The sequence below is a fragment of the uncultured Piscinibacter sp. genome (assembly GCF_937952055.1).
GTDB lineage: Bacteria > Pseudomonadota > Gammaproteobacteria > Burkholderiales > Burkholderiaceae_C > Piscinibacter.
In genome coordinates this window covers 1-50,221 of the sequence record NZ_CALFYO010000016.1, presented here as the reverse complement: position 1 = coordinate 50,221, position 50,221 = coordinate 1, and the positions used below count along the sequence as shown (strand labels likewise).

Sequence of the window (50,221 nt, the reverse complement as noted above, 5' to 3'; positions counted from 1 at the left end):
TGCGGCACATGGAGCAGTGGCAGTACAGGAGATCGATGACGGTGCCGTCGATCTCGAATGCCACGCCCTGGCAAAGACAACTTCCGCGAAGCACATGGCCTCCTTGTGCTGCCCGACGTTGGAACTGACGCGCGAGCGCCGGGATGTCGTTCGGGCCGCGAGGCGGATGATAAGAAGCACTGCGTCGCCGGCCAAGTGCCACGCCGGTGCGAGTCCGCTCGAGGGAAGGGTGGGATGGCGCTCGCCGGTGTACGACACGCGCAGCCGGGGCCCTCGTGCCTGCGAGAGGCAACGGGCTGGAACGCCTGTCGGCCCGTCTTCGGCGCGCGATCACTGCGCAGCCTGTTCGGCCGTCAGAATCACCGTGTAGGACGTACCGTCCGGCCGCAGGAGCCGGACGGAGATTCGTTCGCCGACGCGCTTGCCCTGGGCAAGTGGCGCGAGGTCCTTCGCCGTGGCGCCAGGGATGCGCTTGCCGTCGAGTTCGAGGACTTCGTCGCCGGCGGCGACGCCGGCCCTGTGCGCCGCAAGGCCGGGCCGGACCGCGGTGACCTTGGAGGCTCGAACGGTGGGATGGAACCAGCCCTCACCGCTGATGGCGACCGTCACGCCAAAGATGCCCCGAGCGGGATCGGCCGTCACGGCAACGGGGTACATCAGAAGCGCCAGCAGCACGAGCAGATCACCTCGCCCGAGGGATCGCAGGGCGCCGCTCACGGACAGCGCGCGCGGGGCGTGGCGAGCGTCCCGCCCGACGCTTGAAGGGTTGGAGAGCGCAGGGGCGAGCGCCCTGCGGGTCCGAGTCGACGCGGGCGAGTGAATGGGCCTCGATGTCGCTGCAAGACGCCTGCGAGCTACTTGGCCGCCTTGGCTGGAAGGGTGCCGACGAACTGTCTGCAGCGCTGAAGCCAGAAGTCGAGTTGCTCGTCGCTCTCGATGGCCGGCGGCTCGACGTACACATAGCCCGGCATGGGTCTGCCGGTGAAGTCCATTTCGCGCACATGGGGGCGGCTCAGTGAGTCTTCGTGGTATTCCCAGCCAACGCGTGCCATGAGCTTGTGGCCGGAGACGCCCACGAACATGTGCCCGCGGTGGAGGAAGGCGATTCCGCCGAACATCTTCTTCTCGGAGAGCGCGGCGTCGCCTTCCATGGCAAGGCGGATGCGATGGGCGAGAGCTTCGTCATACGGCATCGTCTTCACCTCCGTGGCCTGACGTTGGAGCCGCGGCATCGGCTCCGCTCGAGCGAAGGGCTGGGCCCCGCTGCTTGCTGCCTAGAGCCTGCCGCTGGCTCGCATGCCCTCGAGCCGCAGGGCGATGACTTGCTCGACCTCGCTGAGCTTGGCCACCAAGGATTGGCGTTCCTGCTCGGACACCGCGTTCGAAAGGCGCTCGCGGAGCCTGGCCCGCCGGTGGAACAGTTCGATTTCGGGTGGCGGCACCCCCGCGTTCTTGAGGATCTTGAAGGGAAGGCGGAACTCGGCAGGAGTCGCCGCCCAGCCCTCGGACTCGGGCATGGGCTTGCCAAAGCTGGGGGCGCTCTGAAGCTCGCCCGACCGGAAAGCCTGCGCCAGGTGCTCGGCGATGGCTTCGTCCTGCGAACGAATGGCCGCGTCTCGTCGCTTGCGCGCGTCCGCGTCGGGCGAGGGGTCAGGAGGCGATCCTGGCGGTGACATCGATCTCGACCAGCGCACCAAGTGGCAGCCGGGACACCTCGACGCAGACCCGCGCCGGGAACGCCGAGGGGAAGTACTTGCGGTAGACCGCATTCACCGCGGCGAAGTCGTCCATGTCCGTCAGGTAGACCGCGGACCGGACAACCTGCGCCAAGCTGGACCCACCGGCCTCCAGAATGGCCTGGATGTTCTGCAATGTGCGGTCGGCCTGTGCTGCTGCGTCATCGCCGACGAGCTTGCCGGTCGACGGGTCCAGTGCCACCTGCCCCGATGTCCAGATCCAGCCGTCCAGTACCACGGCCTGCGAGTAGGGGCCGACCGGCGTGGGCGCGCTGCGGGTTTCGATGATTCTCTTGGCCACGATCTTGCCTTCTCTGCGATGCGGTTCGCGGACGACGTTCGCCGGCGACTCGCCCCCCCACGCTGGAGCCGAGGGGCCGGTGCCGTGAAGGCGCCCGGCCCGCGTCGCGGATGATGACAGCGGGCGCCGCTCGGGCCAAGTCCCTTGCCGGTGCGCGTCGGCCCGAGCGCAGGGCCAGGGCGCACCCTCATGACGGCAGCTTGGCGACCACGCACTGAATGCCCGTGATGCCCGCGCCTTGCTGGACCGTCTGGCAGGCCAGCGCCTGGCGCGAGGAAGGCTCGTGAAACCAGACCGTGCTGGTGCTTCCGCTGGAAGACACACCGATCGGCACGTAGCTCGGCGTGGCTTGAACCTGTGACCGCGCGGTCGGCGCGAGGACTGCAGCCGTTGCCGCGGCGGCCAGCACACCCGCCGCGACGAGACCTGAATTGCGAGCGTTCATGGTTTGCTCCCCATGGGGTGGGTTGGAGAGGACGTGACAACCGGGCGAGGCTCCGCGTCAGTCTGATGGCGGGCACCTCTTATGGAAGCTTACTCCCGGGAGCCGGCAGGTCGCGAATCACCGCCGATGCGCGGCTCGCCGACCGATGCGCTGCCGTCGTCGATGGCTGCTGGGGGCTGCCGCGCCCTGCCGCTCACCGTCGGCACGAACGCAGGATGGACCGCAGCGCGATGGGGCTGCCCTGGACCCGCGCGGTCGCCTCCACCGTGCAGCGTTCAATGGAGCCTGCCGTGCAGGGTTTCGAGTTCTTCGATGACGCCGTCTACGAGTGCAAGGAACTCTGCCCGAGTGGCATGAGGGTGTTCGGTGATGAGTCTGGAGGCATGCTCGGCGAGCAGGTCTTGCCGGGCCATGCGCGCCCACCGGCGTACTTCCCAGTACGTGACGAGAGCCAGCCGACCGAGATCATCGGAGCGGCGGGCGTAATGCAGGCTCCCGAGTATGTCCTCGAGGTGCAGGCGGAGACGCTGCTGAGCGAGCGTTTTCATGTTGCAGTGCAGCATGGGCGCCCTTGCTTTCGCCTGGCTGACAGTTTTGCAGCCCACGGTGACCACCTCGACCCCTAGCGGCCAGGCAACCGGACCTCTACGGTCCTGCCACCGTACCCAAACCGCTTGTCGCGCGCCTGGACCACGACAACCGTCACGTCGGCCGGGATCTTCACGCCGTACAGATCGCGGGTGAAGGGCTGCTCACTGGCGTGGTCGTGGAAGAGCACTCGCTCGCCGAAGACGGAACCCTCCCTGCTCATGATGCGGAATGCGTCCGCGTAGCGCTGCGGCGAGTCATAGGGTGAGGAAACCGTGGTGTCGAAGTCGAACGTGTTGGTTCCGGCGGCGCGGACCTCGACCGCGACGACGTCCGGGTACTTCTGTTCCGTCGAGCCTGCCGCCAGCACTGGCAACGGAGAACCAGAAAGCAGTGCACCGAGGACGCCGATGACGTGGCGCCGGGAAGAGAAGGATGGCGAGTGCATTCGACCGTTCTCCCGTGCAAGGTGCTGCCCCCGGCGCGCGCCGACATTCGAGCCGAGGAGCCGACGCAGGAAGGGGCTCCCTGGGTCCGCAGGTGCTAGAAGCGCCTCAGCAGGAGAGAGGCGCCCACTGCAATGAGGATCAGTGGCCACCAGCGTGCAAAGATCGGTCCGAGGTTGGGCAGCAATCCGAGGTTGGACAAGAGGAAGAGCACGCCAAGAACGATCAGGACGAGCGGCGCAAGGATTGACTTCCTGAACATGCGGACCTCGAAGCTTGGGATGTGCGGCCTGACGCGTGAACCGATGGGCTGCCAACGCCAGGGCGATGGGCCGCGAGGCCGATGATAGGCGGCAGGGACTAGCCGGTGGAGGACCGCCCCGAACGAAAGCTCAGGCGGCGTCGCGTGCAGGCGAAAGCGAAACTGGGGCCGTGGCCGCTGCCGAGGGTGGCGCCCACTCTTGCCAGTCCGGGCCGAACAGCTCGGCGGGATGCTGGGTGCGCTCCGAGCCATTGCCGCAGGCCATGGAAGTGGCGGCGCAGTACCTCTCGCAACCCCAACACGTGCGTTCGGGGTGCGCAGGATGGGTGGGAAAGCGCTTGACCATAGCAGCCATTCGGGCCAGGGGCACCGACAGAAGTCGGTACCGCACGAACAAAGCATTCAGTATGCCTCGGCATTGGGCAAGTACTGTTGACGCGCGACAAGCTTCGAATGCCGGCAGCACCGAGGCCCCGGGCATTGGCAGGGCTCCCCGTCGAGAGGGGGTTCGCCGCTCAGAGGCGAATTTCGGAGCTTCCGCCCTCGAGACCTTCGGTCGCCGAGGTTCGATCCGGTGATCGCCGCTCGCACCGCTGACGCTGGTGCCGTTCTGGCGCAGGAGTTGAATCGACGCACCGCTCGCCAGCAGCGTGACGTGCAGTCCTGCATGCGCGCACGTCGCGGCAACCGCCAGTCCCACTGAGCCGCTGCCCAGGACGGACCAGCGAAGCGTGACCATGACGATCCGTCACGATGGGCCAGTGCACCTGCGGAGCGATGGCTCAGCCGACACCGTGAAGGGCCTCCGCCACCCGAGCCTGAAGCAAGGGAACGAATCCGAACTCGAACCACCGGTTGTGGGCGAACCATCGGTTGTTGGTCGGGCTGGGATGCGGCAGGGGCACCAGCGTGGGCCAGTGTGTGCGCCAGTCTTGAACGGCCTTCGTGAGGCTGGCACGTTCCCCGGGAAGGTGGTAGGCAAGGGCGTACTGGCCGATCACCAGCGACAGCTCCAAGGTCCCGAGACTTTGCAGCAAGGGTGCCCGCCAGCGTGGAGCACATTCAGCCCGAGGTGGAAGGTCAGCCGACTTGCCCTTGCCCGGGTAGCAGAGCCCCATGGGGAGAATGGCGAAGCGTCTCGGATCGTAGAACTCTTCGCGCGTGACACCCAGCCAGCGGCGCAGCCTGTCGCCACTCGCGTCGTTGAAGGGGATGCCTGTTTCATGCACCTTTCGTCCAGGCGCCTGTGCTGCGATGAGGATCCTGGCGGACGGATGAAGCTGGAGGACCGGCCGTGGGCCGTGGGGCAGGTGCCCGGCGCACAGCGTGCAGGCACGAACCTCCGACAGAAGGGACGCAACGGACGACACGACAGGAAAGGTGATGGCTGAGGTACGAGCCAAGCGGGCAGCCCGGCTTACCAACCGATGCCGTGATCCTCGCCGTGGTTCCCCGACGCGCCCCAGAAGGTGCGGTGCTTCGGGTCGATCAGGATCGCGTTGACCGGCCCCATCGTGCGGGCGCGGTAGGTCGGCTTGTAGCCCATGCGGCCGAGCTCGCTGCGCACGTAGGGCGGTGTCACGTCGTTGAGCCAGATCGTGCCCGGCTTGGACGCGTGCTGCTCGAAGGACTCGCGCATCTGCTCGCTGAGGAATGCGGGTGCCTCGGCCGCCTCCTGCGGCGTCATGCCGAACTCGACGATGTTCAGGAAGTACTGCAACAGGTGCTGGTCCTGCGCGTCGCCGCCTTGTATGGCAAACGCCAGCCACGGCACACCGTCCTTCGTCGCCAGCGTCGGCGTCAGCGTCACGCGCGGCCGCTTGCCCGGCGCGACCACGTTGAACGGATTCTCGGCGGCGTCGAGCACGAAGCTCTGCATGCGCTGCGACAGCCCGATGCCGGTCGGCCCGGCGACCACGGCCGGAATCCAGGCGCCACTCGGCGTGATCGACACCAGCCAGCCGTCCTTGTCGGCCGCCACCACCGACGTGGTGCCGGCGAAGAACGACCCTTCCATCGGGTCGAGCGAGCTCCTCGGCGTGCCACCGGCCGGCACGGATCGCTTCGCGCGCGGCTCGTGCCAGCGCTTCAGCAGGTCCAGGTACGGGTTGCGGCCGCCCTGGAAAGGATAGGGGTCGCCCGGCGACACCGCAGGGTCGTTGCGCTCGGCGTTGACGAGCTTGGCACGCGACTTCGCGTAGTCCTTGGACAGCAATCCGGCCACCGGCTCCTCGGGTGGCACCGTGGTGTCGCCGTAGTAGAAGTCGCGGTCCGCGTAGGCCAGGTTCATCGCCTGGTAGACGGTGTGCACGTAGCGCGTGCTGTTGAAGCCCATCGACTTGAGGTCGAAGTTCTCCAGGATGTTCAGCGCCTGCAGCATGACGGGCCCCTGCGTCCAGGCGGTGAGCTTGTAGACGTCGATGCCCTTGTAGGTGGTCTTCACCGGCTCCTCGATGCGCACCTGCCAGTTCGCCAGGTCCTCGCGCGTGAACAGCCCGCCCTGCGCGCGCGCGCTGGCGACCAGCTGCTCGGCAATGTCGCCCTTGTAGAAGCGGTCGTAGGCGGCGCGGATCGCGGCCTTGCGGTCAGCCCCGCCAGCCAGCGCCTGGCGTTCGGCGTCGACCAGCTTGCGCAGGGTCGCGGCCAGGTCGGGCTGGCGAAACAGCTGGCCCGGCTCGGGCGCCTTGCCGCCTGGGTTCGGGAAGAACAGGCGCTTCGAGTCGGGCCATTGCTCGATCTCCTGTCGCTCCGCCTCGATGTCGCGCGCCGTCTCGCCTTCCATGGGGTAACCGTCGGCCATCTCGATCGCGGGCTGGAGCACCTGCGCCAGCGACAGCCGGCCGTACTCGGCCAGCATCACCAGCAGGCCGCCCGGCGTGCCCGGCGTCACCGCCGCAAGCGGGCCGTACGGTGGCGGGTGGTCGAAACCCTTGGCGCGGAAGAACTCCGGCGTCGCGCCGGTCGGCGCCACGCCGAGGGCATTGATGCCGACCACCTTCTTCGCGCGCGGGTCCCAGATCAGCGCCTGTGTCTCGCCGCCCCAGTGCAGCACGTCCCACATCGTCGCGGTGGCGGCGAGCATCGCGCAGGCCGCGTCGACCGCATTGCCGCCCTGGATGAAGATGCGCGCGCCGGCCGCGGCGCCGAGCGGCTTGCCGGTGACCGCCATCCAATCCTTGCCATGCAGCGGCGCCTTGTGCGTGCGCTGTGCAAGCGCGGGTGCGACGGCGAGGGCGAAGAGCAGGGGGAGCAGGGTCTTGCGCATGACGGGTCTCCTCGAGTGTCGCCGGTCTGGCGCCTGAGCCGCGAGGCGGATGATGACAGTGAGCGCCGCGCGGGCCAAGTGCGATGCCGGAGCGGCTGCTCTCGCGCGAAGCTTGGGGCCACCCTGTTGGCGAATGGCCCCCGAGACCGGAAGCACTGCTTCTGACGGACTGGCCCGGTCCTGCACCGGTCCGGCGGCTGGCTGTGAAACGCGAGGTGAGCAGGGGCCGGGCCATCGACGCGTGAGGCGCGGCCGTCCCGCGGCATGTGCCGATGCACGACGCCGCCACTCGGTCATTCGGGCGAGTCTGTTCCCTGGGCAGCATGGCAGCCTCGTCGCACCCAAGTGCGAGCTTTCGCATCTCGCGGTGACGCGCGCCAGGCGTCATGCAGGCGCGGATCGCGTGCGAACCGTCAGGCGGCACGCCTCGGCACGTCGCGCTTGTCTGGCTACTCGGGGATCTCGGGTTCGACCAGCTTTGCCAACTGGGCGAGGGACTCCTGCCAGCCGAGGTAGCACATCTCCAACGGAATGACTTCCGGCAGACCCTCCTGCACGATGCTCAGTTCGGTGCCGCAGGACACCTGCTTCAGCGAGATCGTGGCGATCATCTCGCCAGGCAGGTTGGGATCATCGAACCGATCCGAATAGCGGATCTTCTCGAACGGCACCAATTCCAGGTACTCCCCGCCAAAGGAGTGGCCGTTGCCGGTGCCGAAGTTCCGGAAGGACATCCGGAACGTTCCCCCGACGCGTGCCTCCATGTGGTGGACCGTGCAGGTGAACCCAAGCGGCGGAAGCCACTTGGCCATCGCGTCCGCTTCGAGGAAGGCTCGATAGACGCGTTCGGGTTTGGCACGCAAGACACGATGAAGTCGGACGGTTCCGGTGACCATGTTGATGCCTTTCGTGACGAGGTGGATGCACCTTACGACGAAGTGGCGAAGGCGCGATCGACATCCTGCGACTCTGGGGGACACCCGCGCAGCCTGCGGTGACTGTGTTCCTCGGCAGCGACTTGCCTGGACCGAGATTGGGGAGTTCCTCGAGGGGCATGTCCGTCCCGGATCACCTAGCTGGACCGGGGGCCAAATCGGGCCTGTGATCGTTCCCGAGCCTTCGCCGACTCTGCTTCACGATTGCGTGGGTGGGCGGACGTGACGAGGCACGTGATCAGGGTCCTGGCCGACGCGGCGATCTCCTCGACTGCACGATCGAACGCCGCCTGGTTCGCCTGCGAAGGGACATTGAAGCCGCTGAGCTTTCGAACGAACTGGAGCGAGGCATCCCGGATCTCCAGTTCAGTCGCAGGCGGCTCAAAGTTGAACAAGGTCTTGATGTTCCTGCACATGTGCAGCTCTCCGAGGGTTGCGACGCCCTGCCCCAAGAACCCGATGATCTTGGTGCCCACGACGAACCTTGCGCGGTGGATGGCGCCCGCTGGAAAGAACTGAGGACTTCCCGTAGCGTGGGCTCGGGTCGATCTGCCCGCCGTGCGCCCGTCCGTCCCTTCGAAGGCCGTGTCCCAGGGGGCCATCTGGCTCGCGCGGGGAGGTCCACGTCCTTCAGGATCTGAACAGTCCCCTTGGCCGCGCTCGGACCGCAGGAGGCTGGTGCGAGCGGCCGTGGCGCGGATCGGGCTGTCTGGGTCCGGCGGTTCGCTCTGCACTCCCTTCGAGGGGGCACGCGGGGCGATGATGGGCGGTTGAACTCGCGGCACTCGTGACGGCCACTGGTGGGATTGGTGCCGATGCCCGACGCTCGCATCAAGTTGGACCGAGGCATCACCGGATGCGAAGTTCTTCTTCCAGTCGCTGGATGTCGGCATCGACCTCGGCCAACTCGGCGGTGACCGAAGTCGTGTCTTGGCGTGTCTGGATGAAGTGGTCGAGCTTGAACTGAAGGTCGCTCCGCTGAGACTTGCGAGCCGCAAGCTCGCTCTCCCTGATCAGGCGCTTCGATGCAGGGTCGCTGGCCGGACCGTTCATGTCCTTCTCCTGGGTAGTCGGCTAGTCGTCGATGAACTGCCAGGTGTCTGCTCCGTCGAGGCGACGAACCCTCACGGAGTTGATGAGCTTTGGATCGAAGTTCCCCAGGTTCACGCCGTGCTTGGCGCCCGGCTTGGGCTCGAGCGGCTCCCAGTGCGTGACGCAGCCACAGTGCTTGCAGTGAATCGTGCGCAGTGTCCTATCGCCCCAGATGTATTCGGCAGTGGCTTCGGGATGGCCTTCGATCTTCACGGTTCCGAACTCGAAGTAGACCCATGGACCGCCGATGCGGCGGCACAGCGAGCAATTGCAGGCTGTCGCGACCGTGGGAGTCGCCGGCAGAATCATTCGCACCGCACCGCAGTGGCATGAGCCTTCATGCATCTGGCCATCTCCTGAAGCCCCGGGCGATTCCGCCCGTGGGAGTATCGGTGCCGCCTGTCGCTCGGGCTTCGCAGGCGGATCCGGCATGGCGCCAGGCCCGCACGGCGGATGATAGGAATCACCGCTTCGTGCGCCAAGGGCCATACGAGGCACTTGAGCCGCCAGAGAGGACTGGCAGGGTGGGAGCGGCCTGCAAGCCACGCACGGCCGGCCCGCTTGCCTTCCCAGCCCTGGCGACAAACAGTCGGTGAACGAACTGTTCCGGGACCTGCGCCGAAGCGCAGCCCCCGCGTTCGCCATCCGGCAGTGACGTCTTTGGGCATCGCGAGACGGACGATCAGCGCGTTCAAGAGGCCTGGCGTCGGTGCCCCTCAGTGCGCACGATACGCCGAGTGGCAGGCCGTGCACTGCCGCGTGACCTCGGACAGTGCAGCGACTGCCCGCAGGGCATTACCGTCCGCGCTCGAGTCCTGCGCCACCAGCGCGAACTGGCTGGCCGCCTTGTGCATCTGCGTGCCGATATCCTGCATCTGCTTCGGCATGAACGGAGCCATGTGGGATGCACCGTGGGAATCCAGCGACGACAGGCCGAGCCGGACTTCGGCGATGTCTGCGGCCTGCTGGAAGTCTCCCTTGCCGATGGACTGCTGGATCTCGGTGATGGCCAGCAAGTGATCGCGCATGTTGCCGAGCATGTGACGCACCATCGGAGCCGGCATCCTCACCAGTTGCCTCGAGTCGCCGTCGGCGGCGGCGCCGGGCGAAGTGGCCGCCAATGCCACGGCGAAGACGGCCAGGGCGCGATTCATTGGAGGGTTCCGTGGAGCGATCGAGGAACTGGAGGGACCCGAACGTGTGAGCCGAGGCAGGCGTGTCGGGAAGGCGCTTGGCCTGCTGACCGGATGATGAACCAGACCAGCCGGCAGGCCAAGTGCCATGGCGGTGCCCATCCACTCGAGCGAAGCGCGAGGGCGCCTTCCGGACTGCGCTAGGAAGCCAGCATGGCCCAGCGCTCATGGTCCCGCCAGCGCCCACCGATCTTGAGGTAGCGCGCAGAGTAGCCCTCCTGCCTGAACCCGCAGCACGCGGCCAGAGCGATGGAAGCGGCGTTGCCGGGCTGGATATTGGCCTCGAGCCTGTGCAGCTTGAGCTCCTTGAAGGCGTGGCGGACGACGGCTCGAAGACCTCGGCGCATGTGGCCCTGGCGCTCGTGCCCCGCAAAGGCGTAGTAGCCCAAGTACCCGCTTTGGAAGGAGCCGCGAACGATGTTGGAGAGATTGATGACGCCGACGAGCGCTCGATCGGTGGATCGGCAGACAAGGAAGGCGTGGTTCGAAGGCGGCGCCATGCGCTCCAGGTATGCGCGGTACTTGGCGGGCGTATCGGGCGCCGCCACCCAGGGCCGATGCAGCGAGCGGCTGCGCCGGGCCGAGGCGAGGAACTCCGGCATGTCGGCCAGGGTGGGGCGGCGTATGAGCACGCTCACATCGATGAAGCCCTGATGTTCAGACTGTCCGGGCGAGCGCCGGCGTGGCGCCAAGCCTGCGAGACAGATGCTAATCCTGAGCGCCTCCCGGGCCAAGTGCCGTGCCCGTGCGAGTCTGCTCGAGCGAAGGGTCAGAGCCTCACTGCTCGTCGCCAGGGTCCGGCGGGCTGCCCTTGTCGAAGACCACCCGCCACACCCCCGGGGATTCCTGGCGCCACACCGAGTTGAAGCGGCCGATCACCTTGCCGGCCGGGTCGCGGACCAGCCCGGTGCTCAGTGCCAGCGTTCCCGACTGGAGAACTTCGACCCGGTCCGGCGACCAGGAGAACGGTGCAGCCCCGGCCTCGAAGAAGCGAGACCAGCCCGCCACCACCTCGGACTTGCCGCGAAGTGCAGCCGCGCCGGAGAAGAAGACGGCCTCGTCGGCGATGTGGGCCGAGAAATCCGTCAGGCTTCGATCGGCCATGGACTTGGCGAACGCTCGCTCGGCGGCGAAGACCTGCTCCTGCAGGGACTCTGGTGCTGACATGGCCACTGGGATCGAAGTCGCTGCGAACGCCGCAGCCAGGGCATGGCGGATCGAGACGGCAGACAGATGGAAGCAGCCGTGAGGCGCAGCGTGGTTCATCGTGGGGCCCGACTCGGAGCCGAGGCGACCGCCGTGGACGGGTGCCCCAGGCGAAGGGTCAGCTGGCGCTGACGAGCTGCAGGTTCTGCGCGGCGCGGTCTTCGTCTCTGTCGGGCTTGGTTGCGATCGCCTCCAATGCCTTCACATACGCGTGGGGGAGACCGTGCTCGAGCGCGCCAGCGACGACGAGTGCCTTGTACCAGGTGTACGGGAGGGCAAGTCGGTCCGTGTTCGTGGCCTGGTAGGTCCATGCCTCGAGTTCGCCAGCGGTGGTGAGGACCTTCACCATCTTCTCCTTGTAGCCCATGCCGATGCCTTCCGCGACATCCAGCGACGGCTTCTCGGCCCCGTCGATCTCGTAGACCACTCCGTGGACGACACAGTCCGGCGAGGCAACCTGCACCGCGTCGCACTTGCCCGATCCGTCGCGGCTGATCTTGTGCCAGCGCAGTTCGTGGCATGGCAGAACCGCTGTGGCGACGACGCGTGCCGAGGGCGTCCGAGCCCGCAAGCGGCGCGACAGCATGTTCGAGCCGTATGCGAAGTACAGAAAGGTCGACGAGTTGCTCATGGTGGTGCGTGCGGGCTGACGTTGGGGTCGAGCGGGCGAGCGCCGAGCTGGCGCTTGGTCCGCGGGGCGGATGCTAAGCTCGGCGGGCTTGCCAGCCAAGCGCCCCGCCAGAGCGAGTGGGCGCCGGCGAAGGGCTAGACCGCCGGCGGATTCTGAGCAAAGGCCGCCATCCCCTGCGGCTGCATCACCCACGCCTGGGCGGATTCGCACCAGATGCTGACCGATGGTTCGACCCACGAGGTGTCATCGAGCGTGCCTGCCTTCAGCCAGTCGAGCGTGGGGGTGGCAACCACGTCGGAGAAGATGGGTGATCCGCATTGGGCGCAGAAGTGCCGGTACACCGGCATGCCACTGGATCCGGTGTCCTCGTACACGGCAGGCTTCTCGCTTGTGAATTGCAGCGCTCCCTTGGGGATCGCGACGTTGACCGAGTAGGCCGAGCCCGACTGCTTCTGGCAATGGTGGCAATTGCACAGCGCGGCCATGACGGGCTCTGCCGCCGAGGTGTACTTGACTGCTCCACACAGACAGCCGCCAGAGATCTTGGGCATGGGCGCTCCTCGCGAGTTGAAGCATCCATTGGAGCGGATGCGGTTGCCGGACGCAACGGGGGTTCCGGAGGCGGCGGCCGAACCTTGGAGTCGAGCCAGGGGCGACGGGCAGGCGCCTGCGTCGGGGATGCAAGGCTGGGATTGAAGGCGACTTCCCAGAGGTGACCGTCCGGATCCTGGAAGTTGCCGGCTTGGCCTCCGTAGAAGGTGTCTCGTGCAGGCTTGGCGATCCTGGCGCCAGCTTGAGCCCGGGTTGCAGGTTGACGAAGGCAACTGCACCATCCGCGAACTCGGTGCAGACAGTCCCTCCGCTTGTGCTGAGGCCCAGGCCGTTCCGGCAGAAGGCAGGCGAACGCTCAAGATCGACTGGCGCGCCGCCTTGGCTCCCCGCTACGTGGCGTTCGCCTCGAACGCGGGGTCGACGGCGACCTGAAGGCCGGTGGCCAGGTGATTCGTCTTCGCGGCCAGGGCGACGATCGCCAGCAGCTCTGCGTGCTGCGCATCGCTCATTCCCTTGGCGCGAGCCGCTGCGGTGTGGGAGTGGACACAGTAGCCGCAGGAGTTGGCAATGGAAACGGCGATGTAGATCAGTTCCTTGGTGAGCGGATCAAGGTGGGTCGGTGTTGCCATCAGGCCTTTGACCTCGGCCCATGTGTTCTCCAGCAACGCCGGGTCGAACGCGAGCGCGCGCCACAGGTTGTTGACAAGATCGGTCTTGCGCGTCGCACGAATGTCATCAAAGACGGCCTTGACGCGCGGACTGCTCTCTGGATTCTTGATCTGCTTGACGGTTGCCATGGTGATCTCTCGGGAGATTGGGCGAACGGACCCGGCCGGCGCGCCCGAACGCCGTGCGGCCTGACGATTGAAGGGGGCGGGCGAGCGCCGGTGGGGTGTCCGGCACGCGAGGCGAATGATGGCAGGGGGCGCCTCGCGGGCCAAGTGCGCTGCCGGCACCAACCAGTCGGCTCCCGCGATCGGTCACGCCGCACTCGCGCTCGCGGCACTATGCGTCGACTGAATTGACCTCTTCCGTCGCGAAGCCGGCCGGCAGCACCACCTCCAGCATTTCAATGTCTTCGCTGTGCCCGACTTCTCTGTGGCGAATCTCGGGAGGTTGATGCACGCACGAGCCGGCCTCCAGTCGAACTCGCCCCTGGCCTTCGTATTCGAACTCGATCCAGCCCTTGAGCACGTAGACCAGCTGGAACGCGGTCTTGTGGATATGGGGCTGACTCGAGAATTCCTTGCCAGCCGCAGCACGGATGACATGGGCGTCGACTCGGCCGGTGGTAGCTTCCTTGATACCCAGATCCCGGTACTCGTAGAACGAGCGAAGGCCCCGTTCGAACTTGGCGCCGGCAGCATGGGAGACGACAAAGCCTTGGGTGGTCATGGAATTTCGCTCCTGAGGGACTGTGGGCAGCGTTCTACCCCAATGCCGCAGCGTGCTGCGCAACAGGGGCGAGTGCCGCGGAGATGCCCAGCCTAGCCTGGCCTGCGGCTCAGCAGGTACCACGCGACAAGCGCGAGTGTCGGGTCGAGCACTGCAAATGTCAGCATGACGTGCGGGAAGACACCCGCCGCAGCGGTGGGGACCAGCACCGCAGGAACCAGCACCAGCCGATCAACGACAGTGGCTGCGACGAACTGGCGTCCTCCGGTTCTGCCCCCGAAGAAGTAGAACCAGCCGACGACGGCCACCACCATGCCGAGGACGCGTACCAGCGACTCTTCCCGACCGATGAAGGCTGGATCGCGAAAGACGGTCTGGACGACTCCGGGCCACGCAAGGAAGACGAGGCCGGCGGCAGCGTAGAGGACGCCGCAGAAGGCCGTGAATCGGGACGGAGCGGGGAGATTCTCCGGGGCCTGAGCCAAATCGCTGATCAGGGACATGAGATGGCTCCGTGATGGCCTGGGCGTGATCGCCGAAGGGAGGGTCGGGGTTCGGTGCGGCCTCCCGTCGGAGCCAAGGGGCGAGCGCCGGTACGGCGCCCGGCCCGGTGACCGGATGATGAACCACCCCGGCTGGCCGGCCAAGTGCCACGCCGGTGCGGGGCCGCCCCGTCAAGACGCTCAGGACGCGCCCAGCGGCGCGGTGCCAGCCGCGAGCGACTGAGCAGACTTATGCCCCAAGCTGCTTTGCCGTGTGATCGAGGCAGTGCTCAACGTCCGCTGTGTCGATCACCTCACCAGGCTTGGCCGTGAGTTCGACCGATACGACGCCATGCCGTGCCTGGACATCCATGGCCTGCAACTTGTCGTACTGCGGCGTTGGGCACGAGCAAGTACCCGAGGCGCACTTGCTGAACGCCTCCAGCAGCGCGGCTTGTTTGTCTGTGTCGACCACTGCGGTGATGCGCAGACCGGATTCTGTTTTCTCGACAGTGTGCTCCACGACGTGGCTCCTCGGTGCCCTGGGCTCTCGGGTCAGTGTGCCTGCATGGGTGGCAGGGCGGCTGTGATCCTGCTCAAGCGTTCCAGCGGAGGGCTCGGGCGGCTGGCCGGTGGCGGTCCACCCGAGCGAAGGGAAGGCCGCTGTCCTGTGCATGGACAGGCGCCGGAGTCGGGCAGAGCCATGGGCCTTGGTGCAGGCCGCCGAGGGTTCAGAAGCTCGTGCGACCGCGCCATTTCCGGTCGCACCTACTGTGAGATGTCCTTGCGCATCTGCTCATACTCTTCGCGTGTGATTTCGCCTCGTACGTACCTCTCCTGCAGGATGTCGAGCGGAGTCCTGCGCGGCGCATCTTGTTCCCCACTGCTGCGCGTCGCGGACCAGCGGATCAAAGCGACAACCCCAACGATGATGGCGCCCCAGAAGAGCAGCATGAAGATCCAACCGAAGCCCATCCATCCATACCCGTCAGTCCATCCCATCATTGGCATCTCCCAGGGCCGCACCAGGCCAGCCAGGAAGACAGCGTACTCCTTGCGTCGGGTCGGGTCGACCTGAGGTTGCAGCGGAGCGGCCGACGCCGGGAAGGCGCTCGGTCGCTGGCCGGACGATGGTGCACACCGGCTGGCGGGCCATGGTCCACGCCGGTGCGAGCCCGTTCGCGAGAAGGGCTGCGCAGCAGCCTTGTGGCCCGGCGCCTACCCGCAACATCCCCGCTGCAACTGCACGGGTGGGCACTTCACCGTGCCGAACGAACAGAACACACAGCAGTTGCCAGGAGTCGGTCGCAAGAGCCTGTGGCAGTTGGTGCACTCGTAGAAGTACTGGCAGGCATCCGTGGGCATCGACTCCGACTTCTCGAATCCGCAATAGGGACAACGAAGCAGGGAGGCGAGGACGAGCTGACTTGTCGACTTCTCTGAAGCGTTCACGCTGATTGCCTCTGTTTCGGAATCGCGGACACCACGACATACCGTGGAGCGCGCGTGATCCGTGGACAGCATGCCACATGACTGCCGCAGCGGTACAGGCCGACGCGCGGTGCGCTTGCACTGAGATGCCCAGCACCTGAGCTGAGCCGCGAGCGCCGTGACGGTGGAGGGTCCTCGCGAACGAGTGCATGGGCCGCCCGATGGCAGGCCTCGAGGCGGCTTGACCCGGCAGGGGCTACGCGCCAGAGCCCGATCCGGCGGGGCATCGCAGGCCAGGGTCACGGACGGGCTAGGATGGTCGAACTGTTGCGACAGCGGAGGACGAGGATGGGAAGTCGAGACGCACACCACAGTCGGCGGGACACACTTCGCTCAATGCTTGTGTTGCCCGTGCGCCTCGCACTGGCCGGAGCCCTCGGCGCTTGTGCCGGGATGCAGCAGGAGAGCAAGCAGCGCCACGTGGCGTCCGTGCTGAAATTCCTCTACCCGGGAAGCGACACCCCTGAACCGCCCAGCCAGAAGTTGGCGGAGATCCACGTTCCCTTCCGCATCGGCGTGGCCTTCGTGCCTGACGAACTCGGCTCGGCCTCCCGCTTGTCGGAGCCCGAACGGCAGGCTTTGGCCAGTCGAGTTCGAGACGCCTTTGCCGACTACCCGTTCGTACGACACATCGAGGCCGTCGGCTCGCTCTATCTGGAACCTGGAGGTGGCTTTGGCAACCTGGATCGTGTCGGGGCGATGCTCAACCTTGACATGATCGCGTTGATTTCCTACGACCTCGTTCAACATGCCGATTCGAGTGGCTGGTCGTTTCTGTATTGGACCGGTGTCGGTGCCTACCTCATCGAGGGCGATCGTTTTGATGTGTTGACGGCCGTTGACTGTGCCGTCATCGACATCCGCAGTCGCCGCCTGCTGATGCACGCAGGTGGAACTGCACGCGATCGTGGCTCGGCGACCTTGGTGGGCTTTTCGGAGAAGTCTCGCGAGGCACGCAGCAGGAGTCTCGTGGCGGCAATTGATCAGATGATTCCGGCACTCAAGGCAGAGGTGGCTCGCTTTCGCGAGTCAGCGCCGAGAGATCCGACCATCAAGCTGATCCTGCCCCCCGGATATGACCCCCGCGCCCGGAAGTCGGGCGGCTGATGGGCTCCGGGCCCCGAGCGTCTCGAGTCGCCGGACCTGCTGAGCCGGCAAGGCGCCGCCCAACCACCGTTCAGTCGCGAGAGTTGAAGCGTGGCCTCGGGAGTTCTCCACTGCTCGTTCTTACCGCGGCCTTGTCCAACCACGGTGGCGGACCACTCGAGCGAGAGGTTGGGCGATGGGGCAGGCCTCGCGTCCCGCGAGTGGCGACGTCAGCGCCTGGCGGTCGGGCTGACGATCCGATCCAGCAGCTCGGCATCGTCCGGTAGCAGGCCAACCTCTGCAAGTCGCGGCGTGAGCGTTACCCAGTTGCGATTGATCGCAAATGCACGGCGAAACAGCGGCAGCGATTCCTCGATGCGCCCCATGTTCACCAGCGCCACCGCGTGCCAATAGACCATCTCGGCATTGCCAGGAGAGAGCCGCGAGGCCGCCTCATAGGCAGCAAGCGCACCTTCATTGTCCTTTTTTTCCATTGCTTGATCGCCGGCATTCATGAAGTTGTACGCGCGCTGCAATTTCGCCAGGCGCCGCAGTTCCTTGAGCGGTTCGGTGCCGTCGTCGACCCGAAGGTCGAAGACGCGGTCGGTGGGGCTCCCGGTCGCCTTTGACGCGACGACGATCAGAGCCGCCGACTGCTTTCCCCGGATGTCACCACCGGCTGCCTGTGCTGCGTCGAGGGCAGCAAGCAGGCGCTCGGCCAGGTCGCCTCTGCCGCCCTCGAAGGCCCGCGCCATTGCGGGCCAGACCTTCTCGTTCAGCATCAGGTTGGCCTGCGCTGAATAGTTCGGGCCGGTGACATGGCCGGCTGCCGGAATGTTCTTAAGGCCCGTGTGAGCGGCAACGCGGCCTTGTGCATCGATCACGGCGACCTGCCGCACGTCCCGCCCACCGTCGGCGGCGAGCAACTCCGAGAGCGCTTCGGGCGCACTCTTGCCGGACCGCATAAGTTCCAAGCCCTGCCGGCCATACCTGAGATCAACGAAGGACTGGGTTGCCACCGCGCCAATGCCTGGCTCGGCCGAAGGCACCACAGGTCCGACCGCAAACCAATGTGAATGCACTGCGACCCCGAGTTCACCGGCTGCCGGGTCGCGGGCAACGATCGAATAGGTGTGGACTGGACGCGATGGCAGCGGTGGTTGCGCAAACACCGTCACTACGAACGTCGACAGCAGCATCGACACTACCGAACGTGCGACAACGCATTTCATGTCTTCCTCCTCCGATGGCAAGCAGAGCTCACTGCCAAGGTCGGCAGAAAGTACTCACCGCGGCCGGACGAATGAGCCGAGGGGCGCCGGCAAGGTGCCTGGCCCGCGCGGCGCATGCTAAACATGGGAGACCCGCGGTCCAAGGACCAAGTCGGTGTGCGTCCGCCTGAGCGAAGGTTCAGGCCGCAGCTTCCTCCACAAGCAAGTGGTCACCGTTGCGAGGCGCGTGCACCGCCTCTTGATGCCACTGCCCGCGCTGCTTGCAGCGGACCTTGGAGAACAGCATCGGCAGAAGATTCTGGAAGAGAGGGAACGGCTCGGCGGAGCTCATGACTTGGAAGTGCAGATGCGGCTGAAGCGATGAGCCGGAATTGCCGACCTCTGCAAGTGGCTCGCCCGCTGCGACCGACTGTCCGGCCTTGACCAATACGGAGCCGCAGCGCAAGTGGGCATAGAGTGGGTAGATGCCACCGCAGTCCAGGATGACGTAGTTTCCGCCGAGGTTGGAGAACGGCGGCGCGACCTTGGGTCCGAAGAAGAGCAGGCTGCCCAGGTCACGAAGCATCGACAGCGCGTGGCGATCAGTTGCGCCATCTGCGGCCACGACCACGGTTCCCGAAAGCGCCGCGTAGACGGGCAGGCCCCAGGCGAAAGTGTCCTCCACGGTGATACGCGATAGAGCGTGGCGGGCCAGGGACACGCCTTTGTACGGACTCTTGTGCTCGTCCACGGCAAGGAGGTCGAAGGCAAGCTTCGGGTGTCCGGGCGGGTTGAAGATGGCCCACTGGCCGCGGACCGGAGGGTGGACGACGACTGGAGCAACCATGGGTGTCTCCTGCGGCTTCACGTTTGAGCTGAGGGGCCGGAGCCGGAATGACCCTTGGCCCGCGGGCGGATGATAGGAACCAGCGTCTCGCGAGCCAAGTGCCATTCAGGTGCGAGTCGGCTCCAGCGAAAGATGGGGCCGCACCTCCTCGGCGGAGTGACGAGTGGTGTTATCGATTGCGCCGCTGCCGTTCGCTGGGGCCCCCGTTCCTGTCGCCGCCCACCTTCACGCCGGGACAGTTTGCGAGGAAGTACTCCGCTTCGGCACAGGACCTCATCTGAGGGCAGTACTGACGTCCATCGCACCCGAAGCCGCTAGAGACTGCGGGGGTCGCAGGAGTCACCTTGGCGGGCGCTGCAGCAGCAGCCGCTGCGCGTCGCTTCCTTTCCGCAGCGTTGAGTTCCTCGAGTGTCGGACGTCTGCGAACCAGGTCAGATGGGCAGGGCCCCCCGCTGGCAGGTGACGGTGCCGTTCACGATGCACCTGTTCGTCGGTGCGGCGCCGACACTTGGGACGGTGAGGGCAAGAGCGGCAACTGCGCTGAGCAGCGATGGGATTCCGAGCATGGCTGGTCGACAGAGACGGACAGAAGGGGCCGTGCAAGAGCGCAAGTAGTCGCTTTCGCAGCCCGACGTTGGAACTGAGGGGCCGGTGGAGGTCACCGCCCCGGCGAAAGCTCAGGCCTCAACCCTGTGCATGAGGAACTTGACGATGCCGTTGGGGTAGCCGGCAATTTGAGCCAAGACGGAGTACCCGTGCCTGCGATAGAAATCCGGCGCCTGGTAGCTCAGCGTTGTGAGATAGAACGTGCTGCAGCCTCGAGTTCTCGCGTGTGCCTCGAACTCCTGCAGCAACCGAGAGCCAACCCCGTGGGAGCGGAGTTCCGGAGCAACCCAAAGCTGCAGCAGTTCGCAGCATTGGCCCCAGGTTCTTCCTACCGCGCCACCGACGACTGTGCCGGCCTCGTCTGTGGCGAACGTCGCCAACTGGCGTACCTCCGTGAGTGGCGCCACGGCGTGGTTGTGTTGCTCGAGCCCAGTGTCGACCGCGAGCAACTTCTCTTCTGGCGGCGCGTCCGAAGTGCTGAAGGCAAGCGGTGGAGGGGGCATCCGAGGCCTAACTCTTGAGCTGCGCGGCCGTGACCGGCGTCGTGCTTGGCCCGCGAGGCGCAGCATAAGCCTTGCGCGCTTCGAGGGCCAGGTGCCGCGCTGGTGGAGTTCTGCTCGAGCGAAGGGCTAGGCCGCACCGCCGCTCAGCAAGGAGGCCAGTTTCAGCGTGGTGCCCCAGTTGCGAGTAGTGATGCCCCGACCGGCCCACCCCAGGATGGCAGAACCAGCCTGGCTCTCGAGAAGCCCGCCGGCGCAGTGCAGATACGCGGCATGTTCCGTGATGGCCAGGCGCTCGCCTGGATGCAGCAGCGACCGAAGGGCGCCGAGTTCCTGGATTCTGGCGGGATCCATCGCAAAGGCGACGAGAAAGCGTGAGTTCTCGGACGCAGGAGGTGCAATCGGGTTGTTGCCTGCGATTGCGGCGAACTCGGCTGCTGACTTGACGATGACGGGGGTGACGACACCGAAGCGAGCCTTGACCGCGGCGGCAATGTCGGCGGCGAGTCTGGCCGGACTGCGACTGGCAGACGCGAACACGGCATTGCCGCTGTTCAGAAGCGTTTGCACGGACGTGTGGCCGAGTTCCTCCAATGAGGCACGGAAATCGGCCATGGGCACCTTGTTGCCCTTGCCGACGTTGACACCACGGAGGAGAACGACGAAGCGGGACAACGGTGTGGCCATCGCTTCGAGCGATGCGGGCGGCCACGGTATAGCGCCAGGCCCGCGGGGCGCAGGATTCCCGGGGGCGCTACCTCTTGGTGTATGTGCCATCGAACACGGTGCGTCGCTGACCCTTGCTGTCGGTGGATTCCCAGAGTTGGCGAACGCTGCCGTCGGCGTTCGGCGTCCACGTGATCCGGTGTTTGGCGACCTTGCCGGCTTCGACGGTTTGTCCTTCGAGCACCATGCTTGCGCCGCGCAACCCTCCCTCGAGCAGGAGCAAGGTCCCGGCGTTGTCGACCCAGGTCTGGTGCCAGACCTTCCGGCCGGAGTCGTAGGTGTTCAGGCTCTCGCCCCTGTAGCCTCCGCTGCTGGCGTAGCGTTCGTGCAGCACGCAGCCACCGTACTCGCCGGAGATCTTGTTGACGCCTGCGAGCTTGCCTTCGGGCGTGTGCACGTTCCACTCGCCAAGCCAGAAATCGAACTGGCGGTATTCGGTCGCGCCACAAGCGGTGCCTGCGGCAGCAGCAGTGAGTGCTGGAAACGCGATCGAGAGAGCGACCAGGGCACGAGAGAGCACCATCTGTCCTCTGGTTGGCGGTCCAACGCTTGAGCTGAACGGGCCAGTGCCGGTATGGTGCTTGGCCCGCGAGGCGAATGATAGACAGAGAAAGCCTCGTGGGCCAAGCGCCCCGCCGGTGGAGGTTCCGCTCCAGCGAAAGGCCTGGCGTCGCTGAAAGGTGCGAGCCGGGCAAGCCTAGCGACCGCGCTGGACCAGTGCCTTGAAGGTGAGGTACAGACCGATTGCGAGGAGAGACACCTGCAATGCAAGCAGGACTGCTGGGCCGGGTGTGCCGCGCAGCGCAGCGTCGGGTGCGAACATGCGATACAAGCCACCGAGAACTGCGAACCAACCCATGAGCGTGACAACGACGGGCCACGCAAGCAACCAACGATTGTGAGCTCGTACGATCGACAAGCCGGCCACGAACCAAAGGGCTCCCGCGAGGTAGACCTGAGTGACCGGTACCGTCGACCAGATGGCCGGGTTCGCGATCTCGGAGGCAGTCAGGGCGACGAGCGTGGGACCCAGGAGACTGGCTACTTGCTTCGACTCGGCCACGGTGACCTCCTGGGCTTCGTTGCGACGGCTGACGCCTGAGCTGACGCGCGAGCGCCAGTGTGGCGCGTGTCCCGCTGGACGGATGATGAACCACACCTGCCGGTGGGCCAAGCGCCCTGCCGGTACGAGTTGGCTCCAGCGAAAGGTCAGGGCGCGCTCTCGCCGTTGACTCGCTCGTACTGGGACCAGAACTCGTCCGGCGGGAACTCGGCGAACTGCGGCAATTCGTCAGTGACTCCGTACCACGGCGCCCTGGAGGCTGTGTGAATGTGAACGATGGGTCTGACCCCGGGGTCATCGTCGAGCGCCCCGGCGGGAATGGTCACATGGGCCCCCTCGTCTTCGAGTACGGGCATGTTGGAGCCACACACGCGGCAGAAGGCACGAAAGTTCTCTGGCGAGGATTGGCAGCTCTGGATCGGTGACTCGCCGGCAAGCCAGCGAAAGAGAGTTCCATCCGCGTGGAGGAAGCTGCCAAAGGCTGAGCCATGCGCTTTGCGGCACATCGAGCAGTGGCTGTGATTGATGAACTGGGCGGGACCACCGCGAGCAAAGCGAACTTGCCCGCATAGACATGAACCGTGAACCATGCCGTGACCTCCATGGGGGCTTGCGCGCCCTAACGGCTCAGCCGAGCGGGCCGACGCCGGGAAGGCGGTGGATTTCTAGGACGTGCCGCCATCGCCCTTGGTGTTCCAGAATCTCTCCATGGAGATGTACGTGAAAGACGCGGTCCAGCCGATGAGCAGCAGCCCGTTGAGGGCCTCGACACCAGCGAGGAGCCGAATGGGGCCTGTAGGGGTGACGTCACCGAAGCCGAGGGATGTGTAAGTCTCGGCTGAGAAATAGAGGCAAGCCGAGAGCAAGGAACCGGATGCGCCAGCAAGGTTGCCGGCGCCGTGATAGCCCACGAGAAGGTAGACGGCCAAGCCGTAGAAGAGGATCTCCAAGGCGTGGGCAAGGAATGCCACGGCAATCACGACGAGAAGCTTGAATCGATCGGGCAGGGCAAGGCCAGGCAGGCGTGCATTGAGGCCGCGGAGGACCTCGTAATGCAGAAACCCCGTGGCCACCACCAAGAAGGCCGCGGCGATGACAACGATTGGCATGGGCGAAGTGTCTCAGGAGTGGGGTCAGCGCCTGGGCTGAACCGAGATCGCCGGCATGGCGATTGGCCTGCGAAGCGGACGATGACAGTGAGCGCCTCGGGGGCCAAGTGCCACGCCGGTGCGCGTCGGCTCGAGCGACGGGTCAGGCCTCATTCCGTTGCGGCGTGACGTGCATTTTCAAGTGAGCACCTTGCGGAGCCGAACGCCGGCGTTCGGGCCGCGATGTTCAAGCGCATCGACGTAGTCGGCGAAACCTCTTGCCCTCCAAAAGCGTTCAGAAGTGGGCGGGATGCATTCGACACTGACGGTTCTTGCCCCGTGGCTGGAAATGACAGAGAACATCGCCTTCGCAAGCGCCACGCCGTAACCGAGGCCTCTGTGCTGCGGATGCACCTCGAAGATGAGAATGTCAGACTCGTCCTTGATGACCCGGTACACGCCGAACGCGACAACTGCCGTGCCTTCCAGGAGGCAGCAAGCTCGGCCGTCCCTGAAGCACTCGGCGATGACATCGCGATTGCAGTAGAAGCCCGTGCCGAACTCGTCACTCTCTGCCTTGAGCCAACGCAGGACTTGTGCAAGGTGCAGCAGCGTGGGCGACGTCGTGACCGAATGCATTGAAGGCTCTCATGAGGCCTGAGGTTCGAGCTGAGGGCCGGAAATGGAATGGTGCTTGGCCCGCGAGGACGATGATAGGAAGCACCGGCGAACGTGCCAAGTGCGAGGCCGGTGGAGATCTCCGCCCGAGCGAAGCGCCAGGCGGCATCTCGACCCTGACAGGGGTGTGGCGAGAACGCACTGGAGGATTCGACTCACTCCTTGGCGTGCCAGAGCAGCGCAACAGCGCCAGCCACAACTACCGCCTCCATGAACCCCGCGTGGACACCGGCCGGAATGTGCTTCAGCAGTGCGCGTGCAATGAAGGCCCCTGGGGCTGTGAACAGACCGACCAGCAGGCCGACCAACCCAAGCTCGAGATCGAGTGCGGCCAGGTTGCCGAACAACGCGACCTTGGTGAGGCCCATGATGACGGAGACCACGGCGTCCGTGGCGACGAGGGCGCTGCCTGCAACGCCGACGGACATGAGTATGGAGATCAGGATGACCCCCGTGCCGGTCATGCCACCGTTGATGAACCCGAAGAAAGCGCCAGCGCCGAACTCTGCGGCGGGCAAGCACGTGAACTGCGCTCGGCGAAGAAGCCGCCGAAGAGGAACGCTGACCAGCAGGAAGGTGCCGAGGAGGACAGCAATCCACTTGGAACTCAGCAGGGTGTAGCTGTAGGCGCCGGCGGCACACGCCGGCAGACCGAGTGCGAGCATCCTCCACACGTGGGCCCATTGGACTTCTTGCCAGAAGGCGATGACGCGACTCCCGTTGTTCAGGAGCATGGCGACGGCCATGACTGGGATGACGTTGGTGACCCCGACCAAGGGAACCAAGAAGACGGGAAGGACCAGGCCGGTTCCAAAGCCGGACAGGCCGCCAAGCGTTGACGCGGCAAGTGCCATGAAGCAAGCCAGGGCAAGTTGCCACGAGCTGTCGCCGAGAGTCAACGCAGCCTCCAGGTGCCACCAAAGGCTTGAGCCGAGGCACCAGCGCCGGGATGGCGCTTGGCCCGCTGCCCGGATGATGGCTCAACCCGGCTGGCAGGCCAAGTGCCATCCCGGCGAGCGTGCTCGCTTGAGCGAAGGGTTAGGTCTCACCGAGATGACCGCGCTCGATGGCTGCATCCTGATTCTCGAAGATGGCCATGGCCGTGAGCAGGCGCATGAAGCCGAGCTTGCGATAGAAGCCCTCTTTGCCGGGTACGGCGTACAGGATGATCTTCTTGTGCCCGCGTGACGCCTCGACCAGACGCGACACCATCTCGCGGCCCAGGCCCGATCCCTGATGTGACGGCATGACAGCCACGTCGCAGATGTAGGAGCAATCTGCGCCATCCGACAGCGCTCTACCTGCCGCAACGAGCTGTCCGTGCTCGTACGCAAAGAACTTGAATCTGCTGTTGGTGAAGACGGTACGCAGGTGCTCTGCGCTCTTGTTTCCCAGGGGAGCCAAGCGGTAGAGTGATTCCAGCTCGCTCCAATCGACCTGATCTTGGCCGTGGATCCAGATGATGGACATGAGCAGCGCGGACTGTGAGGTCGAACGTTTGAGTTGAGGGGCGAGCGCCATGCCGGCGTGAGTCGGCGCCGGCGAAGTGTCAGGGCGTATTGCCTGTGCGGGAAGCCAAGTGTGCTGGGACCAAACCGGCGAGAGATTCGCCCCGCATGCGCATGGCGACCCGGCAGTGGCTGACCCCAGGGGTTGCTTGCGACTGCAGGACGACAAACTGGCCGCCGGCGTGCCGCATGACTTCTCTGTCGAACTCCATCATCCGGTAGCAGGCATTCAGGTTGCCGCTGCCTCGCAGCGGACAGTGGGTGTGGATCTGGGCGATAACGGTCTGCTCCGAAGTGCTCTCGATGGGAACATGCTTCTTCGAGGGAAAGGATCGCTGCCAAAGCGGTCCGAGCTCGGAGGTGCTCCGCGCGGGGCCGATGCGCTTTGCTCGAACCGTGATGCGCGCCAAGGCACGAGTGACGACATTCGACAGCGGTTCAAGCATTGGCCATCGGGCCAGGAACGCGAGTGCCCCGAGTGTCAATTGCACGGACCAACGGATGAGGGAGTTCTTCATGCGCTCTGACGTTTGGGCCGGTGTGGCGCTTGGCCCGCGAGGCGCATGATAAGAACCAGCGTCTGGCGGGCCAAGTGCCATGCCGGTGCGAGTCGGCTCCAGCGAAAGGTCAGGCGTCAACGTGAGCCGTTTCCGGGAGACTGCTGATCCTTCCGATAGACAACCTTCAGATCGACGCTCCAGGCTCCGCCCGAAAGTCGCTCCCGCCTGACCTCAAAGGAGTTCTCTCCCATGCGGCGCCAGACCGATCGATAGGCGATCTGCGTTGGATCCGTACGGCCAGGTACCGGGAAGAAGAGTTCCTCATCCACGTAGTGCGCATCCAACTGCCGGTAGCTGCCGTCCGAGCCCCAGATGAAGTACGCAATCCTGCGGGTGGATTGATCCCAGGCGAACAGCGAATCGCCCTCGAACTGTGTAGACCGTTGGCCTTCGCGTTCGGACTCCAGCTTGGCCGAGCCACGCAAGAACTTGCCAAACTGACGCGTGTAGCACTGCGTGTGGAATGTCCTTCCGTCGGGGAACGTCGCGACCCAGCAAGAACCAGCAAGACTGCCGAACCAGCCGAAGTCAGGTTCGGTGGCGCGCGCAGCAGCAGCGAGAGTCAGGCCAACCAGCGCGGCAGCCGCTGCTCTGACTGCGACAACGTCAGACTCCAGTTGCACGGCAGATCCCCGTGACGCCCAACGTTCGGCGCTTGATTGCCGCGTCCGATGGCGGACGCCGGCTGCACGCCATTCTTAGGCAACGCCGCTCCTTGCGACGACCTGTCCAAGAACAATCCGTCCCTCCTGAAGATTCCGCCGTTGATTCTGCGCCATCGCTTGAAAGTCAGACCCCAGTAGCACATGGAATCCGAGGGGAGGCAGCCCTTCCTTGCGGATCTTCTCGGCCAGCGACACAAACCAATCGCGCGCCACCTCCGTGGTGTCCGACCAGTCTGAGATTGTGAATCCGGCTTCCTCAAGAAGCCTTCGCAGTTCGCTCGGTTGAACGAGAAAACTCGTATCCGGTGTGCGTGCCCACGGGACAGGAAACAAGACCGGGCCGGAAGGACCCGCCAATACGTCGTAGATGGCGAGCGTGCCACCCGGCTTTAGAACCCGGTGCATTTCTCTGTACAGCCGGGTCTTGTCCGGAATGTTCATGGCCACGTGCTCCGTCCAGACGACGTCGAACACTCCATCGTTGAACGGCAGGTTGGTGGCATCACCCTGGCGATAGCTGACCAGATCCGAGAGGCCAACCTTGGCGGAGAGCATGGCAGCCGCACGGCAGTATTCGTCCGTGAGATCGATGCCGGTGACGCTGCAGCCAAATTCCTTTGCAAGACATCGCGAAGTCCCGCCAACGCCGCTGCCGACATCGAGAACACGCTTCGTCGCATCGAGTCCAGCAGCCCGGGCGAGCTCGAGGGTCGCCGCCCGACCGCGGATATGAAACTCGTCGACGGGTGCCAAGTCTTCCAGCGTAAGGTGGTTCAGGTCTTTGCCTGCCTTCTCCAGAGCCGCCAGGATGACGCTGCCCACATCCGGGCTGGAGTAGTGCGTCTGGATGGCTTGGTTCAATCGATTCGGCATGGACGCTCCTGCGCGAGTTTGCGTTGCCTGACGTTTGGGCGGGGGCATGTGCGCCGGCATGGCGCTTGGCCCATGAGGCCAATGATAAGAACCACCGGTTCGCCGGCCAAGTGCCATGCCGGTACGAGTCGGCCCCAGCGAAGGATGGGGCGTCGGTACCTCTTGCCAGCTTGAGGCCGGGCGCTGGACCCGCGAGGCGGGGCGTCCTATGCTTGTTGGCTGGCTCCATGAGCCCAAGCGGTTCCTCGTGCGCCAGCTCCTCGACGCTGAGTGAAAGGACTGCATATGTTGGCCAACGCTACGGTTACCACAATGCTCCCGGTCATCGACATGGCCCGAGCCCGCGAGTTCTACGAACGACGCCTAGGTCTGGTGCCGGGAGGATTCAAGCCAGACGGCAAGTTTGTCTACCGGGTCGCTGGCAGCACACTTGCCCTGTTCCCGAAGCCGGAAGGGACGAAGGCAGAGCACACGGCAATCAGCTTCCAGGTCGAAGACATCGAATCGACGATTGCCGAATTGAAGCGCGCGGGCGTTGCATTTGAAGACTACGACTTCCCCGAATTCAAAACGGTCAACCACGTGTGCGTGCTCGGTGCGGAGAAGGCGGCCTGGTTCAAGGACTCGGAGGGGAACTATCTGTGTCTTCATCAAGACTTGGCGTAGCCGCCGCGTCTGCCGGCGGCGACTGACGCTGGAGCCAAGTGGACCGCCGCGGCATGCCATGGCGGGGCCGCTTGTGCGAAGTGTTGGGCGTCTCCACGACAGTGACTAGGCCGTGCGTCGGGTCACAGCGAACCAAGCCGCGGCGAAAAAGACATAGATCACGACAGTGGACCGTCCGAGCGCATTGGTCGCGCGGTGATCGCGAGTTGGATGGAGAGCAGGGCACCTATGACGCTGGCGGCCGAGAACACGCCTGCGAAGCGACGCCGCAGCGACGGATCTGTGGCAGGACGAACGGCATAGGCGGCCGCGGCTGTGAACAGGAGGCCGGTGCCGAAGTACCTCGCCACCCCTGTCGTGCCGGGGTTCCAGCCTGAGATCCCGTAGAAGGCACCAGTGGTCTCAGGAGCGAGAAGAAAGGAGAGTCCGAACAGGCCGGTGACGATGTAGGCCAGCATGCACAGGAGACTGAAGTTCATGATCCCTCCAGCAGGGTGCGCCGAATAGCCGGTGAGACACGATACGCCGCGTCACACGTTCAAAAAAGACTGGATGAGCGTCCGCGCAGACGGGCGGCATGGGGGCGCCGTGAGCGTCCAGGGTGTGTCGTGAGACGCCCAATGTTTGAGCGAAGCCGAGAGCGCCGGCGAAGGGTTAAGCGGCCTTCCTGGCTGAAGCCAGGGGCTCCGGTGCAGGCAAGGCTGCTGAAATGGCCTGTTGCTCCGGCGAGCCGGGTACAGAGGAGAGCTCTGACAACCAAGGCAACGCAGAGTGGCACCAGATCTGAGCGGATGGTTTGAGTGCCGCTCGTTGACTGACGCACCCAAGGCGAATGCTGACCCACGTGGGGCTCTCAGTGGCGGATGAGTAGATCGGGGTGCCGCACGCCGGGCAGAAGGCCTGGACGCGACGGTTGCCACTGTCTGCGACCTTCACATAGACCGTCGGGTTGCCAGTGAGGACGAAGTGCTGTGTGTCGGCCGGAACAACATGGCGAAACGGCGAGCCCGAGAGGACCTGGCAATCGGAGCAATGGCACACCATGACTCGCGCAGGATCAACCTCCGCGGTAAAGGTGATTGCTCCGCAATGACATGCGCCGTCGATGAGCATTTGAACCTCCGCCGGATGCTGCTGTGTCGCCAAGTGCTTGAGCTGAGGGGGCGAGCGCCGGTATGGTGCTTGACCCGCGAGGCGGAGCATAGACCTCGAGAGCCTCGCGGGCCAAGTGCCGTCCTGGTGGAGGTCCGCTCGAGCGAAGGGTTGGGCGCCTTCGCGCGTTTGGGGCCGCAGCTACGTCGCGGAGCCGAACTCTGTGGGTTCGAAGTGCTTTGGTAGTTTGAGCCCCGGACGTTCGTCGTCCCAGGCCATGGAACTGATTCTCCAACCGCCGGGGGTGAGAACGAACTGCGTGGAGATCATGCCGCGCGCTTCGAAGGAGGCACCTTTGAGGGTGCCGGACTTGACGTAGGCGCTGAAGCGTTGCGCGACGTTCCCGAAGACCTCTGTGGCTTCTGCGGTCTCTGCTTCACGAAACCGTGTCAACTCTCCGGCCTCGACCGAGGCCTGGCGAGGTTGGATGAACTCTAGGACAGAGGAGATCTCTGGCTCGGCACCACTGGCCTTGATAAGCAGGCCGGGCTTGATGAACAACTCGTGAAGCTTGGAGTAGGCCGGCCTCTCTCCCGCCTCGAAGGAGACGGCGTGGAAGAATTCGTCCGTGAGACGCTTCAACTCCGCCAGAACTGCGCCGTGAGAAGGAGCGCTCATGTCAACCTTTCCGCAGAACAACTGCGCGGTGCGCAGCATGGATTGTGTGACGCCTAAGGTTTGAGCTGAAGGGCGGAGCCGGAATGGCGCTTGGCCCGCGAGGCGAAGCATAGACCTGCAGGGCCTCGCGGGCCAAGTGCCATGCGGGTGGAGGTCCCCGCTCGAGCGAAGGCTTAGGCGGCTCTGCTTGCCTTGAACACGAGTTCGAGACCCTCTCCGTCGCTGTAGTAGTAGTCGCCGCTGGGGCTGATGACAACCGCTCGGTTCCTACGCGCATCGGAGAAGTACTGCCAGCCGTGGGCAGGCTCACCGGGCTTGGCCGCGACGGCAATAGCTTGCATGTTCGAGGCTTGGTGACGCTTGTCGCGCAACTCCTTGCGATGTTCACCGGCGTACGAAGAGACGCCAGTCACGGCTGCCGCGAGGCACAGCGCTACGCCAATGCTGCTGAGGTTCATGATCCTTCCTTTTCACCGTCTCCAGTCGACGCTGACTGTGCTTCTACTTTGGGCGTCAAAACTTAGGAACGTCTGAGGGCTCGCCCTTAACGGACGGCAGACCTGCCAGGTCAGCGTGGAAGACGCTGTGCAGGCGCAGTTGGTTGTGTGAGCCGCCCAATGTCTGAGCTGAGGGGCTGGCTCTGGCAGGGCGTCTTGGCCGCCAGGCGGATCATCTGCGTGAGCGCCTCGTGGCCAAGATGCCCTGCCGGGCACAGATCCGCCCGAGCGAAGGGTTAGGCAGCAGCTGCCTCCTGCTGTCGCGAACAGGTATGGGCGTACAACAAGGCCCAGCCGCTGGTTGCCCTCATCGGTTGCATGCCGTCAAGGCAACTTCCACGAGGCTCGATGCGGTACGGAGAACATCGCCATTCCATCGGATGACTTGACCGGTACGACCGAATAGTCGGCGCGACCGGTCATGCCAGCGTACTTCCCGGTACCCCCGACAAACACATGCGTGACAATTGGCTTGCCGTCGGCGATGCGGGACTCGTAAGTGGAGAACATCTGATCACCATCAGCGTCGGTTTCCGTGCAAGCGCCGCGTGAGACTGCCTGCGGGCTGCCGGACTCGTGCAGGCCAACACAGCGCACGCCCAAGCGGTGGAACATCCCAGAGCCCTTGTCATTGCGCGATACGCCACTGAACTCCACGAGCGAAGCCGTGCGGTCCGCCAACTTCAAGGGTCTCGCGGAATGGACGATGTAGTCCGTTGTGTATGCGTCGTTGCCTTGACGTGGCAAGCCGGCGGCCGTGGCCGCGGTGGTCAGCATCAGGCCAATCGATCCAAGCAAGATGGAGTGCTTCATGTTCGCTCCTGGCTAGTACCAACGCCGACCGCAGGACAGCCCGGTCGGTGGCCGATGGCCGGCGAAACCGGCCTCCTGTTCGGACAGGCTCCCGCACATGAGCGCAGGGAAGGTGAGAGCACCTGAAACATCGCCGCGAGGGCAAGAAAGGCTTCAAACACCAGCATCGTGCTCGGCTGCTCGACATGTCCAGGGCATGACTGTGCGCAACTCGGAGCAACACCCGGCGATGGCAACGAGCGTCGTCCGAGCGGGTCAAACACGTGGCTTCTGCCGTCTCTGCTGCCTAAGGTTTGAGCTGAGGGGCGGCCGGCGGAGGTCCCGCTCCAGCGGAGGGCTAGGCAGCACTCGCGGCGGTGCCCGGAATGACTGAGAACAAGAGGTAATCGCTCGGGACTCCGCGGACGATGCGGAAGTTGCGCAGCTTGCCCTCCAGCTGAAAGCCGCACTTGGCTAGCACCCGCTGCGACGCGTGATGACGCTCCAGTGTGGTTGCCTGGATTCGGGCCCAGCCCTTGTGTTCGAACGCCCATTGCACCGCCGCTGCACACGCGCGAGTAGCCAGACCTCTTCCCCAGAGTTGCGGGTGGACCGTGTAGGTGATCTCGGCCGTTCGGTTCAAGCTGGACACTGTGTGAAAGCCCACCGAAGCTATGAGACGAGCGGACGAAAGCTCTCGGATGGCGAATAGCAGAGGTGAGTTTGGGTCACCTGACAGGGAGCGCTCGATCAGGGGAACAGCGTCTGCCGTCGATCTGACGGTGGAGCTGACGAACTCGTTGGACTCAGGAAGCGCCGCATAGGCGACCCAGTCGTCAGCGTCAGCGACGACCATGGGTGTGACGGCGAAGCCAGACATCTCGGGTGCAAGCACGCGCGTTCCTGTGCTCCCAGCGCTTGAGTTAACGGGCCGACGCCGGGAAGGCGCTTGGCCCGCGCAGCGGATGATGACTCTTCCCGGCTCGCGGGCCAAGTGCCTTGCCTGCGGGATCCGCTCGAGCGAAGGGCTTAGGCTTAATTCTCGGGAAGGGCAAGCCGCATGGGTATGAACGAGATGCCATGTACGGAGACGACCTCACCGGCGGGTTCGAAACCGAAGGCACGATACGTGGCGACGGCTCGAAGACTTGAGTTCACCGTGAACTGGCGCGGGGCGGAAGTCTTGAGCGCGTGAGCCTTTGCCTCCTGCCAAAGGCGACGGGCTACACCTGTACGCTGATGGTTCCGGCCCACGAACAGGTGGAAGACGTGACTGACATTTCGAAGCGCGATGAACCCCAGCAAGGCTCCTTCGCGCTCGGCGACGATGTAGGTGTAGCGCGGTGATTCGAGATACCCACGTTCAGCCTGGCTCGAGACCGACGCGAGGAAACTTTCAGCTCCTGTGCCGTCCGGTTTGTCGGTGAGCTCGGGTTGGAAGCTCGCAATGAGCGCGGCGATGGCTTCTGCGTCGTTGGCGGTGCCCGAGCGGAGCTGCATGGGGCCTAAGGTTTGAGCTGAGGGGCCGATACCGTGATGGCGCTGGGCCCGCGAGGCGAATGACGACCTGAACCGCTTCGCGGGCCAAGGGCCATGCCGGTGGAGGTCACCATTCGAGCGAAGGGTTAGGCCTCACCAGGGAGCGGATGCGGGCGTTGCCACTCCTCACGGCTGAGCACGTGGGTCGCCAGAGTCGTGCCATACCAAGGCTCAAGCCCTCGGTAGCGCATACCCAGGCGGTCCATGACGCGCGATGAGTCAATATTGTCGGGGTGGCGGACGGCCAGAAGCTCCGCCGCTGCGAGGTTCTCGAAGGCGAAGGCGGCCATTCGGGCCGCGGCCTCCGAAGCCAAACCTTGGTGCCAGAAGTCAGGGTGTAGGCGCCACCCGACCTCCAGAGGATTGCTGCGCAGACGCTCCAGATCGGCAGGGATGGCAGCCTCTTGCCGCAGGTGCTGGATACAGCCCGCGCCTGCGACACGACCGCCGTTCAGTTCGATGAAGGCCCACCAGCTTGTTCCCCATGCAGCCCAGCAGCGCTGTACACGTGCTATTCCTGCCGAGGTCTGCTCGCGCGTCTCGGGCTGTCCGCTGATATAGCGCATCACTTCAGGTCGCCTATTCATCTCGTGGAGACCGTCGAGATGGTGCTCGCCAAAGGGTTCAAGGCGCAGGCGTGTTGTGTGCAGGATGGTCAAGGGGGGAGTGAGATGTTTGCTGTGAGACCGAACGTTTGAGCTGAGCGCGCCGACGCCGGGATGGCGCTTGGCCCACGATGCGGATGATAAGGACCGGTGCTTCGCGGACCAAGTGCCAGGCCGGTGGAGGGCCCTGCTCGAGCGAAGGTCGGTCCCCACGTTCGCCTGGCAGCGCGGCCGGTCGTTCAGCGGCCTTTCAATTCCACGGCAACGAGCGTACGCTGTGTGCCCCCTCTGTGGGCTGACGGGCTCCGGGGCACCACCAAGCCCACGCGTGTACGGTGGCTGCTCCTTCTCGAGAAGACTGGAGATACCCATGAAGTACATCGTGAGTTGGACCCTTCCGCAAGGCACGTTCAACGCCGCAGTTGCGCGCTTCCTGGAGACGGGAGGTGCGCCGCCAAAGGGCGTTGAACTGATCGGGCGTTGGCATGGCATGAGCGGCCAGGGCTTCGCGGTGACCGAGTCATCGGATGCGAAGGCGATGTTCCAGTATCAGGCTCAATGGGCTGACCTCCTGGCTATGAGCGTGACACCTTGCCTTGAAGACGTCGATGCCGGCGCGGTGCTGGCCGGATTGGGCAAGCGCTGAGACTCTGACGTTGGAGTCCCCCAGCAGGCCGCGCGATGCCACCGGGGGCTTGAGCCATTGCAGGCTCCCGCAAGGCAGATCTTCGCCTCGCCGCTCAGGTTGCGTGTGGCCCACCGTTTGAGCTGAGAGGTCGGAGCCGGAATGGTGCTTGGCCCGCGAGGCGGATGATGACAGCGAGCGCCTCGCGGGCCAAGCGCCATCCCGGCGGAGGTCCCGCTCGAGCGAAGGGTTAAGCGTCGCTGCTGCCAGGGACCGCGGCCGCCTCGGGCACTTGAACAAGCGCCAACCGCAGGGGCTCTGAGCCCGCATTCCAACTGTCATGGCCCTGCCCGGTCGTATCGGTCGTGAGCACGCAAGTCCCAGGCTTCAGTTCGAACGTTGTTCCATCTCCGGCCTGGCAGCCCATCTCTCCCGCCAGGCAGATTACCCACTGCTTCGCTGGGCTCGGATGCCAACCCCCGTGCCAACCGACGGGCAACTCGACCAAGACGAAGGCCCGGGCGTCTGAGGCGCGGGCAACGTGCATAGGTGGAGCTGGCGGGGCGAAGTCGACAAGCGTGAGTTCCTTGCTGAACTTCGTGTCGACGCGGGACACGCCGTCCTCGCCAGCGAAGAGGTGAATGAAAGCCCAGGCGGCTCTGCCGGTGGAGGTCCGCGCGAGTGAGGGGTTAGGCCTCAGGTTTCGACAAGCCCTTGCCCATGTAGTGCGAGCGAATCTCGTAACCCAGTTCCTCATACAGCGCACGCGCTCGTTCGTTGAAGGACCAGACGTTAAGGTGTACCTCGACTGCATTCCTGACTCTGGCCCAAATCTCCGCCTCTTCCATGAGACGGCGACCTATGCCTTGCCCCCTGAGCATTTCGGTCACGCAGATGGAGCCGACCTTCGCGTAACGCATGGCGCGAAAGAACGGACTGGCTTCGTCTACTACGGCAATCGTGACGAAGCCAACAAGAGACTGACCTTCAACAGCAACGAAGACCGCCGCGTTTTCGCCGCATAGACTCTCGCTCCAAACCTGACGCTGTGATTCGGCAGCGATCTCCTTGGCGAAGAGGCGGGGCCATGCATCGCAGTGCAGACGATTGACCTCTTCACCTAGTGCGCAGATGCCGGGCAGGTCGTCCGGGGTTGCTTGGCGGTACTGGGGCACTTCTGAGGCCTGACGTTTGAGCTGAGGCGCGAGCGCCGGTGTGGCGCTTGGCCAGCGAGGTGAATGATAAGAAGCAGCGCCGCGCGGGCCAAGTGCCTTGCCGGTGGAGGTCCCGCTCGAGCGCAGGGTTAGGCCTCACCGCGTTTGAGAGTGCGATCCGGCGACTTGCATGACCTCATCGACTCGTGAGTGCGCCAAGTCGACTCTCTCGTTGACGAATGCGTGCCGCAACTATGTTGAAGGTGACGCTCAATCCGATGATGCCAATGATCGACAGGATCAATACACCCCAGAGCGCATACGGCACCGAGAGATAGACGGCGACCGTCAGAACGGCATACACCAACGCGAAGACCAAGAACGGCTGGTTGTTGTTACGGACGCCAAATCGGGTAACGACGATGCCATGCACGATGGCATTGAGGACAAGAAGTCTTAGAAGCAGCGACATGTCGAAGGTTCCTAGGAGTGCCACCGAGGTGCGCGGAGATTGAGGTAGCGACAGATTGCATGCAATCTGGTGATCGGGCTTCCGTAGGCAGGTCGTGAGGCCTAACGTTTGAGCTGAGGCGCGAGCGCCATGCCGGTGCGAGTCGGCTCCAGCGAAGGGTTAGGCAGCAGCCCGCGGCCTACAGGACCGTGCGCTTGCGCTCTCGCAGCAGCGAGAGCTTGAGCGATGGGAAGGTTTGTAGAGATCGCGTGCCGAGCGACGACTGTGATTTCTCAGCAGTTGCCCTTCTTGGCCTGTCCCGGCGGGCAGAAGCCACCGCCGCCGCCTCCGCCGGAAACTCCAACGCGCCCCGGATCAATTACTACTGAGCCTGATGGCGTATAGACGGCGCAACCGGAAAGGCTTGCAGCAAGCACAAGTGCAGAGATGACAACTCTCATGGTGGCCACGCTTCGCAGAAGGAGGTAGACGAGAGTCTATCTGCCGTGGCTTGACGCATCTGCACGTTTGCCGCGGTGCAGAAGCTCGGAAGCGTGATTCGTCACACGGTTTCGCCTCGAGGGCAATCGCATTCAGCCCGCCGTTGGCCATGCCGCGGTTTCGTGTGGCGGGAAAGAGTGACCTGCTGCCTAACGTTCGAGCTGAGGGGCCGGAGCCGGGATGGCGCTTGGCCCGAGAGGCGGACGACAACTTTGAGCGCAGCGCGGGCCAAGTGCCATCCCGGTGGAGCTCCCGCTTGAGCGAAGGGTCAGGCCGCGTTCGTGGCCGCCTGGGCTTCGCCGACAAGTGCAACTGCCCCGACCTGGTGAGCCAGTGATAGGAACTTCGTGGCCAATGCGCCAGGTGCAGACGCTCCAGGAAAGTCACCGACGACAAAGCTGTCGTTGCCCTTGCGCGCCTCGAACCGATAGCCATCGGTGCCCAATGCGCGACCGGAGATCACCATCTCCGTTGTGTCTGAGATGAGGACGCGATTGCCGATGGGCGATTCATTCTCGTAGTGCTTGCTGCCCTTTACCACTTGAACCAGAAACCACATGACGGCCTTTCGAACGCGGGGCAATGCAACGGACCAAATGATCGAGGACAGACCTCTGTTGACTACTTCCGCGTGGGTGTGACGCAGCATAGCGCGCGGTTGTAACCGCGGAGCATGGCAGCGCGGCACAGCGGCTTCCGACGGAATGACGTGTTTCGGGGAGCTGAGGAGCGAGCGCCATGCCGGTGCGAGTCGGCTCCAGCGAAGGGTTAGGCTGCGACTCTTGAACTCGCTGCCGGCATGGTGCTAAGGGTTGCACCACTGCTCCTCGCAGGGGACTCCATCGTTGTCGCCGTCCATCTTCACACCAGGACAGTTGGCGAGAAAATACTTGGCTTCGCTACATGACCGCATCTGGGAGCAATACTTTCGTCCGTCGCAGCCGAAGCTGCTGGATACGGGGTTTGGCGCAGGAGAAGCTTCTCTGGGGGTTGCCGCCGCAGCGGAAGCAGCGGCGGCACGTCGCTTCTTTTCGGCGGCGTTCAGTTCCTCGAGCGTGGGGTCTTTTCGAGCTTGAGTCGAAGGACAAAGCCCCTGCTGATACGTGACAGTGCCATCGATGACGCACTTGTTCATCGGCGCGGCGTGAACTCCGGATGCAGCAGCTACAAAAGCCGCAAATACATAGAGCAGCGGTGAGATGTTGCGCATGGTCTGGCGGCCTAACGTTTGAGCTGAGGGGCCGGAGCCGGGAAGGCGCTTGGCCCGCGAAGCGGATGATAGACAGCGAGCGCTTTGCGAGCCAGGTGCCATGCCGGTGGAGGTCCCCGCTCGAGCGAAGGGTTAGGCGTCATCCTTCTTTGCGGCTTGGTAGGCCGCGATGAGCGGAAGAAGAAGTTGGCGGCGAGCAAGACTCTCCTGGGGCCAATAGCTCTTGCGGTCGTAGTACTCCGCGACCGCAGGTACGCCTTCTGGGAGTACTACCCAATGCTGCTTGGAGGCCGTGAAGATGTGAATGTCAGGCGGCAGAAGGTCCGGGTTGTCCAGAGTGCCTACTCGTACGAAACTCACAAAAGGCCCGGCAGTGGAATAGTTGCTCCACACAGCAATTCTGCAATGCGGACAGCGGGCGATGATCTGACCGCTGCCACTCTCGGACGGTGTGTTGACGAGCTCCGGAGCCTCACCCAGTAGAGTGACTCGGTCTGCCTCGATCATGGCATTGAGTGCGAACGAAGCGCCGGACTCTCGCTGGCACCAGCGGCAGTGGCAGCAATGGACGAACAGAGGTGCCGATTCGACGCGGTACCGAATCGCCCGACAGTCACAGCCACCGTCCGCCGGGAACGAATTCAACTGCGGCATGTGCTGTGTGCTCCCTGTGTGACGCCTAACGTTTGATCTGAGGCGCGAGCGCCGGTGTGGCGCTTGGCCCGCTGGATGGATGATGAACCACTCCGGGAAGCGGGCCAAGTGCCATGGCGGTCCGAGTCGTCTCCAGCGAAGGGTTAGGCGGCAGTCTCATTGAGGCAGGCGGCTGTAGCGAATAGATTGGACCTTTCCGTCACGAAACCTGACCGTAGCCATAAAGTTCCCGGGACCTCGGTCGTACAGCCACTCCTCTATGGGCTGACATGGAACATAGGCTCCAGCGATCGGCGTAGGAACAGGGTCGAGAGTGCCCTGGTAGAAGACGGGCGCGCAGTACGAGTCGGCCAACAGAGGCTGGCCGCACTTGTAGAGGACGGACAGTCGAGAGTCGCCCTCAGTTGCGCTGGCGCCATTGCAGCGCAGAGACTCAGCTTGAGCGGGGAACAGCGCAGCCGAGAGCGCTAGAGCAAAGGCAGAGCGACAAAAAAAGCTCATGCGACGGCTCCGTGGGTCACGTAGTCATCAGATTGTGCTCTCCCCATCGCTCAAAGACTTGCGACGCACTCGGAGGGTCGCCAAGCGTGACCCATGCCGCCTAACGTTTGCGCTGAGGGGCCGGTGGAGGTCCCAATCCAGCGAAGGGTCAGGCCGCAATTTCTGACCCGACCAGCTGCATGGCCATGTGGACTTTGGCCTTGTAGCCTGACGGCGTGAGGATGGCCATTGGCTCCACGCCCCAAGCGGAGAACCCGACGGACTCATACAAGCGGACAGCTGCCTGGTTGCCTTCAGTGACCGTGAGCCGCAAGACGCGCAAGCCAGGACGAGCGCGAGCCGAGCCGATGGCCGCGTGCATGAGCTTGGCTCCGGCTCCCAGGCGCCTTGCAGCAGGCCTGACGTACATCCCGATGACGAGCGCGGAGTGTTGGGTTTTGGGTTTGGCCGAGTACCCCAGCGCCACGGTACCGAGCAGTTGCTCGGCCTGGAAGGCGCCGAAGGACTGACTCAGGCCAGAAGCTGAAGCGATGCGATTGACCCACCAGGACAATGGTTCCTTGGCGCGCTCCTCGGCCGTGGACGTGAAGGCGTCAGCGGCCTGGACGTAAGCCTCCAGCATGAGTTCCCGATACTGCAGTGCGTCATTCGCAGTGAGGGCGGAGATGCGCATTGGTCCTGTGGCCTGACGTTTGAGCTGAGGGGCCGGAACCGGGATGGTGCTTGGCCCGCGAGGCCGATGATATGAACGACGGGTTCGCGGGCCAAGCGCCATGCCGGTGGAGGTCCCCGCTCGAGCGAAGGGTCAGGCGTCACTGGCGGTCTAGCAAGCTAGGGTTCATGCCTTCGACCGAGACGAGCCTCGCGGAGCTGCATTCGTCTCGAACTGCCTTGAGCCCTGGGTACACGGGCCCCGTGTAGAACGCCTCCCACGCGGCAACGGAGGGGAACTCAAGGACGACGATTCGCCGAGGCTGCCAGTCGCCTTCGTACACCTTGTGCGTACCACCACGGGCGAGGTAACGCGCTCGGGCCGCATCGAGTGCAGGCTTGACCCCCTTCATGAATTCCTGGTACCTGGACATGTCGCGGATCTCGACGTCGAAGATCACGTATGCGCTCATTCGCAACTCGTGGTTGATGTCTGGTCGTGGAACTCGGCGGAAGGACAGGCTCCTGCAGTGGGAGAGTGTGCTCGGTATGGGCTGTGACGCCTAACGTTTGAGCTGAGGGGCCGGGGGAGGTCCCCGCTCCAGCGAAGGGCTAGGCCTCAGTTGGCGCGGCGAGGTTGAACTGCCGAGTTCGGAGTGACTTGCTCAAGCCGACCAACTCTGCAATGACAGCACCGCGCATGGCGTGTTGACCATTCACGCCTTTGAAGTTCGAGCTAACCGCGGTGGGATGGTGCCGGATGATCCAGCTGCTGACGCCTGCAATGGCGGCTTCTTCTTCGCCGCCGTCGAACCATACCGACTCAGGGTGATCAGCATCGTAGAAGACGTGCCCCTCGCCGGGTGTTGCGCGGAACGCAGTTGGCGGCTTGTCGGACCAGACGAGCCTCGCCAGAAGCTGGAGTTGTCCTTTGCGCCCCACGGGCGTCTTGAATGCCCAGATGAAGTCTGGGTACCCGTCTTTGAGCTCAGCCAAGCGCTCACGCGAGGTGCTAAACCGCCCTGCGCGGCGGTTCTTGACGTCAGCGGCGTAGTCTTTCCAGTAGTAGAAGATGTCCATCGGCCATGCTAACCGCGAATGAGCACCACACCCGGGGCGGTGTGCCAGAAGCATCGGATTGTCTCGGCGAGAGGCAGTGCTTGCGTGTCTTCTGAGGCCCAACGTTTGAGCTGAGGCGCGAGCGCCGGGGTGGCGCTTGGCCCGCTGGACGGATGATGGATCAGACCGGCTAGCGGGCCAAGTGCCATGCCGGTGCGAGTCGGCTCGAGCGAAGGGTTAGGCTGCACCGCCGTCCATGCCGGCGCTGGGCATTGTGAGGTTGCTCACGCAATTCACGAGCTCGCTGCCGAGCGGTACCAACTCGCGGGGGTGCTTTGCCTCATTGCGGGGGTGGGCACCAGCGTCGGTTCGGCGCAGGATGAACTCGCTGCCTTCGGGAAATCAGCATTGCGGCTGAATCCTGATTCACCGGTGGCGAAGGAAGCGCCATGCACGACCAAACTTGCCACGACTCAATGACACGGCACGTGCATGTCCTTCGCTTTGTGTCACTGTTCAATCCCGGTCGGGTCCTGGTGATTCCGTGTGATGAACTAGGCCACGTCAACCTCGATGAGCTGTCTGAGAGGATGCGGGCCACGTACTTCGGCGCTCGGGCGATGGTCGGCCGGGAGTATGCACCCCCAGTCGTTGAGGCGCTCCACTAGGCCGGGAGTACGCCACGATGGCCCTGTGGGGCCCAACGTTTGAGCTGAGGGGGCCGCCACCGGCGGAGGCGCCTGGCTCTGGAGGGGACGATAACTGCTTGGCCCCGCAACGGCCAGGCGGCTCTGCCGGTGGAGGTCCGCTCGAGTGAGGGGTTGGGCCGCATCACGCTGAACTCGATGGCGGTGGACTCGCTGAGAAGAAGTGCGGAAAGAGCAGGTCGAAAAGCTGCCTAGTCCTTGGCGTCAGCTTTGTGGGATCGGGACGGAGCAGTTCGTCCTCTGGCACAAGAACCTTGGCATACCACGCCTCGTAGACTCGCTTGACGACTCCAGGGGCAACGAGTTCGCGGTCATAGCCTGGAGCAACTCCGAGGAGTTGATAGCCTGCGCGCTCAAGCGCCAGCTGCATGCTCGGAACCTTCAGGGTCGCCAGCGTGTAGATGAAGCCGGCGCCCATAGAGCGTGCGATTTCTTCTCCAAGTTGCATCATGCAGGTCGAAAGCTTGGCGCCGCGGTGCTCAGGAGAGATGACTCCAAATCGCCCATACAAGGCCTGTTGCGCGCGCTCGCGATCCCAGGATACGAATCCGACGAACTCCTCGTTCCTGTAAACCAAGACGACCAGCAGGTCGCGCTCCGCTTCCCCGGCGAACGTAGCAGTCGTGTCGTAGAAGTCCTGTTCAAGGTAGCAGCTTGCCGCGCCAACGGAGACATCGGGGTGCCACTCAGCGACCGCCGCACGAAGCATGGGTACGTCTTCTCGCCGAAGTTGGGAATATCGGTATCCCTCGGGCAGAGGCGCGAGTCGATATACCGCATTTAGTTCAGGCCACTTCACACGGACTCCTCGGTACTTGCAACTTGGGGCGCGCTTCCCGCGCGGCGCATGCAGGGCTGCTATGCAGCGTAACGTTTGAGTTGACGGGCCGGTGGAGGTCCCCGCGCGAGCGAAGGGTTGGGCGTCCTCATCGCAGGATCCGAGAATGCCTGAGCTTCTCGTTCACCAAAGTGAACGCATCGACAGAGAGGCCGCCCCGCCCGTTTGGGCCGTTCACCAGGGTGCTCGCCTTCAGCAGGAGGCGCTTGTACTCGTCCTGCGGCCTTTCGTCGTCCCCTGCCTGAGCCAAGTGGGTAGCGTTCTCGAGTCCTCTGTTGATGTCTTGTGCTTGGTTGAAGAAGCGATTGGGTGCCAAGACTTGTTCTTCCGTGAGCTCACCTTCGACCAAGAGGACGGGAAACGCCTTCTCGAATGCGATGGTCGGAAGGCGATAGAGCGGCGCCATCATTCCATCCGTCAGGAGAGCGTTCGCACAGTCGGTGCAGAGGAACGCCTCCGCTCGAAGCGCTCCCCCATGAGCAACGATGCGACGGCGCCGATCGAACCACTGGGGTACCCAAGCGAGAACGAACCCCACGATGACAAGGAGGATCTCTTTCGCTCCGAGGTCCATTGGGACGCCTAACGTTTGAGCTGAGGCGCGAGTCGGCTCCAGCGAAGGGTTAGGCGGCACTGGCTGCTGGGCTCGATGGGACTTGGTAGCGCAGCTCCGCGAAGCCTGTGCCAACCTGCCTGACGGAAACAAGTACCAATGGTGGGCTGGTGAGCCGCCGCGGGAACAGCGGCTTGCCCTTGCCCAGAGTGACCGAGCCCACTTGAACGATGACCTCATCCAGTAGCCCGGCATCGTAGAACTGACCCGCCAGGTCGCCGCCGCCGACGACCCAGATGTTCTTGTCCCCGGCGGCCGCGCGCATCGCTGCGTGCACCTGCCGAACATCGCCTCGGGCAAAGCACAGGTCGGCTCCTGGAACTGTCGGCAGCGTTCTACTTGAGAAGACCCAGGTGGGTTGGGTGTACGGCCAGGCAGAGCCTGTTTCGGCGGTCACTGCCTGCGCGTGGCGCAACATCCACTCGTACGTAGACGATCCCATTGCCAACGCACCGACCTCGGCGATGAACGCGGGATAGCTTGTGTCATCGATGTCGCCGAGTGTAAAGAGCCACTCGAGCGAGTCGTCTTCGGTTGCGATGAAGCCGTCGAGGCTCGTAGCTGTGTAGTACTGAGTCTTCACAAGTCTGGCCTGCGGTTGCGTGGAGGTTATGCCGCCTAACGTCTGAGCTGAGAGGCCGGTGCGAGTCCGCTCGAGCGAAGGGTTAGGCCGCAGCGCCGTGTTTTGGGTGACTAGGCGACGCTTGGCAGCCATGGACCGGAAACGAGCATGGCCTCCGACTCACCGGGCCACGGCGGCATGGTGATGGCCACTGCGGAGACAGCTTCGGACTCGGCGGCGCGGAACTGGAATTGCGTGCCCACAGGAATGGTGAGGCAGACGCCAGGCTCCAGGACGACGACCTCCTCGCGCTGACCCTGCTTGCGCCACATCTGGCCGCGGCCAGCGAGCACGAACCAGGCTTCCTCAACCGTGCGATGGACTACGGCTTGGGCGACCTTGCCAGCGGGAAGCTCAAAGTGAGCCATGCTGCCGGCGGACAGCCCGAGCAGAACGCGAACATCCGAACCATCTGGCGCCACCACGGTGGGGCTTGCTGGCAAACGCATGGTTGCGAACTCAGTCATCAAGCTACCTGCAGTGGTTGTACTTGCGGACTAACGTTCGAGCCGAGCGGGCCGCCGCCGGCGGAGCGGCTTGGCCCTGGAGGGGACGATAACTCGCTAGCCCTGGAAGGGCCAAGCCGCGTAGCCGGCGGCGGTCCGCTCGAGCGAGGGGTTAGGCGTCAACGCTAGCGCGCGAGCAACTGCCACGCAACCGTTGCCTGGCAGAAGAACCCGACTGCGAAGGCAAGCGTGCGGATCCAAGAAACGGCGAACGTATAGGCGACCGCGTGGACCACCCTGGCCCAGAAGTACACAGCGGCCGCCGTGCCAATTGCCTGGTTGGAGATTCCGACGGCGTTTGCCACGAGCACCAGACCTGCAAACACTGCGAGGTTCTCGATGGCGTTGGCATGAGCCTTCTTCATGCGCTGCGCCCAGGCAGACTGCGGCTTGGGGTCGGGCGGATAACCAACGGCATCCATCAGGCCCCAAACGAGAACTCGATCAAGGATGTACGGAACCCAGAGTACGCCGGTGAAGGCCGTGACGAGGGTCAGGTAGAAGAGCTCGGGCTTCATGTCTTTCTCCTCCTACGGTTGTGCAACTGGGGAAACAAGTCCGCGCGGACCTCTGACGCCTAACGTTTGAGCTGAGGTGCGAGCGCCGGGGTGGCGCTTGGCGCGCTGGACGGATGATGAACCACTCCGGGAGGCGGGCCAAGTGCCATGCCGGTGCGAGTCGGCTCCAGTGAAGGGCAAGGCCGCACTCTTGGAGTTGGCGCATAGTTGCGTTCGAACTGTGAACTCGAAGGGCTTACGAGATTCCGTCGAGGGTCACTGTTCGACGCAAAGGAAGACGGACTCACACGAGGAGAGCGCCATGGCGACACCTGTTCGGGCCAGCGACACACCGTTCCCGGTGGCAGTTGAAGCAGGCAAAGACTACTGGTGGTGTGCTTGCGGACAAAGCAAGAGCCAGCCGTTTTGTGATGGCTCGCACAAGGCGGCTGGGCAATTCACGCCAGTGAAGTACACGGCGACCGAGAGCGCGACGGTCTACTTCTGTGGATGCAAAGGCACCAGCAATGCGCCACTTTGCGACGGGACGCACAAGAAGGCCAAGTGAACGTCGCGCTGGATGGCCGACACACCAACGAGGGCGCCCAGTTGCGACGCTGATCCGGTGCATCGACGCTCAGGCTGAAAGCATGTGTCCGCCTTGGTGCTTGCGTCAAGGCTAGCCCGTGCGGCCCAACGTTTGAACTGAGTGGCCGACGCCGGGATGGCGCTTGGCCCGCGGGGTGGATGATGACAGTGAGCGCCTCGCGGGCCAAGTGCCATGCCGGTGGAGGTCCCGCTCGAGTGAAGGGTTAGGCCGCGCTCCGGGCCCAGCCCAGTCGGTACTTGCGGGCGCAACAGCACCAGAGCGCAAGATGAGGCCCTCGCTGGCCGCTTCGCCGAAGTGGCTTGCCGAGTGGGAAAGGAGTAGAGCATGAGTACTGCCAGTGACTACGGGACGCACTACTGGTGCGCGACCGGCGACAGTGATTCGGTGCGCGTGTACGCGGACAGAATGGAAGTGACCAGCAGCGGGGCGCTTGTGGCCTGGGGCGGCTACCGCAAGGAAGGTGGCCACGTGGAGCGCGAGCAGCAACTCTGGGGCGCTGCGCCAGGCCAGTGGAGGGCATTCTTTGCAGCGAGCCTGCTTGACGGTCGGGCCGTCGCGATCGAGGTGCAGGGTTGAGGTGCCGGGCGGTCATGGCTGCTGGAGGCAGACTGGCTGCCCGTCAGACGGACAGGCAGGCCGCGGGATAGTGCATTGGTCCGTGGCCTAACGTTTGAGCTGAGCAGACCGCGCCCGGAAGGCAGACTGGCCCTGGAGGGGACAATACCAGCACTGGCCCCGCAACGGCCAGGCTGTCTTGCCAGTGAGGGTCCGCCCGAGCGAGGAGTTAGGCATCACCCGCAATCCTAGAAGGCGAACTCAAGGGTTGCGTGGGCTACCAACTCATCCGAACTGATGAAGATGACCTTTGTCTCCGCGAACGCGGACGCTTTGCCAAAGCGAAGAACGCTAGCCTCGATTCGCATGTCGTCCGACATAGCGGGGCGCAAAAAGTGCGTGTGTTGATACACGGTGCCCTTGGGGGTGCGATCAGTGGTGGCCATCGCCAATGATGCAACTGTGTCGACCGCGGACATGATGACTTGGCCGCACACTGCGCCGCTAGCGAATTGGAGCTTCGTACTCTGCGGAAGCGTAGCGACAGCTCTGCCAGGCGAAACGTCGAAGTCTCGGAGGCCGAGGTCCTTCACCCACGGTGCGAAGAGCCACTCGTAGAAGTGCAGAACCGATTCGTTCGTGATGGGGAGAACTGGCGGCTGCGACGGATGGGTCACGAAGGTACTCCCTGTGAAGCCTCACGTTTGAGCTGAGGCGCGAGCGCCGGTGAGGTGCTTGGCCCGCTGGACGGATGATGGACCACGCCGGGAAGCGGGCCAAGTGCCACGCCGGTGCGAGTCGGCTCCAGCGAAGGGTTAGGCGGCATTGCTTGGCCCCAGTCCTACGGGAGCGAGTACTCGAATTCGTAGAAGTGCTTGCCCTTGGTAATGTTGAGCTTGAAAGAGCCTGAGATTCCCGCCAGGGCTCCAGTCCCGGACCCGGGCACGACCGTGATGGACAGGCGCTGATCCCCTTGGTCCATGGTGCCGCTGTGCTGGAAGACAAAGCTCCCGCGGCGACCCTGGAGCGTGCCCGTGACTCGCTCGATGGCGACGTAGCCGGCTGAACCTGTGGTTGGTGTGAGAGCAGTGAGCATTTCGCCTTTGCCTGTGGCTACCAGGTCGCCCTCGAACCGCTTGTCAAGCGACATACGACCAAGGCTGACGCCTTCGGAGGTGTTGGGTTCAGCCTGAGGCTTCATCTCAACGGTGAAAGTGCCCTTTGCGAGCGAAGGCATACGTTGTTCTCCCTTTGGCTGCGCATGTCCGGCACTCCGAGCGAGCAAGACACCTGCCAGAGCTCTGAGCGACGCGCGTCGCAGTGTGTTGGCCATGCCGTGGCGCGTCCGGTTGAGCGACGGGTTAGGCGTCAACTCGGCCCCCGCGGCAGCAAACTGCCTCGAAGAGGAGAGCCAGCGCTGCCCCGTCGGGGGCCATCATCCCACGCTGCAAGTTGCCGGCCGTCATGGTCTCGCAGGAACGTGTACAGATCGTGGATCTCTTGGTCTGTGAACTCCACATCGCGCACCCAGCTCATGCGCTTCACCTCACGCTCACCAAGCGCGAAAGAAGTGCGGAGCAAACTATGAAACTGCTCCTTCGTGTATGCCGCCACGATAGTGAGGGGAGGAGTGCCTTCCAGCGCGTTGCCCTGAAGATCACGACCGTGGCAAGGCGTACAAACCAAACTTGCGAGATAGCGGCCCCGCTCGAACGGCGTATTGCGTGGCAGCTCCCCCCATCGTGGCACCGACCGGTTGACCATCGCTGCGTCGGCGCCCCACGTGCCCGTGACGATGGCCCATCGGCCCCGGAGAGTGATGTCGTGTGACCGCGCCACCGGTGAGAGGGTCGGCTGTGCCCGCAGGTGCGCAAAGATGTTCGCTAGGTCTTGGTCGCCCAGCGACCAGGTGGCGTACGCGATCATTCCGACTGAACTCTGGCCGTCCCGCTTGACGCCGTAGCGGACCAGGCGCACGAGTTCCTCGTCCGAGTACTGTGGTAGGACCTCAGACAGGGTCGGGGCGACGCTCGTGTGAATGTCCTTGATCGATTCGATTCCTCCTTCACCTTCCTTGCCGTGGCACCCCGCCCAGCAGCCGACCACCTTCGCCATGTGCTTGCCTGCCGCGAAATCCGGCGGGTTCGCAGGACGCAGCGGAGCCAACGGGGCATCGTAGTTGCGGCGCAGCTTCCGCTCGGACAGGCCTAGGACTCCACCAAGACACACGGCGCCAACGGCGCCAAGCACTCCTAGGCTCTTTGCAATCCTGAGAACAGAAGGGTGAACAGCCATCGAAGATGCACCCGGGTCTCTAGTTGACGCCCAACGCTTGAGCTGAGAGGCAAGTGCCAGGCCGGTGCGAGTCCGCTCGAACGAAGGGTTAGGTTGCCACCTCTGAGGAGGACACGCCTTTAGCCAGGGACGCGCCTCTGAAGCCGCAGCACCCAGCGAAATGCTTTGTGTGCCGGATCAATGCGGCCGCAGTACATGAGCGGACAGCCTCCAATGATGGGTTCGACGGCCGCAGCGCGACAGGCAGCCACAGCGGCGTCCGAGACGCTGCCCTGGCCGAATGATCTGTGGAACCAGACCTGGCTTATGCCTCGCGCCAGGGCCTCCTTGACAACGAGCTCAGCGTCGCGGGGATGAGTGACAACCATCAGTCCGTCGACGGTGCCCGGAACGTCGCCGATGCTCCGATAGCACGTCTCGCCCTCCACGGTGGTGGCATTCGGGTTGAGGGCGAAGACCTCGTGATCCGTTTCGCGCAGGCGTTTGAAGATTGCGTTCGCCGGTGCGCTTGAACTGCGCGACACGCCGGCGACGGCAATGCGTCTGCCGGACAAGAATCGCGCAACTGCCGGAGGAATGTCGGGCATTGTTGGCAACCTCGAACTGGCAACCTCACGTTTGAACTGAGGGGCCGGACCAGGAATGGCGCTTGGCCCGCGAGGCGGATGCTAAGCCTGGGCGCCTCGCGGGCCAAGTGCCATGCCGTTGGAGGTCCCTGCTCGAGCGAAGGGTTAGGCCGCATTCTGTAGAACCCAACGGACCACGAGTACCAGACCTATGACGGCCAAGATTGCTAGGGAAGCTGTAGCAAGCACTCGTGACTTTGCGCCTGGGACCAAGGCGCTCCTTAGGCGGAAGCCAAGGACTGCCGTTACGCAGTAGATCAGTGTCCATGCTGACCAAAGGACGCCGGAGTTCGGGCATCCGAAGGCCTCGCAGCGCCTGCGAATGGCGTAAGTCGCACCGAGGGCAAGGATGGCAACGCACACGGCGAGCAGAAGACTGAGGACCCGCTTGAAGAAGTTGTTCTTCACCCTCGGATCGAACCATCATGTAGGGCTGCGCCGCAAGCAAAGACCGCTCTCGGACGTTGCCTTCTAGCAGTAGAAGGTGGTACCAGCAGCGCTTCCAGTCCAGTGAGTTTTCGAGGCACCGTTGCTTTCGTCATGCGGCCTAACGTTTGAGCTGAGGTGCGAGTCGGCTCGAGCGAAGGGTTAGGCGTCAGTTCGCGTGAATGGCGTGGCGCGGTTGCGGTGAATGCCAGACCTAGCATGCAGGTAGCCTACTGCGCTGGAATGACTGCGGTGGCGGTGGCATGGACGGCAAGCTTTCCGTCCGCACCCCAAAGGCGAGCCTCTAGAAAAACGAGTTGTCTGCCGGCCTTAACAACGACACCCTCACCGATGCATTCGCCAAGCTTCATGGGTGCGACGAAACTGCTCTTGATCTCCACAGTGGGCAGCCACGCGCGGGTCTTGGCATAGGCTGCGATGGAGACGAGCACGTCGACCATGGCGACTGCGAAACCGCCCTGCACATTGCCGAAGTGGTTGCTGAACGCAGGCTGAGCGGCGAACCGAAGCCGGACGCTCCCGGCGTCGAGGTCTGCTTCCTCCACAGTGCAGGGAGTGAGCTTTGCGCACTCGGGCTGGGGCTGGCTTGAGAGCAACTGCTGGAGTTCCGCGGCGGCTGACATGGCAGTGGGTTCTCCGGACGCCTAACGTTTGAGCTGAGGGGCCGGAACCGGGATGGCGCTTGGCCCGAAAGGCGCAGCATAGGCCATGACCGCTTCGCGGGCCAAGTGCCATGCCGGTGGAGGTCCCCGCTCGAGCGAAGGGGTAGGCCGCATTCTCAGCCAGAGAGCAGCCTCAAGCCGGAGGGGCTGGAAGGCCAGATGGCTGGCGATATCTGACTGACGCCGACACCGAGAACCAACTACGAGCTACAAGCGGAGCGCCGACAGCAGCGCGAACGCCGTGCCGCCACCGATGAGCCAGAAGAGGCCTCGCACCGCAACTTGGCGAAGTGAAGACCAGTACGGTTTGGTGGCGATGTCCTTGGCTGCCAGTGATAGATGCTGTGTACCGACGACGAACAGGAGAACGGGCACGAAGAAGACCAGCGCCAGTACAGCCAAGAGAAGAAGGCTACGTGATTGTGGCGAGAGGGCAAGCGCAGTTGCCGCAGTCTCTTGCAGCGGCATGACAAAGCCGAGCACAAGCCCGCTCGCGAGTGCGGTTGTGCGAGTTGGCGCTATCGGTGGCTTCATGCGGCCTGACGTTTGAGCTGATCGGCAGACGCCGGGAAGGCGCTTGGCCCGCGAGGCGCAGCATAGGCCATGAGCGCTTCGCGGGCCAAGTGCCATGCCGGTGGAGGTCCCCGCTCCAGCGAGTGGTTAGGCGTCCCCGCGTTCCTTTGGCCAGTCACCAAATGCAAACACCCACAACGCGATGATGTTGACCACTGGAATCAACGCCAGGAGTGACCAGGCGCCGTGGAAGCCAGCTTTGGTGAGGATCTTCCACAAGGGAATGACGAAGACGACCGCGAAAACGATGAGCCCCCAACCCTGCCAGCCGCCGTACATACCCATTGCGCTTCCTCCAGGTGAGATGTCCTGCACAAAAGGATCAGTCTACGCGAGGGATGACCACGTTCCGTTCGCCGTATGAGCCAGCCTCGGGTTCTACTCGGCGAGTGACGTTAGCCGCCGACTACGCTTTGGCAACCAAGTTGGGTTCGCGATGCAGGCCAACCAGGGCTGCGTTAGAAGTTCGGAGCCAGACTCTGGGAACCACTCCAAAGCGACGAAACAGGGACGCCTAACGTTTGAGCTGAGCCGACCGTGGAGGCATGGCGCACCGGCCGACAG

At 64.2% G+C, this 50,221-nt stretch carries 77 protein-coding genes and 2 pseudogenes (1 of these 79 cut by a window edge); 7 read left to right on the top strand and 72 right to left on the bottom strand.

The window, feature by feature from the left end:
* From Q0599_RS06300 to Q0599_RS06275, 6 genes are all read right to left on the bottom strand, one after another.
* A protein-coding gene (locus tag Q0599_RS06300) for a GFA family protein (RefSeq protein ID WP_298827233.1) crosses the window boundary here: on the bottom strand, positions 1-94 show its 5' portion. Its footprint begins 332 nt before the window's first position; the window shows 94 of its 426 coding nt (coding positions 1-94); it begins with the start codon at positions 92-94; its stop codon lies beyond the left edge, outside the window.
* Positions 95-330: 236 nt separating this feature from the next.
* Positions 331-675, bottom strand: a complete 345-nt coding sequence (locus Q0599_RS06295) for a PDZ domain-containing protein (protein WP_298827230.1) — start codon at positions 673-675, stop codon at positions 331-333.
* Between the two features lie 179 nt (positions 676-854).
* The gene (locus tag Q0599_RS06290) at positions 855-1,193 is read right to left on the bottom strand and encodes a TfoX/Sxy family protein (protein WP_298827413.1); all 339 of its coding nucleotides are present in this window, start codon (positions 1,191-1,193) and stop codon (positions 855-857) included.
* An 81-nt stretch (positions 1,194-1,274) separates the two neighbouring features.
* On the bottom strand, positions 1,275-1,676 hold the full coding sequence (locus Q0599_RS06285) for a DnaJ family domain-containing protein (protein WP_298827227.1): 402 nt from the start codon (positions 1,674-1,676) through the stop codon (positions 1,275-1,277).
* A complete protein-coding gene (locus tag Q0599_RS06280) occupies positions 1,651-2,037 on the bottom strand; it encodes a RidA family protein (RefSeq protein WP_298827224.1) in 387 nt (128 codons plus the stop codon). The genes Q0599_RS06285 and Q0599_RS06280 overlap by 26 nt, the downstream gene beginning before the upstream one ends.
* 187 nt (positions 2,038-2,224) lie before the next feature.
* Complete coding sequence (locus tag Q0599_RS06275; RefSeq protein ID WP_298827221.1) at positions 2,225-2,482, bottom strand: hypothetical protein; 258 nt, start codon at positions 2,480-2,482, stop codon at positions 2,225-2,227.
* 215 nt (positions 2,483-2,697) lie between these two features.
* Between Q0599_RS06275 and Q0599_RS06270 the strand changes: the two genes are divergently transcribed.
* Complete coding sequence (locus Q0599_RS06270; protein ID WP_298827217.1) at positions 2,698-3,108, top strand: hypothetical protein; 411 nt, start codon at positions 2,698-2,700, stop codon at positions 3,106-3,108.
* On the opposite strand, the gene Q0599_RS06265 is transcribed toward Q0599_RS06270, so the two are convergent.
* The 22 genes and pseudogenes from Q0599_RS06265 to Q0599_RS06165 form a co-directional block, all read right to left on the bottom strand.
* Positions 3,105-3,518, bottom strand: a complete 414-nt coding sequence (locus Q0599_RS06265) for a hypothetical protein (RefSeq protein WP_298827214.1) — start codon at positions 3,516-3,518, stop codon at positions 3,105-3,107. The two genes, Q0599_RS06270 and Q0599_RS06265, sit on opposite strands and share 4 nt — an antisense overlap.
* A gap of 95 nt (positions 3,519-3,613) precedes the next feature.
* Positions 3,614-3,778 (bottom strand): DUF5668 domain-containing protein, encoded by a 165-nt coding sequence (locus tag Q0599_RS06260; protein WP_298827211.1) that lies wholly within the window; start codon positions 3,776-3,778, stop codon positions 3,614-3,616.
* A gap of 130 nt (positions 3,779-3,908) precedes the next feature.
* On the bottom strand, positions 3,909-4,124 hold the full coding sequence (locus Q0599_RS06255) for a DUF3079 domain-containing protein (protein WP_298827206.1): 216 nt from the start codon (positions 4,122-4,124) through the stop codon (positions 3,909-3,911).
* Between the two features lie 207 nt (positions 4,125-4,331).
* Positions 4,332-4,517, bottom strand: a pseudogene (locus Q0599_RS26140) (2-dehydropantoate 2-reductase N-terminal domain-containing protein); the annotation flags it as partial.
* A gap of 43 nt (positions 4,518-4,560) precedes the next feature.
* Complete coding sequence (locus tag Q0599_RS06250; protein WP_367180908.1) at positions 4,561-5,148, bottom strand: uracil-DNA glycosylase family protein; 588 nt, start codon at positions 5,146-5,148, stop codon at positions 4,561-4,563.
* A gap of 47 nt (positions 5,149-5,195) precedes the next feature.
* Positions 5,196-7,043 (bottom strand): gamma-glutamyltransferase family protein, encoded by a 1,848-nt coding sequence (locus Q0599_RS06245; RefSeq protein WP_298827203.1) that lies wholly within the window; start codon positions 7,041-7,043, stop codon positions 5,196-5,198.
* Between the two features lie 449 nt (positions 7,044-7,492).
* On the bottom strand, positions 7,493-7,939 hold the full coding sequence (locus tag Q0599_RS06240) for an SRPBCC family protein (RefSeq protein ID WP_298827201.1): 447 nt from the start codon (positions 7,937-7,939) through the stop codon (positions 7,493-7,495).
* A 176-nt stretch (positions 7,940-8,115) separates the two neighbouring features.
* Positions 8,116-8,394, bottom strand: a complete 279-nt coding sequence (locus Q0599_RS06235; protein ID WP_298827407.1) for a DUF2277 domain-containing protein — start codon at positions 8,392-8,394, stop codon at positions 8,116-8,118.
* 433 nt (positions 8,395-8,827) lie between these two features.
* Entirely contained in the window at positions 8,828-9,031 is a 204-nt protein-coding gene (locus tag Q0599_RS06230) for a hypothetical protein (RefSeq protein ID WP_298827198.1), read from the bottom strand.
* 21 nt (positions 9,032-9,052) lie between these two features.
* Positions 9,053-9,415 (bottom strand): GFA family protein, encoded by a 363-nt coding sequence (locus Q0599_RS06225; RefSeq protein WP_298827195.1) that lies wholly within the window; start codon positions 9,413-9,415, stop codon positions 9,053-9,055.
* Positions 9,416-9,786: 371 nt separating this feature from the next.
* A complete protein-coding gene (locus tag Q0599_RS06220; protein ID WP_298827192.1) occupies positions 9,787-10,110 on the bottom strand; it encodes a cytochrome c in 324 nt (107 codons plus the stop codon).
* 293 nt (positions 10,111-10,403) lie between these two features.
* Positions 10,404-10,901: a GNAT family protein gene (locus Q0599_RS06215; protein ID WP_298827188.1), complete on the bottom strand. Its 498-nt coding sequence runs from the start codon at positions 10,899-10,901 to the stop codon at positions 10,404-10,406.
* 139 nt (positions 10,902-11,040) lie between these two features.
* Positions 11,041-11,430, bottom strand: a complete 390-nt coding sequence (locus Q0599_RS06210) for a nuclear transport factor 2 family protein (protein ID WP_298827185.1) — start codon at positions 11,428-11,430, stop codon at positions 11,041-11,043.
* Between the two features lie 157 nt (positions 11,431-11,587).
* Complete coding sequence (locus tag Q0599_RS06205; RefSeq protein WP_298827183.1) at positions 11,588-12,100, bottom strand: gamma-glutamylcyclotransferase family protein; 513 nt, start codon at positions 12,098-12,100, stop codon at positions 11,588-11,590.
* 134 nt (positions 12,101-12,234) lie between these two features.
* Positions 12,235-12,651 (bottom strand): GFA family protein, encoded by a 417-nt coding sequence (locus tag Q0599_RS06200; protein WP_298827181.1) that lies wholly within the window; start codon positions 12,649-12,651, stop codon positions 12,235-12,237.
* Between the two features lie 131 nt (positions 12,652-12,782).
* A pseudogene (locus Q0599_RS06195) lies at positions 12,783-13,015 on the bottom strand (VOC family protein); the annotation flags it as partial.
* A 26-nt stretch (positions 13,016-13,041) separates the two neighbouring features.
* Positions 13,042-13,449, bottom strand: coding sequence for a carboxymuconolactone decarboxylase family protein (locus tag Q0599_RS06190; protein ID WP_298827178.1), 408 nt, complete (start codon positions 13,447-13,449; stop codon positions 13,042-13,044).
* A gap of 208 nt (positions 13,450-13,657) precedes the next feature.
* Positions 13,658-14,047 (bottom strand): cupin domain-containing protein, encoded by a 390-nt coding sequence (locus Q0599_RS06185; RefSeq protein ID WP_298827175.1) that lies wholly within the window; start codon positions 14,045-14,047, stop codon positions 13,658-13,660.
* Positions 14,048-14,139: 92 nt separating this feature from the next.
* Entirely contained in the window at positions 14,140-14,550 is a 411-nt protein-coding gene (locus tag Q0599_RS06180; protein WP_298827172.1) for a hypothetical protein, read from the bottom strand.
* 229 nt (positions 14,551-14,779) lie between these two features.
* A complete protein-coding gene (locus Q0599_RS06175) occupies positions 14,780-15,052 on the bottom strand; it encodes a hypothetical protein (protein WP_298827169.1) in 273 nt (90 codons plus the stop codon).
* A gap of 245 nt (positions 15,053-15,297) precedes the next feature.
* Positions 15,298-15,534 carry an SHOCT domain-containing protein gene (locus Q0599_RS06170; protein ID WP_298827166.1) on the bottom strand — a complete coding sequence of 79 codons (237 nt, stop codon included), beginning with the start codon at positions 15,532-15,534 and terminating at the stop codon, positions 15,298-15,300.
* 213 nt (positions 15,535-15,747) lie between these two features.
* Entirely contained in the window at positions 15,748-15,981 is a 234-nt protein-coding gene (locus Q0599_RS06165) for a GDCCVxC domain-containing (seleno)protein (protein WP_298827404.1), read from the bottom strand.
* A 375-nt stretch (positions 15,982-16,356) separates the two neighbouring features.
* Between Q0599_RS06165 and rhlP the strand changes: the two genes are divergently transcribed.
* Positions 16,357-17,127, top strand: a complete 771-nt coding sequence (gene rhlP / locus Q0599_RS06160) for a rhombotarget lipoprotein (RefSeq protein WP_298827164.1) — start codon at positions 16,357-16,359, stop codon at positions 17,125-17,127.
* 209 nt (positions 17,128-17,336) lie between these two features.
* Here rhlP and Q0599_RS06155 read toward each other — a convergent pair whose 3' ends face one another.
* The 14 genes from Q0599_RS06155 to Q0599_RS06095 all read right to left on the bottom strand — a co-directional run bounded on the left by Q0599_RS06155 (position 17,337) and on the right by Q0599_RS06095 (position 27,431).
* On the bottom strand, positions 17,337-18,338 hold the full coding sequence (locus Q0599_RS06155) for a DUF1028 domain-containing protein (RefSeq protein WP_298827162.1): 1,002 nt from the start codon (positions 18,336-18,338) through the stop codon (positions 17,337-17,339).
* A gap of 178 nt (positions 18,339-18,516) precedes the next feature.
* Complete coding sequence (locus tag Q0599_RS06150) at positions 18,517-19,164, bottom strand: M23 family metallopeptidase (protein ID WP_298827160.1); 648 nt, start codon at positions 19,162-19,164, stop codon at positions 18,517-18,519.
* Positions 19,165-19,841: 677 nt separating this feature from the next.
* Positions 19,842-20,273 (bottom strand): GNAT family N-acetyltransferase, encoded by a 432-nt coding sequence (locus Q0599_RS06145; protein ID WP_298827158.1) that lies wholly within the window; start codon positions 20,271-20,273, stop codon positions 19,842-19,844.
* Positions 20,274-20,399: 126 nt separating this feature from the next.
* Entirely contained in the window at positions 20,400-20,957 is a 558-nt protein-coding gene (locus tag Q0599_RS06140; RefSeq protein WP_298827156.1) for a DUF1697 domain-containing protein, read from the bottom strand.
* 67 nt (positions 20,958-21,024) lie between these two features.
* A complete protein-coding gene (locus Q0599_RS06135) occupies positions 21,025-21,519 on the bottom strand; it encodes a hypothetical protein (RefSeq protein ID WP_298827155.1) in 495 nt (164 codons plus the stop codon).
* Between the two features lie 174 nt (positions 21,520-21,693).
* Positions 21,694-22,059 (bottom strand): hypothetical protein, encoded by a 366-nt coding sequence (locus Q0599_RS06130; RefSeq protein ID WP_298827153.1) that lies wholly within the window; start codon positions 22,057-22,059, stop codon positions 21,694-21,696.
* 146 nt (positions 22,060-22,205) lie between these two features.
* On the bottom strand, positions 22,206-22,565 hold the full coding sequence (locus Q0599_RS26135; RefSeq protein WP_367180911.1) for a GFA family protein: 360 nt from the start codon (positions 22,563-22,565) through the stop codon (positions 22,206-22,208).
* Between the two features lie 159 nt (positions 22,566-22,724).
* Entirely contained in the window at positions 22,725-23,168 is a 444-nt protein-coding gene (locus tag Q0599_RS06125; protein ID WP_298827150.1) for an ion channel, read from the bottom strand.
* A gap of 177 nt (positions 23,169-23,345) precedes the next feature.
* Entirely contained in the window at positions 23,346-23,786 is a 441-nt protein-coding gene (locus Q0599_RS06120) for a GNAT family N-acetyltransferase (protein WP_298827147.1), read from the bottom strand.
* A gap of 194 nt (positions 23,787-23,980) precedes the next feature.
* On the bottom strand, positions 23,981-24,724 hold the full coding sequence (locus Q0599_RS06115; protein WP_298827144.1) for a sulfite exporter TauE/SafE family protein: 744 nt from the start codon (positions 24,722-24,724) through the stop codon (positions 23,981-23,983).
* A 139-nt stretch (positions 24,725-24,863) separates the two neighbouring features.
* Positions 24,864-25,295, bottom strand: coding sequence for a GNAT family N-acetyltransferase (locus Q0599_RS06110; protein WP_298827141.1), 432 nt, complete (start codon positions 25,293-25,295; stop codon positions 24,864-24,866).
* Positions 25,296-25,374: 79 nt separating this feature from the next.
* Positions 25,375-25,851 carry a hypothetical protein gene (locus Q0599_RS06105; protein WP_298827138.1) on the bottom strand — a complete coding sequence of 159 codons (477 nt, stop codon included), beginning with the start codon at positions 25,849-25,851 and terminating at the stop codon, positions 25,375-25,377.
* A gap of 116 nt (positions 25,852-25,967) precedes the next feature.
* Entirely contained in the window at positions 25,968-26,516 is a 549-nt protein-coding gene (locus Q0599_RS06100) for a hypothetical protein (protein WP_298827134.1), read from the bottom strand.
* Between the two features lie 75 nt (positions 26,517-26,591).
* Positions 26,592-27,431: a methyltransferase domain-containing protein gene (locus Q0599_RS06095; protein WP_298827131.1), complete on the bottom strand. Its 840-nt coding sequence runs from the start codon at positions 27,429-27,431 to the stop codon at positions 26,592-26,594.
* A gap of 285 nt (positions 27,432-27,716) precedes the next feature.
* Between Q0599_RS06095 and Q0599_RS06090 the strand changes: the two genes are divergently transcribed.
* Entirely contained in the window at positions 27,717-28,097 is a 381-nt protein-coding gene (locus tag Q0599_RS06090; RefSeq protein WP_298827128.1) for a VOC family protein, read from the top strand.
* A 158-nt stretch (positions 28,098-28,255) separates the two neighbouring features.
* Here the strand turns inward: Q0599_RS06090 and Q0599_RS06085 are convergent, their stop codons facing one another.
* The 8 genes from Q0599_RS06085 to Q0599_RS06050 all read right to left on the bottom strand — a co-directional run bounded on the left by Q0599_RS06085 (position 28,256) and on the right by Q0599_RS06050 (position 33,354).
* Positions 28,256-28,576, bottom strand: a complete 321-nt coding sequence (locus Q0599_RS06085) for a hypothetical protein (protein WP_298827125.1) — start codon at positions 28,574-28,576, stop codon at positions 28,256-28,258.
* A 175-nt stretch (positions 28,577-28,751) separates the two neighbouring features.
* Positions 28,752-29,141, bottom strand: a complete 390-nt coding sequence (locus Q0599_RS06080; protein WP_298827401.1) for a GFA family protein — start codon at positions 29,139-29,141, stop codon at positions 28,752-28,754.
* A 249-nt stretch (positions 29,142-29,390) separates the two neighbouring features.
* Entirely contained in the window at positions 29,391-29,906 is a 516-nt protein-coding gene (locus tag Q0599_RS06075; RefSeq protein ID WP_298827119.1) for a hypothetical protein, read from the bottom strand.
* A gap of 134 nt (positions 29,907-30,040) precedes the next feature.
* Positions 30,041-30,325, bottom strand: coding sequence for a hypothetical protein (locus Q0599_RS06070; protein ID WP_298827116.1), 285 nt, complete (start codon positions 30,323-30,325; stop codon positions 30,041-30,043).
* Positions 30,326-30,688: 363 nt separating this feature from the next.
* Positions 30,689-31,177, bottom strand: a complete 489-nt coding sequence (locus tag Q0599_RS06065; RefSeq protein WP_298827115.1) for a hypothetical protein — start codon at positions 31,175-31,177, stop codon at positions 30,689-30,691.
* A gap of 337 nt (positions 31,178-31,514) precedes the next feature.
* Entirely contained in the window at positions 31,515-32,051 is a 537-nt protein-coding gene (locus Q0599_RS06060; RefSeq protein WP_298827113.1) for a GNAT family protein, read from the bottom strand.
* Positions 32,052-32,191: 140 nt separating this feature from the next.
* Positions 32,192-32,656, bottom strand: coding sequence for a GNAT family N-acetyltransferase (locus Q0599_RS06055; protein ID WP_298827110.1), 465 nt, complete (start codon positions 32,654-32,656; stop codon positions 32,192-32,194).
* Positions 32,657-32,781: 125 nt separating this feature from the next.
* Positions 32,782-33,354, bottom strand: a complete 573-nt coding sequence (locus tag Q0599_RS06050) for a GNAT family N-acetyltransferase (RefSeq protein WP_298827107.1) — start codon at positions 33,352-33,354, stop codon at positions 32,782-32,784.
* A gap of 316 nt (positions 33,355-33,670) precedes the next feature.
* Here Q0599_RS06050 and Q0599_RS06045 point away from each other — a divergent pair, with 316 nt between their 5' ends.
* Complete coding sequence (locus tag Q0599_RS06045) at positions 33,671-33,946, top strand: DUF3303 family protein (protein ID WP_298827104.1); 276 nt, start codon at positions 33,671-33,673, stop codon at positions 33,944-33,946.
* A 229-nt stretch (positions 33,947-34,175) separates the two neighbouring features.
* On the opposite strand, the gene Q0599_RS26130 is transcribed toward Q0599_RS06045, so the two are convergent.
* The 15 genes from Q0599_RS26130 to Q0599_RS05975 all read right to left on the bottom strand — a co-directional run bounded on the left by Q0599_RS26130 (position 34,176) and on the right by Q0599_RS05975 (position 43,910).
* On the bottom strand, positions 34,176-34,472 hold the full coding sequence (locus tag Q0599_RS26130; protein WP_367180910.1) for a cupin domain-containing protein: 297 nt from the start codon (positions 34,470-34,472) through the stop codon (positions 34,176-34,178).
* A gap of 142 nt (positions 34,473-34,614) precedes the next feature.
* The gene (locus Q0599_RS06040; protein WP_298827101.1) at positions 34,615-35,100 is read right to left on the bottom strand and encodes a GNAT family N-acetyltransferase; all 486 of its coding nucleotides are present in this window, start codon (positions 35,098-35,100) and stop codon (positions 34,615-34,617) included.
* Between the two features lie 175 nt (positions 35,101-35,275).
* Positions 35,276-35,551, bottom strand: coding sequence for a hypothetical protein (locus Q0599_RS06035; RefSeq protein ID WP_298827098.1), 276 nt, complete (start codon positions 35,549-35,551; stop codon positions 35,276-35,278).
* A gap of 748 nt (positions 35,552-36,299) precedes the next feature.
* Complete coding sequence (locus Q0599_RS06030) at positions 36,300-36,590, bottom strand: hypothetical protein (RefSeq protein WP_298827095.1); 291 nt, start codon at positions 36,588-36,590, stop codon at positions 36,300-36,302.
* A 246-nt stretch (positions 36,591-36,836) separates the two neighbouring features.
* Positions 36,837-37,241 carry an excalibur calcium-binding domain-containing protein gene (locus tag Q0599_RS06025; RefSeq protein WP_298827092.1) on the bottom strand — a complete coding sequence of 135 codons (405 nt, stop codon included), beginning with the start codon at positions 37,239-37,241 and terminating at the stop codon, positions 36,837-36,839.
* A 132-nt stretch (positions 37,242-37,373) separates the two neighbouring features.
* Positions 37,374-37,895, bottom strand: a complete 522-nt coding sequence (locus Q0599_RS06020; RefSeq protein ID WP_298827089.1) for a GFA family protein — start codon at positions 37,893-37,895, stop codon at positions 37,374-37,376.
* A 156-nt stretch (positions 37,896-38,051) separates the two neighbouring features.
* Entirely contained in the window at positions 38,052-38,396 is a 345-nt protein-coding gene (locus tag Q0599_RS26125) for a DUF2845 domain-containing protein (RefSeq protein ID WP_367180907.1), read from the bottom strand.
* 148 nt (positions 38,397-38,544) lie between these two features.
* Positions 38,545-39,069, bottom strand: a complete 525-nt coding sequence (locus tag Q0599_RS06015; protein ID WP_298827086.1) for a GNAT family N-acetyltransferase — start codon at positions 39,067-39,069, stop codon at positions 38,545-38,547.
* A gap of 139 nt (positions 39,070-39,208) precedes the next feature.
* Entirely contained in the window at positions 39,209-39,520 is a 312-nt protein-coding gene (locus Q0599_RS06010; protein WP_298827083.1) for a DUF1330 domain-containing protein, read from the bottom strand.
* A 139-nt stretch (positions 39,521-39,659) separates the two neighbouring features.
* Positions 39,660-40,127 carry a hypothetical protein gene (locus tag Q0599_RS06005; protein ID WP_298827080.1) on the bottom strand — a complete coding sequence of 156 codons (468 nt, stop codon included), beginning with the start codon at positions 40,125-40,127 and terminating at the stop codon, positions 39,660-39,662.
* 810 nt (positions 40,128-40,937) lie between these two features.
* Positions 40,938-41,522, bottom strand: coding sequence for a GNAT family N-acetyltransferase (locus Q0599_RS05995; RefSeq protein WP_298827074.1), 585 nt, complete (start codon positions 41,520-41,522; stop codon positions 40,938-40,940).
* Positions 41,523-41,739: 217 nt separating this feature from the next.
* The gene (locus Q0599_RS05990) at positions 41,740-42,225 is read right to left on the bottom strand and encodes a hypothetical protein (RefSeq protein WP_298827071.1); all 486 of its coding nucleotides are present in this window, start codon (positions 42,223-42,225) and stop codon (positions 41,740-41,742) included.
* A 49-nt stretch (positions 42,226-42,274) separates the two neighbouring features.
* The gene (locus tag Q0599_RS05985; RefSeq protein ID WP_298827067.1) at positions 42,275-42,847 is read right to left on the bottom strand and encodes a dihydrofolate reductase family protein; all 573 of its coding nucleotides are present in this window, start codon (positions 42,845-42,847) and stop codon (positions 42,275-42,277) included.
* Between the two features lie 110 nt (positions 42,848-42,957).
* Entirely contained in the window at positions 42,958-43,353 is a 396-nt protein-coding gene (locus Q0599_RS05980; protein WP_298827064.1) for a cupin domain-containing protein, read from the bottom strand.
* A 164-nt stretch (positions 43,354-43,517) separates the two neighbouring features.
* On the bottom strand, positions 43,518-43,910 hold the full coding sequence (locus Q0599_RS05975) for an MAPEG family protein (protein ID WP_298827061.1): 393 nt from the start codon (positions 43,908-43,910) through the stop codon (positions 43,518-43,520).
* Positions 43,911-44,211: 301 nt separating this feature from the next.
* Here Q0599_RS05975 and Q0599_RS05970 point away from each other — a divergent pair, with 301 nt between their 5' ends.
* Positions 44,212-44,457, top strand: a complete 246-nt coding sequence (locus Q0599_RS05970) for a CDGSH iron-sulfur domain-containing protein (RefSeq protein WP_298827056.1) — start codon at positions 44,212-44,214, stop codon at positions 44,455-44,457.
* A gap of 366 nt (positions 44,458-44,823) precedes the next feature.
* Complete coding sequence (locus Q0599_RS05965; RefSeq protein ID WP_298827053.1) at positions 44,824-45,075, top strand: hypothetical protein; 252 nt, start codon at positions 44,824-44,826, stop codon at positions 45,073-45,075.
* A gap of 227 nt (positions 45,076-45,302) precedes the next feature.
* On the opposite strand, the gene Q0599_RS26120 is transcribed toward Q0599_RS05965, so the two are convergent.
* From Q0599_RS26120 to Q0599_RS26115, 4 genes are all read right to left on the bottom strand, one after another.
* On the bottom strand, positions 45,303-45,533 hold the full coding sequence (locus Q0599_RS26120) for a PaaI family thioesterase (protein ID WP_367180906.1): 231 nt from the start codon (positions 45,531-45,533) through the stop codon (positions 45,303-45,305).
* Between the two features lie 362 nt (positions 45,534-45,895).
* Positions 45,896-46,291, bottom strand: a complete 396-nt coding sequence (locus Q0599_RS05960) for a DUF3224 domain-containing protein (RefSeq protein ID WP_298827049.1) — start codon at positions 46,289-46,291, stop codon at positions 45,896-45,898.
* Positions 46,292-46,422: 131 nt separating this feature from the next.
* Positions 46,423-47,169, bottom strand: coding sequence for a hypothetical protein (locus Q0599_RS05955; RefSeq protein WP_298827046.1), 747 nt, complete (start codon positions 47,167-47,169; stop codon positions 46,423-46,425).
* A gap of 299 nt (positions 47,170-47,468) precedes the next feature.
* Positions 47,469-47,873 carry a CoA-binding protein gene (locus tag Q0599_RS26115; protein ID WP_367180909.1) on the bottom strand — a complete coding sequence of 135 codons (405 nt, stop codon included), beginning with the start codon at positions 47,871-47,873 and terminating at the stop codon, positions 47,469-47,471.
* Here Q0599_RS26115 and Q0599_RS05950 point away from each other — a divergent pair.
* Positions 47,833-47,976 (top strand): hypothetical protein, encoded by a 144-nt coding sequence (locus Q0599_RS05950; RefSeq protein ID WP_298827043.1) that lies wholly within the window; start codon positions 47,833-47,835, stop codon positions 47,974-47,976. The two genes, Q0599_RS26115 and Q0599_RS05950, sit on opposite strands and share 41 nt — an antisense overlap.
* A gap of 655 nt (positions 47,977-48,631) precedes the next feature.
* Here the strand turns inward: Q0599_RS05950 and Q0599_RS05945 are convergent.
* From Q0599_RS05945 to Q0599_RS05935, 3 genes are all read right to left on the bottom strand, one after another.
* Entirely contained in the window at positions 48,632-49,045 is a 414-nt protein-coding gene (locus Q0599_RS05945; protein WP_298827040.1) for a PaaI family thioesterase, read from the bottom strand.
* A gap of 246 nt (positions 49,046-49,291) precedes the next feature.
* A complete protein-coding gene (locus Q0599_RS05940) occupies positions 49,292-49,618 on the bottom strand; it encodes a hypothetical protein (RefSeq protein ID WP_298827037.1) in 327 nt (108 codons plus the stop codon).
* A gap of 126 nt (positions 49,619-49,744) precedes the next feature.
* Positions 49,745-49,942 (bottom strand): hypothetical protein, encoded by a 198-nt coding sequence (locus tag Q0599_RS05935; RefSeq protein ID WP_298827034.1) that lies wholly within the window; start codon positions 49,940-49,942, stop codon positions 49,745-49,747.
* Positions 49,943-50,221 lie beyond the last annotated feature (279 nt).

What these genes read in the sequence shown, in the direction of transcription:
- Q0599_RS06290 (WP_298827413.1), bottom strand. Translation starts at nt 1,193, where the DNA reads ATGCCGTATGACGAAGCTCTCGCCCATCGCATCCGCCTTGCCATGGAA.
- Q0599_RS06285 (WP_298827227.1), bottom strand. Translation starts at nt 1,676, where the DNA reads ATGTCACCGCCAGGATCGCCTCCTGACCCCTCGCCCGACGCGGACGCG.
- Q0599_RS06275 (WP_298827221.1), bottom strand. Translation starts at nt 2,482, where the DNA reads ATGAACGCTCGCAATTCAGGTCTCGTCGCGGCGGGTGTGCTGGCCGCC.
- Q0599_RS06270 (WP_298827217.1), top strand. Translation starts at nt 2,698, where the DNA reads ATGGACCGCAGCGCGATGGGGCTGCCCTGGACCCGCGCGGTCGCCTCC.
- Q0599_RS06265 (WP_298827214.1), bottom strand. Translation starts at nt 3,518, where the DNA reads ATGCACTCGCCATCCTTCTCTTCCCGGCGCCACGTCATCGGCGTCCTC.
- Q0599_RS06260 (WP_298827211.1), bottom strand. Translation starts at nt 3,778, where the DNA reads ATGTTCAGGAAGTCAATCCTTGCGCCGCTCGTCCTGATCGTTCTTGGC.
- Q0599_RS06255 (WP_298827206.1), bottom strand. Translation starts at nt 4,124, where the DNA reads ATGGTCAAGCGCTTTCCCACCCATCCTGCGCACCCCGAACGCACGTGT.
- Q0599_RS06245 (WP_298827203.1), bottom strand. Translation starts at nt 7,043, where the DNA reads ATGCGCAAGACCCTGCTCCCCCTGCTCTTCGCCCTCGCCGTCGCACCC.
- Q0599_RS06240 (WP_298827201.1), bottom strand. Translation starts at nt 7,939, where the DNA reads ATGGTCACCGGAACCGTCCGACTTCATCGTGTCTTGCGTGCCAAACCC.
- Q0599_RS06235 (WP_298827407.1), bottom strand. Translation starts at nt 8,394, where the DNA reads ATGTGCAGGAACATCAAGACCTTGTTCAACTTTGAGCCGCCTGCGACT.
- Q0599_RS06230 (WP_298827198.1), bottom strand. Translation starts at nt 9,031, where the DNA reads ATGAACGGTCCGGCCAGCGACCCTGCATCGAAGCGCCTGATCAGGGAG.
- Q0599_RS06225 (WP_298827195.1), bottom strand. Translation starts at nt 9,415, where the DNA reads ATGCATGAAGGCTCATGCCACTGCGGTGCGGTGCGAATGATTCTGCCG.
- Q0599_RS06220 (WP_298827192.1), bottom strand. Translation starts at nt 10,110, where the DNA reads ATGCTCGGCAACATGCGCGATCACTTGCTGGCCATCACCGAGATCCAG.
- Q0599_RS06210 (WP_298827185.1), bottom strand. Translation starts at nt 11,430, where the DNA reads ATGTCAGCACCAGAGTCCCTGCAGGAGCAGGTCTTCGCCGCCGAGCGA.
- Q0599_RS06205 (WP_298827183.1), bottom strand. Translation starts at nt 12,100, where the DNA reads ATGAGCAACTCGTCGACCTTTCTGTACTTCGCATACGGCTCGAACATG.
- Q0599_RS06200 (WP_298827181.1), bottom strand. Translation starts at nt 12,651, where the DNA reads ATGCCCAAGATCTCTGGCGGCTGTCTGTGTGGAGCAGTCAAGTACACC.
- Q0599_RS06190 (WP_298827178.1), bottom strand. Translation starts at nt 13,449, where the DNA reads ATGGCAACCGTCAAGCAGATCAAGAATCCAGAGAGCAGTCCGCGCGTC.
- Q0599_RS06185 (WP_298827175.1), bottom strand. Translation starts at nt 14,047, where the DNA reads ATGACCACCCAAGGCTTTGTCGTCTCCCATGCTGCCGGCGCCAAGTTC.
- Q0599_RS06180 (WP_298827172.1), bottom strand. Translation starts at nt 14,550, where the DNA reads ATGTCCCTGATCAGCGATTTGGCTCAGGCCCCGGAGAATCTCCCCGCT.
- Q0599_RS06170 (WP_298827166.1), bottom strand. Translation starts at nt 15,534, where the DNA reads ATGATGGGATGGACTGACGGGTATGGATGGATGGGCTTCGGTTGGATC.
- rhlP (WP_298827164.1), top strand. Translation starts at nt 16,357, where the DNA reads ATGCTTGTGTTGCCCGTGCGCCTCGCACTGGCCGGAGCCCTCGGCGCT.
- Q0599_RS06155 (WP_298827162.1), bottom strand. Translation starts at nt 18,338, where the DNA reads ATGAAATGCGTTGTCGCACGTTCGGTAGTGTCGATGCTGCTGTCGACG.
- Q0599_RS06150 (WP_298827160.1), bottom strand. Translation starts at nt 19,164, where the DNA reads ATGGTTGCTCCAGTCGTCGTCCACCCTCCGGTCCGCGGCCAGTGGGCC.
- Q0599_RS06145 (WP_298827158.1), bottom strand. Translation starts at nt 20,273, where the DNA reads ATGCCCCCTCCACCGCTTGCCTTCAGCACTTCGGACGCGCCGCCAGAA.
- Q0599_RS06140 (WP_298827156.1), bottom strand. Translation starts at nt 20,957, where the DNA reads ATGGCCACACCGTTGTCCCGCTTCGTCGTTCTCCTCCGTGGTGTCAAC.
- Q0599_RS06135 (WP_298827155.1), bottom strand. Translation starts at nt 21,519, where the DNA reads ATGGTGCTCTCTCGTGCCCTGGTCGCTCTCTCGATCGCGTTTCCAGCA.
- Q0599_RS26135 (WP_367180911.1), bottom strand. Translation starts at nt 22,565, where the DNA reads ATGTGCCGCAAAGCGCATGGCTCAGCCTTTGGCAGCTTCCTCCACGCG.
- Q0599_RS06125 (WP_298827150.1), bottom strand. Translation starts at nt 23,168, where the DNA reads ATGCCAATCGTTGTCATCGCCGCGGCCTTCTTGGTGGTGGCCACGGGG.
- Q0599_RS06120 (WP_298827147.1), bottom strand. Translation starts at nt 23,786, where the DNA reads ATGCATTCGGTCACGACGTCGCCCACGCTGCTGCACCTTGCACAAGTC.
- Q0599_RS06110 (WP_298827141.1), bottom strand. Translation starts at nt 25,295, where the DNA reads ATGTCCATCATCTGGATCCACGGCCAAGATCAGGTCGATTGGAGCGAG.
- Q0599_RS06105 (WP_298827138.1), bottom strand. Translation starts at nt 25,851, where the DNA reads ATGAAGAACTCCCTCATCCGTTGGTCCGTGCAATTGACACTCGGGGCA.
- Q0599_RS06095 (WP_298827131.1), bottom strand. Translation starts at nt 27,431, where the DNA reads ATGCCGAATCGATTGAACCAAGCCATCCAGACGCACTACTCCAGCCCG.
- Q0599_RS06090 (WP_298827128.1), top strand. Translation starts at nt 27,717, where the DNA reads ATGTTGGCCAACGCTACGGTTACCACAATGCTCCCGGTCATCGACATG.
- Q0599_RS06085 (WP_298827125.1), bottom strand. Translation starts at nt 28,576, where the DNA reads ATGAACTTCAGTCTCCTGTGCATGCTGGCCTACATCGTCACCGGCCTG.
- Q0599_RS06080 (WP_298827401.1), bottom strand. Translation starts at nt 29,141, where the DNA reads ATGGTGTGCCATTGCTCCGATTGCCAGGTCCTCTCGGGCTCGCCGTTT.
- Q0599_RS06075 (WP_298827119.1), bottom strand. Translation starts at nt 29,906, where the DNA reads ATGCTGCGCACCGCGCAGTTGTTCTGCGGAAAGGTTGACATGAGCGCT.
- Q0599_RS06070 (WP_298827116.1), bottom strand. Translation starts at nt 30,325, where the DNA reads ATGAACCTCAGCAGCATTGGCGTAGCGCTGTGCCTCGCGGCAGCCGTG.
- Q0599_RS06065 (WP_298827115.1), bottom strand. Translation starts at nt 31,177, where the DNA reads ATGAAGCACTCCATCTTGCTTGGATCGATTGGCCTGATGCTGACCACC.
- Q0599_RS06055 (WP_298827110.1), bottom strand. Translation starts at nt 32,656, where the DNA reads ATGCAGCTCCGCTCGGGCACCGCCAACGACGCAGAAGCCATCGCCGCG.
- Q0599_RS06045 (WP_298827104.1), top strand. Translation starts at nt 33,671, where the DNA reads ATGAAGTACATCGTGAGTTGGACCCTTCCGCAAGGCACGTTCAACGCC.
- Q0599_RS26130 (WP_367180910.1), bottom strand. Translation starts at nt 34,472, where the DNA reads ATGCACGTTGCCCGCGCCTCAGACGCCCGGGCCTTCGTCTTGGTCGAG.
- Q0599_RS06035 (WP_298827098.1), bottom strand. Translation starts at nt 35,551, where the DNA reads ATGTCGCTGCTTCTAAGACTTCTTGTCCTCAATGCCATCGTGCATGGC.
- Q0599_RS06030 (WP_298827095.1), bottom strand. Translation starts at nt 36,590, where the DNA reads ATGTGGTTTCTGGTTCAAGTGGTAAAGGGCAGCAAGCACTACGAGAAT.
- Q0599_RS06025 (WP_298827092.1), bottom strand. Translation starts at nt 37,241, where the DNA reads ATGCGCAACATCTCACCGCTGCTCTATGTATTTGCGGCTTTTGTAGCT.
- Q0599_RS06020 (WP_298827089.1), bottom strand. Translation starts at nt 37,895, where the DNA reads ATGCCGCAGTTGAATTCGTTCCCGGCGGACGGTGGCTGTGACTGTCGG.
- Q0599_RS26125 (WP_367180907.1), bottom strand. Translation starts at nt 38,396, where the DNA reads ATGAGCTTTTTTTGTCGCTCTGCCTTTGCTCTAGCGCTCTCGGCTGCG.
- Q0599_RS06015 (WP_298827086.1), bottom strand. Translation starts at nt 39,069, where the DNA reads ATGCGCATCTCCGCCCTCACTGCGAATGACGCACTGCAGTATCGGGAA.
- Q0599_RS06010 (WP_298827083.1), bottom strand. Translation starts at nt 39,520, where the DNA reads ATGAGCGCATACGTGATCTTCGACGTCGAGATCCGCGACATGTCCAGG.
- Q0599_RS06005 (WP_298827080.1), bottom strand. Translation starts at nt 40,127, where the DNA reads ATGGACATCTTCTACTACTGGAAAGACTACGCCGCTGACGTCAAGAAC.
- Q0599_RS05995 (WP_298827074.1), bottom strand. Translation starts at nt 41,522, where the DNA reads ATGCTTCGTGCGGCGGTCGCTGAGTGGCACCCCGATGTCTCCGTTGGC.
- Q0599_RS05990 (WP_298827071.1), bottom strand. Translation starts at nt 42,225, where the DNA reads ATGGACCTCGGAGCGAAAGAGATCCTCCTTGTCATCGTGGGGTTCGTT.
- Q0599_RS05980 (WP_298827064.1), bottom strand. Translation starts at nt 43,353, where the DNA reads ATGACTGAGTTCGCAACCATGCGTTTGCCAGCAAGCCCCACCGTGGTG.
- Q0599_RS05975 (WP_298827061.1), bottom strand. Translation starts at nt 43,910, where the DNA reads ATGAAGCCCGAGCTCTTCTACCTGACCCTCGTCACGGCCTTCACCGGC.
- Q0599_RS05970 (WP_298827056.1), top strand. Translation starts at nt 44,212, where the DNA reads ATGGCGACACCTGTTCGGGCCAGCGACACACCGTTCCCGGTGGCAGTT.
- Q0599_RS05965 (WP_298827053.1), top strand. Translation starts at nt 44,824, where the DNA reads ATGAGTACTGCCAGTGACTACGGGACGCACTACTGGTGCGCGACCGGC.
- Q0599_RS26120 (WP_367180906.1), bottom strand. Translation starts at nt 45,533, where the DNA reads ATGTCCGCGGTCGACACAGTTGCATCATTGGCGATGGCCACCACTGAT.
- Q0599_RS05960 (WP_298827049.1), bottom strand. Translation starts at nt 46,291, where the DNA reads ATGCCTTCGCTCGCAAAGGGCACTTTCACCGTTGAGATGAAGCCTCAG.
- Q0599_RS05955 (WP_298827046.1), bottom strand. Translation starts at nt 47,169, where the DNA reads ATGGCGAAGGTGGTCGGCTGCTGGGCGGGGTGCCACGGCAAGGAAGGT.
- Q0599_RS05945 (WP_298827040.1), bottom strand. Translation starts at nt 49,045, where the DNA reads ATGTCAGCCGCCGCGGAACTCCAGCAGTTGCTCTCAAGCCAGCCCCAG.
- Q0599_RS05940 (WP_298827037.1), bottom strand. Translation starts at nt 49,618, where the DNA reads ATGAAGCCACCGATAGCGCCAACTCGCACAACCGCACTCGCGAGCGGG.
- Q0599_RS05935 (WP_298827034.1), bottom strand. Translation starts at nt 49,942, where the DNA reads ATGGGTATGTACGGCGGCTGGCAGGGTTGGGGGCTCATCGTTTTCGCG.